Raw genomic sequence first — 56337 nt, 5'->3', positions numbered from 1 at the left:
ATCCGGTCGTGCTCGCCGCGGGCCAGCACGACGGGCACGGGTGCGGCGGCGAGCAGGCCCGCGACCCCGGGCTCCCCCACGCCGAACGCCCGCTGGTCGAAGGACAGCCCCCACCCGCCGGGAACAGGACGAACGGCCGCGTCCGGGGCGGCCGGACCATCGAGCCCGGCGACGCGCAGGTGCCGCCGCACGGCCTCCTCCCGCGTGCCGAACACCGCGGCCGACCGGTCGGCCAGTTTCGCGGCCCGCGACAGTTCCTCCGGAGTCCACGCCACCTTGATCCCGATGCCCGCCACGGCCCGGACGCCGGGCACTCCGGCCAGGTGCAGGCCGATCACGCCGCCGAAGGAGTGGCCGACGACCACCGTGCCGGCCGGATCCACGAGCGGCGCGACGGCCGCCGCCACTGCCTCGAACGTGTAGCCCTCCAGGTGGCCGGACCCGCCGTGCCCGGGCAGGTCGGGTGCGATCCAGGAAAGGCCGTCCAGGGCCCGGGCCACGCCGTCCCACACGTCGGCGGTCGCCCCGAGCCCGTGCAGCAACATCACCGTGGGACCCCGCCCATCGCCACGCAACACCCGCAGTTCGGTCATGCGCTCAGCATCACACGACCAAAGCATAAGTACTCTATATAAGCTAGTGATATACCGGAGGGCATGGGTGCGTTCCGGCAGCCCCGGGCCGTCTGGGCCGTGGCGTTCGCGTGTGTCATCTCGTTCATGGGCATCGGGCTCGTCGACCCGATCCTCCCGGCGCTGTCCAAGCAGCTCGACGCCTCGCCGTCGCAGGTCTCGCTGCTGTTCACCAGCTACCTGCTGGTCACCGCCGTCGCCATGCTCGTGACGAACTGGGTGTCCAGCCGGCTGGGCGCGAAGCGGACGCTCGTCGCCGGGCTCGTCCTCATCGTGCTGTTCGCCGGGCTCGCCGGTACCTCCGGATCGATCGGCGGCATCGTGGGCTTCCGGGCCGGGTGGGGGCTCGGCAACGCGCTGTTCATCGCGACGAGCCTCGCGATCATCGTGGCCAGCGCGAGCGGCGGGATCGCGGGCGCCATCATCCTGTACGAGACGGCGCTCGGGTTCGGCATCGCGGTCGGGCCGCTGCTCGGCGGGTACCTCGGAGCGATCAGCTGGCGGGGACCGTTCTTCGGCGTGAGCGTGCTGATGGCCATCGCGCTCGTGCTCACGCTGGTGCTCGTCCCGGCGACGCCGAAACCCGACCACAAGACCTCGCTGAAGGCGCCACTCGTGGCGCTGAAGGACCGCGGGCTGCTGATCATGAGCCTGGCCGCGGTCTGCTACAACTGGGGCTTCTTCACCCTGCTCGGGTACGCGCCCTACCCGATGCACCTCGACGAGCACCGGCTCGGCCTGGTCTTCACCGGCTGGGGCCTGCTCGTCGCGCTGTTCAGCATCGCCGTCGCGCCGCGGCTGGAGAAGCGCTTCGGCACCGTGCGGACGCTCTACGTCAACATGGCCGGCCTGGCCGTCGTGCTCGCCGTCATCGGCGCCTGGACCGGCAGCGCCGCCGCCGTCATCGTCGCGACGATCGTCTCCGGCGCGTTCATCGGCATCAACAACACGCTCACCACGCAGGCCGTCATGACGGTCGCGAAGGTCGAGCGGCCGGTCGCCTCCGCCTCGTACGGGTTCGTCCGGTTCATCGGCGGCGGCCTCGCCCCGTTCGCCGCCGGCAAGCTCGCCGACCACTTCGACATGCACGTGCCGTTCCTCGTCGGCGCCGCCGCACTCCTGCTGGCCATCGTGGTCCTCGCGGCGGGGCGCCGGTTCATCACCACCCAGCCCGAGCCCGCGGCGGCCGATCGGCGGCCCGTCGTGGTGGCGGTCGACGCCACCGACGCCGCCGAGGCGGTCACCGCGAAGGCCGTCGAGGTCGCCGCGCGCCGGCACGCGCCGATCGAGGTGCTGCACGTGTACGAGGTCGACATCATCGGCGACGACGCGGTCGAGCGCGAATCCCTTGAGCAGGCCAACCGGGTGGTCGCCGAGCACGTCGCGGAGATCACGGCGACGGGGGTCGTGCCGGCGGTGTCGGGTCGCGTCCTGCGCAGCGTCGCCGACCACGCCGCCACCGGCCGGCTGCTGGTCCGCGAGGCCGAGCGCCTCGACGCGCAGGTCCTCGTCGTCGGCCGGTCGACCACCGGACCGATCGCCCGCTGGCTCGACGACAGCAGCACCCGGCGGGTCCTGGCCGAGGCGACCACGGACGTGCTGGTGGTCCAGGGAACTCCGTTGACCGCCCAGCCGTAGAGCGGTTGGCCGCGCGCCTGACCTGCGGTTCGCCGGGGCGGACGGTTACGTGGAGGTCGATCGCTACCTGTCGGAGGGCGGCGACGTCCCGTACGTCACCCTCAGCCTGGCCTGACTCGACAGCACCGCGACGACGGCCAGCAGCACCAGGGCCGACCCGAACGCCACCGCCGGCTCGGCCAGCGGCGGCACGCCCGCCCACTGCAGGCCGGGCAGCGAGCCGGCCGCGGCCAGCCAGGCGGCGACGGCCGCGAGGGCCCCGGCGACGCCGGCCGTCAGGACCAGCCGCAGCGCGGCGAGCGGCTCGACGAGCCGGGCCGTGCGGGCCGGCAGCCCCTGCGAGCGCAGCGCGCGCAGGTCGGCCGCGTTCCCGCCGATGGTGCCGACGACGAGCGCGGCCGCGGCGAGCGCCACCGCGATGGCCCCGGCGACGAGATAGAACCGCAGGCCCTGGGCGCTGCCCTCGCCCGCGAGCGCGACCCGGGCGTCGCCGACCGTCTGCCGGCCCTTGACGGTCAGGCCGCGGGACACCAGCGTCTCGACGACGGACGGCGGGGCGTCGGCGGTGAGCCACACCTCGGCGTCCTCGGCGGCGCTGTCGACGGCGAGCCGGTCGGCGTAGTCGAGGTCGACGAGCGCGCCGGTGGTGCCGAGCCGCGGCAGCCGGTCGGCGGTCGCCGCGATGCGGGCCGGGACCGACTTGCCGCCGAACGAGCCGACCGTCCCCTCCGGCGGCAGCGGGCCGGTGGCGAGCACCGGCAGCGCCTCGGGCGCGTCGGCGGTGCGGAGGATGCCGGCGTCGGCGCGCCCCGACGCAGGGAGGGTGAACGTGACCCCGCCGCCGTCGGCCGGCGCCGCCGACGCGCCGGGCGCGACCCGCCAGCGGGGCGACGGCGGGTTGTGCACGGTCAGCACGACCGTCGGCCCGAGATATGGAGGCAGCCGTACCGTCAGGTCGACGAGCCGGCACCCGGCGGCGCACGGCACGTCGGCCGCATAGGCCGCCCGCCCCGGCCGCAGCGCGCCGAGCTCCACGGCGGTGGTGGCCCGCCCGTCCCGCGGCGCGACGGTGACCGCGAACGCGATGTCCGGCCGGTCCAGCGTCGTGACCGTGACGTCGAGCGAGATGCGGCTCGCCGTCAGCACCACCGGCTCGCCGGCGACCGGCGGGTGGAGCACGCCGGCCAGCTCGCCGCGCGGGACGGACGCCGACGTGTGCGACAGGATCGCGACCCGTTCGAGCCGCGACGCGTCGACGGCGAGCACGGCGGGACCGTAGGACGAGGCGGCGATGGGCACGACCGCCATCGCGTACCGCCCGTCCGGGTCGGCGGCGCGGACCGCGCTCAGCAGGTGGGTGCGGCTGGTCGCGCCGACCCGCAGCACGACCGGCGCCCCGGTCTGCACGTCGGCGTCGACCGCCTGCCGTTGGGTGACGGCGGTCGTCGCGGCGGCGGCGAACCCGAGCGACGCGAGCGCGACGACGAGCACGACGAGCACCCGCGCGCCGACCGGCCGGCGGGCCAGGCGCAGCCCGGCCAGGGCCGCGGCGAGCCGGCCGCGGTGCAGCGCGCGGCGGGCCGCGGCGGCGGCCAGCGGCGGCACCACGGCCGCGGCGGCCAGGGCGACGGCGAGCATGACGAGGGCCGGCGCGACGAGGGCGACCCCGCCGCCGAACCCGTCGGCGCCGCGCAGCTGGACGGTGGCCACGGCGGCGGCCACGAGCGCCAGCACGACGGCCCCGCGCCACCGCCGGGCCCGCCGGTCGACCTCACGCAGCAGCGCGCTCACCGGCGCCGCCACGGTCCGCACCGCGACCACGAGCGCGAGGAGCACCGCGCCGAGGACGGCGATCCCGGCGTACCGCAACGCGCCCGGCGTGGTCCAGCCGCCCACCGCGGTGAACCCGGCGACCGCGCCCACGGGCACGGCGACGACGGTCTCGCCGGTCGCGAGCCACCACCGCCACCGCCGGGCGACGCCGCGCAGGGCGATGATGCCGTGCTCGAAGCGGCGGGCCCGGGCGGCGGCCGACACGGCGAGGACGATGACCGCCCAGGCGAGCACGAGGACGGGGGCGACCGCGTACGGAACGGTGGCCCGCACCGCGGCCCGCCGCTCGTCGATGCGTTCGATGACGCCGTCCAGGCCGGTCGACAGCCGCGCGCCCTCGGTGCTGCGCCGCTTCGCGCTCGCGATCCAGTCGCGCAGCTCGTCCAGGGACGCGACGGTGATCGCCCCGGGCCGCGGGTAGGCGTCGTACCACTGCAGCTCGCTCGGGCGGGCGAAGGTGGCCAGGGTGCGCCGGTCGACCGAGAGGGCCGGGCCGGCGAGGTCGGCGAGCGCCCCGCTGCGGCCCCAGTAGGGCTCGGCGCTGTCGCGGGCCCGGATGATCCCGACGACGGTCAGGGCCGTGGGGCCGCCGGCCGGCACATACTTGTTGATGAGATCGTCGTAGCGGGAGCCGCTCATCGAGACCGCCTGGCCGGGCTTCACCCCGAGCCGCTCGGCGGAGTGCTCGCTGACGACCGCCTCGCCGGCGCCCATGAGGCAGCGGCCGGCGACGACCACGACGTGCTCGCAGAGGCGTTCGCGGTAGGAGATCCGGGAGAGTTGCTCGGCGGAGGCGAACGGCAGCTCGGTGGGCTGGGCGACGAACTGGGCGGAGAACACCGAGTCGTAGCCGGGCGCGTCGAGCCAGCCGGACGCGAGGCTCTCGAAGGTGCGCGGCATGCTGCCGTCGCCGGTCGACTCGACCTGGCCGGTGACGACGACGTTGAGGTCGCCGGCGGCGGCGCCGGACACCTCGGCGCCGACGATGCGCCGGTCGGCGCGGTCGACGTAGACGGGCGCCGCGACGGCGGCCGCGGTCGCCAGCGCGGTGAGCAGGGCAACGATGAGCGCGCGGGCCCAGCGGGACCGCAGCATCGCCAGCACCAGCGCGATCACGGGCGCTCCTCCCCCCGTCCGGACAGGGCGACGGCGGCGAACACCGCCAGGGCGAGCACCGCCACGACCCCGAGGGCGAGCGGCTGGACGGCCGGCTCCGTGACCGGCCAGCGGTCGGTGAACGGCCGCACCGGCGGCGGTGCGAGCAGGCGCAGCGCGACGGCGGCGAGCAGCCCGACCGGCACCCCGACCAGGACCGGGGCGAGCGCCGACCAGCGGCCGGCGGTGCGCAGCGCGGCCCGCCCGACGCCCTGGCGGCGCAGCGCGAGCCGCTCGGCGGCCCGCTGGCGGCGGTCGACGGCGGCGACGACGGCCGCCGTGACCCCGCCGAGCAGCAGGATGGCGGCCGCCCCCGCGAGGCCGCCGAGGAGGATCAGCGCGGGCGCGAGCCGGCCGGCCCGCCCGGTCGCCTTGGCGACGGTGTCGTCGCCGACGACGGTGAGGCCGGCGGCGCGCAACCGCTCGACGGTCCGGTCGGTGGCGGCCGGGCCGAGCCAGACCTCCGGACGGTCGCCCGAGCCACCGGCCCGGCCCGCGGCGGCGGCGATGCGCTGGGCGTAGTCGAGGTCGACGACGATGCCTTCGGTGCCGCCGCGCGGGACGGTGGCGACCGGGCGCGGCGCCAGCGGTACCGTGGCGCCGAAAATCATGACGACGGGGTCCTCGTGGGCGGGCAGCGCCGCTCCGGACACGAGCGCGGGCAGCGGCACCGGCGTGTTGACCGCGTAGAGGCGACTGTCGATCGGTGAGGTGCTCATCGGCGCGGCGTCCAGCAGCCGCAGTCCGCCGCCCGACTGGTCGACCTGGATCCCGCTGACGGCCTGGCCCAGCGTGGTGCGCCAGCGCGCCGGGTCGCCGAACGCGCCGGCGTCGACGACCGCGCGGCCGCCGGCGGTCAGCTCGCGCAGCTCGACCGGGCCGTGATCGGCCTCGATCGCGTCGACGCGGCAGCCGCGGTCGCAGGGCGGCACGGCGACGGTGCGGGCCGACGGCTGCGGGTCGACCGGGCCGAACTCGGCGACGACCTGCTCGCCGGTCGCGGCGACGGAGAGCACGACCCGGATCACCGAGCCTTCGCCGCCGGCGGTCAGGGTGAGCGCGGTACCGCCGAACTCCAGCGCCTCCGGCGCCGTCCCGCGCAGGTCCTCGGCGGGTTGGCCGGTGACGGCCGCGAACCGGGCGCTGTCGACCGCGACCACCGGCGCTGAGCCGGCCGCGCCGGTGACGACGACGGCCATCGCCTCCCGGCCGGACGGGTCGGCGGCGCGGACCGCGGCGAGCAGCCGCGGCGGGGCGACCGGGGCGACGCGCAGCACCCGGTCGGCGCCGAGCTCGACGGCGGCCCGCTCGCTGCGGGCGGCGGCCGCGCCGGCCCAGTCCTGGGCGGCGAGCGCGGCGACGCAGGTGGCGGCGGCGAGGACGGGCACGATGCGGTACGCGGTGCGACGCCGGCCGAGGGTCAGCCCGGCGATGCCGCCGGCGACCCGGCCGGAGGCGAGGGCGTTGCGCCCGGCCAGCCCGGCCGCGGCGAGCAGCGCGCGGGTGGCGAGCACCCCGACGCCGACGGCGAGCAGCAGCGGCGCGGCCTGGGAGAGCCCGAAGCCGGTGTCGCGCCGTACGTCGGCCGCGGGCTCGGTGGCGACCTGGAAGAACGCGGCGACGGCGAGCGCCAGGGCGCACACCTCGACGGTGGCGGCAGCGAGCGGGCGGCGCGGCAGCACGACGCGCAGCAGGTCGGCGACGCGCCGCTGGGTGGCCGCCCAGTCCGCCGCGACCACGATGACGACGGCCGCGCCGAGCAGGACCCACAGCTCGATCGGCGGTCGCTGCCCGAGCCCGTACGCGACGGCGAGCGGCACGGCGGCACCGGCCGCGAGCGGGATCAGGCTCTGCCCGGCGGTGGCGGCGAGGGCACGCCACCGGGGCAGGCCGCGGATCGCCAGCCGGGCGGCGTCGCCGCGGCGCTCGGCGGCGGCGTAGGCGGCCGCGACCGCGATGGCCAGCGCGCCGAACAGCAGGACCTGCAGCTCGGCGATGCGGATGCCGCGCAGCGTGGCCCGCCGGTCGGTGGCGAGGGCGGCGGCGAGGGCGGGTGCCCCGGAGTACACCTGGGGAAATGCGCCCTGGAGGTGGACCAGCTCGGCGGAGAGCTCCTCGGGCGCGTCGAACGCCTCCGGGCGCAGCAGGGCGTCGACGGTGGCGACCACCGACACCTTCGCCCGGGCGATCGTGCCGAGCGTCGTGAACGCGGCGGGGCCGCTCTGATCGGACCAGTACCAGCCGGTAGGGTCGGCGGCCTGGAAGACGCCGGTGACCGTGAGCTCGACCGGCGCGGCGGTGAGACCGGCCTCGTGCCGCACCTCGGCGCCGGGGCCGACGCCGAGCTGGCGGGCCAGGTCGGCGCCGAGCATGACCTCGCCGTCGGCGGCCGGGCAGCTCCCGGCGGTGAGCGTGACGTTGCGGCAGACGTCGTCGAGGACGCGCAGCTCGACCGACTGCTTGCGGTCGCCGGCGTGGAGCCCACCGGCCAGGCGAACCCCGGTGATCATCCGCTCGGTGTTGGCTGACGTCAGGACATCGCCGCTGACCAGCTGGCGGAAGCGCTCAAGGGTCGAGCCCTGGCTGGGGCCCAGGTCGACCGGGCCGCGCACGCCGAGCGTGCGCTGCGTCTCGCCGGCGGCGTCGATGCGCTGCCGGGTCGCGGTGTGCTCGGCGGTCGCGGCGCCCCAGCCGGCTGCGAGCGCGGCAATGACGGTGATCGCCGTGAGCAGCGCCATGACCAGAGCCTGCGGACGTCGTGCCCGGAGCGCACCGGAGATCAGGCCCAGCATGCAGTGGACCCTAGCGAAGTCCGTTTGGACCATCAAACCCCTTGAGTGCCCCGGAGAAACCTCAACGCACCCCACGGGCGGCCGATGAGGCGATCGTCCGGTGTTCAACCAACGCGACTGGGACGTGAAGCATGAGCACATCCACGACGCCGACGAGCAGCGACTACGCGATCGCCCGCAACTGGACGATCGGCTCGCTCGCGGTCGGGCTGCTGCTGGCGCTCGTCGTCGGCATCGCGATCGGCCGGCGGATGAACGCGCAGCTGCGCAGCGTCTCGGAGACCCTCCGCGGGGTCGCCGAGGGCGACCTGACCCGGCGGGCCGAGGTGCACGGGCGCGACGAGCTGGGCCGGATGGCCGTGGCGGTCAACCAGGCGAACGCGAGCATCGGCCGTACCGTGGAGACCCTCAGCACCGCGGCGAGCACCCTGGGGACGAGCTCGGGCCAGCTGACCGGCGTCACGTCGCGCATCGCCGACAGCGCCCGGGCCGCGTCCGAGCGGGCCAACGTGGTGGCCGGCGACGCGGGCACGGTGTCGCACAACGTGCAGACGGTGGCGGCCGGCTCGGCGGAGATGGGCGCCTCGATCCGGGAGATCGCGCAGAACGCCAACGATGCGGCGCGGGTGGCCTCGCAGGCCGTCGGCGTGGCCGAGTCGACCAACCGGACGGTGTCGAAGCTCGGCGACTCCTCGATCGAGATCGGCAACGTGGTCAAGGTGATCACCTCGATCGCCGAGCAGACCAACCTGCTGGCGTTGAACGCGACGATCGAGGCGGCCCGGGCGGGCGCGGCCGGCAAGGGCTTCGCGGTCGTGGCCTCCGAGGTGAAGGACCTGGCACAGGAGACGGCCCGGGCGACCGAGGACATCTCGCGGCGGGTCGAGGCGATCCAGTCGGACACCGCGAACGCGGTCGAGGCGATCGGCGAGATCAGCCGGATCATCGCGCGCATCAACGAACATCAGCTGACGATCGCCTCGGCGGTCGAGGAGCAGACGGCCACGACGAGCGAGATGAGCCGCAGCGTCGGCGACGCGGCGCACGGGGCGGCGAACATCGCGAACAACATCGCCGGGGTGGCGGAAGCGACGCAGACGACGACGGCGACGCTCGCGGAGGTGGACCGGACGGTGGCCGAGCTGAGCCGGCTGGCGACCGACCTGCAGCAGGCGGTGGGGTCCTTCAAGGTCTGACGCCGGTGGATGCGGTGGCCGGCCCCGACCGGCCACCGCATCCCTTTTCCCTGCGCGGCCACCCCACCGTGGCCGCGCCGGGTGCTCTCAGGCTCGCCAGGTGTACGTGGCGAGCGCCCCACCGGGGAGCGTGTACTCGAACGTCCTGCCGCCGATCGTCACCGCAAACGAACGCGGGTCGTCGTTCTGGTTGTGCACAACGAGAGCGATCGTGCCGTCGGGCGTGCGGAAAGCGACATCCTGGATCTGGCCGTTCCAGCCGGTGGTGCCGTAGGAGGTGCTGGCGATGCGCACCGAGCCGGGCGGCACGAACTTGGCGAGGTGCCCGATCGTGTAGTACTCGGCGTCGGTCGTCACGCTGCCGTCCGGCTGGCGGGTGACCAGGCCGGTGCAGGTGCCGCAGCCGCCGAGGTGCGGGCCGCCGTCGCTGTCGAGCGCGATGTTCCAGTTGACGACCGACCTCGCCCACTCGCGCGTGGTGCCGATGACGATGTTCCGGGCGTGCCAGACGAGCGTGTCGCGGAAGATCTGGGCCGGCGGGTCGTTCGGGCCGTGCGAGCCGGAGCACTCGGTGAACCAGATGCCCTTGTCGGGGAAGGCGTCGTGCAGCTTGCCCTGCGCCGACGGGTCGCCGGAGTAGCAGTGGTAGGCGGTGCCGGCGATCCACTTGGCCGCCGGGCTGGCCAGCAGCCGGTACGGGTAGTCGGTCTCCGGGTCCTCGCCGGGCGGGGTGGACCCGACGTCGCCGGGGTGCGTGGTCCAGTTGTGGTCGTAGCCGAGGATCTTCGTCCGCGGGCTGAACAGCCGCAGCAGCGGGCCGAGGATCTCGATGACCTTGGCCTCCTGGCGCATCGGGAGGTCGGTGCCCGGGTACCCGCTCGGGTGCCGGTTCTGCGGCTCGTTCTGCACGCTGATGAAGTCGACCGGCACGCCGGCCGCGGTGTAGGCGAGGACGAAGCGCAGCAGGTAGGCGGCGTAGGCCGCGTACACGGCGGGCTCGTCCTTGAGGCGGCCGCCGACGAGGGAGTCGCCGGTCTTCATCCAGGCGGGCGGGCTCCACGGCGTGGCCATGACCTTCAGCTGCGGATTGAGCTGCTTGGCCTTCTTGAGCAGCGGCAGGATCCGCGCCCGGTCGTGGTCGATGCTGAAGTGCCGCAGGGTGAAGTCGGTCTGTCCCGGGGGCATGTCATCGTACGTGTAGTGCTGCGCCTCGGCGGTGAAGTCCGACGAGCCGACGGGCTGGCGCAGGAAGCTCACGCCGATGCCGGAGCGCGGGTCGAACAGCTTGCGCATGGTGTCCTCGCGCTGCGCCGGGGTGAGCCGGTAGAGCACGTCGGCGGCGGAGTCGGTGATGGCGGCACCGAAGCCGTCCATGCGCTGGTAGGTCTGTGCGGGGTCGACGGTGATCGTGACCTCGGTCGACGTGCCGGGCCGGAACGCGACCGGCGCCCGCTCGTGCAGCAGCTCGGCGCGGTCGACGGTGGTCACCCAGACCCGGGCGGTCGTGGTCCGGGGTTGCGCGACGGCGCTTCCGGACGCGGCGAGTGCGAGCACGCACCCGGCCGCGACCGCGCCGGTGAGGCGGGTCAGCATGCGATCTCCTCTGCGGCCTCTGTAACAAAATGAAACAGCCGTGTAACATCGCCGGGCATTAGGAAACTCTCATCGATATCGACTGTCAAGCTTGGTGATGTAACAGATGACTGATCGACGGCGGGTGACGGTGCGCGACATCGCCTCGGCGACGGGCCTGTCGATCGCGACGGTGTCGCGGGCGCTGAACGGGCACGCCACCGTCACCGAGGCGACCCGGACGGTGGTCAACGAGGCGGCCGAGCGGCTGCGGACGGGATCGCACTCCTTCCGCGGCACCGTGTTCGTGCGCTGCCCGTACATCCTCACCGACTACTTCGGCCTGATCGTGTCGTCGATCGCCGAGACGCTGAGCCTGCACGGCCGCCAGCTGGTCCTGACCGCGGGCGAGGCGGCCCAGCGCACCCCGCTGCTGGCCGACCTGTCCGGCCGCCAGGGCGTGGCCGGGGTGATCGTGATCCTGCCGCCGGAGCCCGGCTCGGCGTTGCTGGAGCTGCAGGGCCGCGGCGTCCCGTTCGTGGTGGTGGACCCGCGCACCACCCTGCCGCGCGACATCGTGTCGGTGTCGGCGGCCCACTTCGCCGGCGCCCGGGCCCTGACCGGCCACCTGGTGGGCCTGGGCCACCGCCGCATCGGCGTGATCGGCGGCCCGACCGAGTGGCTGGTGAGCGACGCCCGCCTGGCCGGCCACAACGCGGCGCTGGCCGACGTGGGCGTGCTGCCCTCCCCGTCGCTGCTGCGGACGGTGGAGCCGACGACGTCGCAGGGCTATGTGGCGGCGTCGTCGCTGCTGGACCTGCCGACCCGCCCGACCGCGCTGGTGTGCTTCAACGACAAGGTGGCGGTGGGCGCGCTGCGGGCCGCGCTGGAGCGTGGCCTGCGGGTGCCTGCGGACCTGTCGGTGACGGGCTTCGACGACCTGGACCTGGCCCAGGCGACGGGCCTGACGACGGTACGCCAGCCGCTGCAGGAGATGGGCCGCATGGCGGTGACGCTGCTGATCCGCCTGCTGGACCGCCACGAGCTGGACGCGTTGCACGTGGAGCTGGCGACGGAGCTGGTGGTCCGCACGTCGACCGCTCCCCCACCCTCGGATCATCCTGTGACACGGAGTGGTTGAGCTGGGATCGTGCACCGCTGACCGCCATCCGCTCCGTGGTGCTGGTGGAGACAGGCGGATTCAGACCCCGACTGCACCCTGCATTGGAGAAGAGCCGCTCTTCCTGGGGGTCGACCAACGATACGACGCGCTCGGATCGGTCAACGGCGCAGCCGATAGCGCAGGTGAAGCACCCGGTTGCCCTGAATCACCACGTCCGGATCCTCCAGCAGGTGCTGCGCGTGGACCGACCCGAAGTAGCGCTTGCCGGACCCGAACACGACGGGTACGACGTCCATGCGCACCTCGTCGACCAGGCCCGCGGCAAGCACCTGGCCACCGACGTCGCCGGCGGCGACCTCGACGATGCGGTCACCCGCAAGCTCCTGCGCCTTGGCCACGGCTGCCTCGACGCCGTCGACGAAGTGAAACGGCGCCTCGGGGTCCCAGCCCTCGGGCGCCGGCCGGTGCGTCACGACGACCACGTGGTCGATCCCGCCCGGCGGCTTCCCGTCCCAGCCGTCCGTCATGTCGAAGACGTGGCGGCCGACGATTGTCGCCCCGATCTGGTCCCAGTACGGCCGGGTGTAGTCGTAGGAGGTCTGCGACACCTTCAGCTCGCCGCTCTCGTCCAACGGGACGTCACCGCTGGACAACCAGTCGAAAAGCGGCCCGGGCTGGTCATTCTCGTCCGCGACGAAGCCGTCCACCGACACCGAGCTGTACATGACCACCCTGCCCACGGGGCTCTCCTCTGCTTTGGATACCCCCAAGTTAGCGTGTCGTGAGCCGTCGCTCTTGTAAGAAATCAATCGGCCGGCAGCGGCCAGCCGTCCATCGCGTGGCCGGGATGTTCGCGCAGGAACCGCCGCCGGACCTCGACGTACCGGGTCGGCGTGAGCCCGGTGAACGCCCGGAACTCGTGGCCGAAGTGGGCCTGGTCGAAGTAGCCTGCGCCACCGGCGAGGTCGCCCCAGTCGATCGGTCCGGCGGGGTCGATCGCGAACACGGTGGCGGCGAAGCGGTAGGTGCGGGCCAGCCGCTTCGGCGTGACCCCGATGAGCTGCTTGAACCGCTGTGCCAGATGAGTGCTGCTGACACCGGCTGCCACCCCCAGGTCGCCGATCGCCACCGCCCCGCCGGTCGCCGCGATGACGCTGCTCGTATGGCGGACCAGCCCCAGGCCGGCGGTCTCGCACAGCCGTCGCATCAGCTCCTCCTCGAGCAGCGTCAGCATCTCGTGCGGTCCGTCCGCCGTGGCCAGCCGGTCGCGCAGCTCAGCAACGGCGGGCCGGCCCCAAACCTGCTCTATCGTCACCGGCCGGTCGCACAGCTCGGCCGCGGGCATCGGCAGGAACGGCGCCAGCCCCCACGGCTTGACGTGCACACCGACGGACCGGGTCCGGAGTGGGTAGCCGAACTCCAACGCGCGGGTGGGTGTGGTGACCACGCAGCCGTCGGCGTACTCGGCCGTCTCGATGTCGGTGCCGGCGCGGATGCGGAACGGCGCCCCGAGGTTGACGATGAGCAACGCCGCCGGCATCGGCGGCAGCGTCAGCCGGGCGTACGGCGGCGCACCCTCCAGGTAGTAGAGGTCGTCGATCAACCCGTCCAGCGGCGGTCGCGGCACTCTGGACACGTACTCCACGCCCACAGCATCGCCGCCACCGTGTTCGCTATCAACCCCGCCGGCCGCGACTGGGACCTGTACGACACGCGGCACGTGGTGTAGGACGGCGGCTGGAAGAGGCTGGAAGAAGTGCGAGCGCGTGTGGGACGGGTGCTGCACGCGTTGCCGCTGCTGGAGCCCCCGAGCGGCCTCGTGAACGCACGAGTGCGACGATCGGGGCATGACGCTGGCGGTGCTGGGAACCGGGATCATGGGCGCGGCGATGGCGCGCAACTGGCTGAAGGCCGGGCAGGACGTGCGGGTCTGGAACCGCACCCGCGAGGCGGCCGACGCGCTCGCCGCCGACGGCGCGGTCGTCGCCGGCTCGCCGGAGGAGGCGGTCGCGGGGGCCGATGTCGTCGTCACCATGCTGTTCGACGCGCCCGTCGTCGAGGAGGTCATGACGGCCGCGGCGCCCGGCCTCACCGAGGGGGCGCTGTGGCTGCAGATGTCCACCGTCGGGGCCGAGGGGGCCGACGCGCTCGGGGCGCTCGCCGGGCGGCTCGGCCTGGTGTATGTCGACGCGCCCGTCCTCGGCACGCGCGGCCCCGCCGAGCAGGGCAAGCTCAACGTCCTGGCGTCCGGGCCGGCGCAGACCCGGCCGGCGGTCGAGGAGCTGGCCGGGCCGATCGCGGCGAAGGTGACCTGGCTCGGCGAGGCCGGCGCCGCCAGCCGCACGAAGCTCATCGTGAACAGCTGGGTGATGACGACCGTCGCCGCGACCGCGCAGAGCGTGGCCCTCGCCGACGCGCTCGGCATCGACCCTGGGCTGTTCCTGTCGCTCATCGCGGGCGGGCCGCTCGACCAGCAGTATGCCCAGCTGAAGGGCGCCGCCATGATGCGGCGCGACTACCCGGTGGCGTTCCCGGCGAGCGGCGCGGCGAAGGACGCAAGGCTCGTCGGTGAGCTCGGCGCCCGGGCCGGCATCGACACCTCGGTCGTCGACGCGGCGCGGGGCCTGCTGGAGACCGTCGTCGACCGCGGGTTCCACGACCACGACATGGCCGCCCTGTACGAGGCCGTGCGCGCGCCCGAGCAGTGACGTTCACGGTGTGGCGGCTGCTCGCCACCGCCCTGCCGGCGCTGCTGGCGGCCGCGCCGCCGCCACGCGGCACGCCCGACGTGCTGATGCTCGCCGCGCGGCTCGCCACCGCGACCGGGGTGCGGCTCCCGGTCGCCGGGCTGGACGACGCCGCGGCCCGCGGGGGCGGTGGCCGCCTGGCCGTGGAGGCCCGCCGCCTGCGCGAAGCCATGGCATAGGGTGACGTACGTGCGACGGCGGGCGGTGCTCGGGCTGCTCGGCGCGCTGCTGACCGGCTGCTCGGCGCCCCGGGTCGCGGCGTCGTCGCTCGATCCGTGGACGGTTCCGGTCTCCACGCCGTCGCCGTGGGCGCCGCCCACCGGCCGCTACGAGGCCTCGTTGCGGTCGGCGCTCCAGCGGTACCGCGACCTGTTCCCGGGTGCGGTGCTGTTCGCCGCCGTCGACGGGCACGTCGCGGCCCACTTCGCCGTCGGGGACGCGGTGCGCTCCGGCGGCGATCCGGTCCCCGCGACGACGGGCACGATCTACGACCTGGCCTCGCTGACGAAGGTGTTCACGGCGATCCTGGTGCTCCGGCTGTACGAGCAGGGCACGGTCCAGCTCGACGCGCCCGCTGCTCGATATGTACCGCTGTTCGGCAACAAGCCGGACATCACCGTCCGCATGCTGCTGACCCACACGTCGGGGCTGTCGAAGGACACGCCGCTCGTCGGCGACACCCCGGCCGACCGGCTCGACCACGTGCTGCGCGAGCCGCCGGTCGCCGCGCCCGGCAGCGGCTACCGCTACGCCGACCAGAACTTCATCGCGCTCGGGGCGCTCGCCGAGCGGCTCGGCGGCGAGCCGCTCGACCGGCAGGTCCGGCGGCAGATCGCGGCCCCGCTCGGCCTGGCCGACACCGGCTACCGGCCACCGGCGGCGCTGCTGCCGCGCATCGCGGCCACCGAGGGCGCGCTGCGCGGCCGGGTGCACGACCCGTCGGCGGCCGCGTTCGGCGGCGTGGCCGGGCACGCCGGCCTGTTCTCGACGGCGGCCGACGTCGCGCTGCTCGGGCGGGCGCTGCTCGCCGGCGGCGGCCCGCTGCTGCGCCCGCCGACGGTCGAGCTCATGCGCACGAACCAGAACCCGGCGTTCGGCCCGTCCGCCGCGCACGGGCTCGGCGTCGACCTCGACCAGGCGTGGTACATGGGCCGCCTGGCCGGGCACGGCGCCTTCGGCCACACCGGGTTCACCGGCACGTCGATCGTCGTCGAGCCGCGGCGGCGGGTCGTGCTGGTCCTGCTCACCAACCGGGTGCACCTGGGCGCGTCCCCGCCCAGCACGAACCCGGCCCGCAAGGCCGTGGCCGACGCGCTCGCCGCGTGAGGCCACGGTCACGTTGCCCGGGGCGCACGGTGCGGTACAGTGGCGGCGTGATTCGGTGGTATTGGCGCTTTACCGTGGCTCCGGGTGGAGCCGGCGGCCGTTTGCGCTGAACGCCAGTCACCCGGAGCCAGCAAGGGCAGAGACCTCGGTCTCTGCCCTTCGTCGTGTCACACGGCGGGCTGGTCGTCCGAAGAGCCCGCCGCCAACCAGGGAGGGCCTCATGAACGACACCAGCAACCTGCGGGTCACCGGCTACCGCCCGCTGGTCACGCCGCGCGAGCTCAGCGCCGAGCTGCCGATGGACGACGCACGCGCCGACGTGGTGCGCCGATCACGCGACGAGGTGCACCGGATCGTCACCGGGCAGGACGACCGCCTGCTCGTCGTGGTCGGCCCGTGTTCCGTGCACGATCCGGTCGCGGCCGTCGACTACGCCCGCCGCCTGGCGGTCGCCTCGGCAGCGCACGGCGCCGATTTGTGCATCGTCATGCGGGTGTACTTCGAGAAGCCGCGAACGACGGTGGGCTGGAAGGGCCTGATCAACGACCCGGGGCTCGACGAGACGTTCGACGTGCCGACCGGCCTGCGGCTGGCTCGTCGCCTGCTGCTCGACGTGCTCGGGCTGGGGCTGCCGGTCGGGTGCGAGTTCCTGGAGCCGACGAGCCCCCAGTACATCGCGGACGCGGTGTCGTGGGGCGCGATCGGTGCCCGTACCCCCGAGAGCCAGGTCCACCGGCAGCTCGCCTCCGGCCTGTCCATGCCCGTCGGCTTCAAGAACGGCACCGACGGCGACGTCCAGGTCGCCATCGACGGCTGCCGCACCGCGGCCAGCAAGCACGTCTTCTTCGGCGTCGACGAGGACGGCCGGGCCGCGGTCGTGTCCACCACGGGCAACCCGGACTGCCACATCATCCTGCGCGGCGCCCGCTCCGGCCCGAACTACGGCCCGTCCGACATCCGGGACGCCCTGGCCCGCCTGGAGAAGGCCGGCATGCCGCAGCGCCTCATCGTCGACGCGAGCCACGGCAACAGCGGCAAGGACCACGTCCGCCAGGCGTCGGTGGCCGGCGAGGTGGCCGAGCAGATCGCCGCGGGCCAGCCGGGCATCGCCGGCATCATGCTGGAGAGCTTCCTGGTCGCCGGCCGCCAGGACCTGGGCGGCGAACTGACCTACGGCCAGAGCGTCACGGACGCCTGCATGTCCTGGGACACCACCGCGGGCATCCTCGACGAGCTCGCCGCCGCGGTCCGCGCCCGCCGCGCTAGCTGAACACGGCCGGTTGACCTGTGGCCTCCAGCACGGAGAGCCACAGGTCGCCGTCCGGGTCGACCAGGTTCCGCGAGCTGATCGCCAGCGCGATCGGCACGTGCACGAACCGCCCCCGCCAGCGGCCGACGACCATCTCGGTCCGGCCGGCCATCGCCGCGTGCACGGCGGCGTGGGCCAGGCGGATGCAGTACACGCTGTCGTAAGGGTCGGCGGGAACGCTCCGGATGGTGTAACTGGGGTCGATGTACTTCAGGTTCGCCTCGACGCCGGCCGCGGCGAAGTGCTCGGCGATGCGCTGGCGCAGGTAGCGGCCGAAGTCCTCCAGCCGCACGTTGCCGGACGCGTCGGTGCCCTTGGTGCTGAGGTACTCCTGGCCGGCCCCCTCGGCGACGACGATCATCGCGTGCCCGCGGTCGACGACCCGCCGGCGCAGGTGCTCCAGGAACCCGCCGGGGCCGTCCAGCGCGAACGGCACCTCCGGGATGAGCACGTAGTCGGCGTCGTTGTTGGCGAGCGCCGCGTAGCAGGCGATGAAGCCCGAGTGCCGGCCCATGAGCTGCACCAGGCCGATCCCGTTCGGGAACGCCGTCGCCTCGACGTGCGCGGCCCGGATCGCCTCGGTCGCCTTGCCGAAGGCGGTCTGGAAGCCGAAGGAGCGCTCGATGTACGGGATGTCGTTGTCGATCGTCTTCGGCACGCCCACGACGGCGATGCGGCGGCCCCGCTCCTCCACCACCTCGGCGATCTTCAGCGCGCCGCGCATCGAGCCGTCGCCGCCGATGACGAACAGGACGTTGATGCTCAGCTGCTCCAGGCAGTCGACGATCTCGTTCGGGTCCTGGTTGCCGCGCGAGGTGCCGAGGATCGTGCCACCGTACTCGTTGATGCCGCTCACGACCTCGGGCGTGAGGTCGACGACGGGCCGGCCGTAGCGGGCGGTCATCCCCTGGTACCCGTTGCGGAACCCGAAGATGCGGTGCACGCCGTAGTGGTTGGTGAGCTCCAGCACCAGGGCCCGGATCACGTCGTTGAGCCCCGGGCAGAGCCCGCCGCAGGTGACGATCCCGACCCGCGTCTTCGACGGGTCGAAGAAGATCTTCGAGCGCGGCCCACCGGGCTCGAACCCCGGCAGCTCCGCCACCGGCACCCCGCGCGCGGCGACGAGCGACACGGTGTCGTCGAGCAGCACGCGGTCGTCCTCGTCGACGTAGTGCTGGGTGCTGCGCTGCCGGCGCAGCGCCGCCGACAGCGGCGAATCGATGCGGCACTCGCCGAGGGTGGTGACCTCGAGCTGTGCGCGTTCGTCGACCATGCCCGCCATCGTCCGCCGCGCACGTTTCACGCCGATGAATTGTGTTCCAGCAGCAAATGCGTTGTGGCGGTCGGCACGGCCGGGGGATGGTGGGACGACGCGTCCGCGCCGCGGTGGCCGCGCTGCGGGCGGCTCAGGAGCGCTGGAGCGCCCTGGCGGTCGGCGACACGCTCGTGGTGGAGTGGCCGTCCCACCGCCGGCTGCCACCGGCACCGCACGCCCGCCCGGCTCGTCGCGAGCCGGTTCTCATGATCACGGACGTTTGTGTACCGAAAACCGACCAGAAACGTCCGCGATCATGAGAAGCGGCCGCCCCATCAGCCGAACCAGCGACGCCGCCGGCCAGCTGAGATCAAGATGAGGGTAGATCGACCAACGTTTATGAAGGAGCACGCACGAAGTCCGGTCAGAGGTCGACGTCCACCCAGACCGCGGCGTGGTCCGAAGCGCCATGGCGGGACGCGGTCAGGTCCTCGTAGACCGTCCAGAGGCTCGGCGGGTGCTTGTTCGTCGGGGTGCCCCACAGCCCCTTGCGGAAGACGCCGCCGGCCGTCACGCGCTCGGCCAGCTCCGGGGAGAGCAGGAGGTAGTCGAGGCGGTTGCCCAGGGTGCACGACTGGAAGCTGCCCGGCCGCTCGCGACCCTCGTCCCTCGCATCGTAGAGGCCCGTGAACGCGTCCAGGTCGTACGCGTTGACCAGCGGCGTCCCCGGATCCAGCAGCGGCTCCAGGGTCGGGTGGTGCTTCGGGTCGTGGCGGTCCGGGCCCTTGTTGAAGTCGCCCATGATCGCCACGTAGGTGGCGCCGGCCGCGCGGAGGCGGTCGTAGATCGCGCGCACCTCGGCGCTCTGGCGCGAACGTAACGGGTCGGGGTCGCCGCCGGTGAAGGACTGGCTCTTGAGGTGGTTCAGCAGCAGGTAGAGGTCGGTGCCGCCGGGCAGCCGCAGCTTGTACAGCGGGCAGTCGCGGCTGAACAGGCGCTTGCCGGGGCGGCCGGGGTCCGGGACGTCGACGTGGCTGCGGACCCAGTCGACGTCGATCTCCGCGGTACACAAAAGGCCCACGTCGATGCCGCGGGCGTCATTGCCGTCGACCAGCATCGCGTGGCCGTAGCGGCCGCCGAGCAGCTCGTCGTTGAAGCGGACGAGGGCCGGGCGGTTCTCGGCCTCGACCAGGCACAGGACGTCGGCGGCGACGTCGCCGATCACCCGCGCGGTCATCCGGGTCGACTGCTCGTCGACCGGCTCGACGGTCAGCTCGACCCAGCCGGTCCAGTCCGCCCGCCCGCGCGCGACGATCCGCGGCTCGCGGTCGTCGGGCGCGGCGAGGAAGTCGCCGCGGTTCTCCCGCAGGACCGCCCACGCGGTCTCGAACTGCTCCCTGTTGAGCCGCCGGCCGGCCCGCGTCGACACCAGGACGCCGAGCGCCTGCAGCGCGTCAAGCATCGCCGCCTTGTCGTCGTCGGAGTACTCGGGCTTCGCCGCGATCCGGTTGAACGTCTCGAACGCGGTCAGCGCCGGCTGCCCCGCGTCCCGCAGCGCCTTCGCCCGCGCGAAGAGGTTCTCAACGTTGAACGTCGCCAGCCGCATGCACGCACCGTAGCAATCCCTCACCGACGGTCAGGTCGGCAACGCGACACGTGCGTCCCAGTCGATGGGGTGGTCGAACTGCCAGGCGAACGAGCTGGGCCGCGCGAGCCGCATGAGCGTCGGCATGAGCAGGTCGCGCAGCACCCGGGCGACGGGACCGGCCGCCTTGTCGCTGTTGGTCCGCGCCGCCATCTTGATGATCCGCTCCACGCGGTGCCGGCGGATCCGCTCGTACTGCTGGAAGGCCTGCTCCCGGGGAAGGTCCCGCAGGCATCGGGCGAGCTGGACCGCGCTCTCGATCGCGAGGGAGGCGCCCTGCCCGGAGCTCGGGCTGGTCGGGTGCGCGGCGTCGCCGATGAGCACGACGTTGCCCCGGTGCCACGTCGGTACCGAGGGAATGTCCTCCAGGCCGCCGGTCACGACCAGCTCGTCCGGCTCGGTGCGGCGGATCAGCTCGACGGCCGGCACCCGGTCCTCGCGGAACACCTCGGCGAGCCGCCGCAGCCACTCGGCGTTGCCGACCTCGCGCGCCTGGGCGGCGCTCATCGGCGTGCGGTGCGGCAGGTTGGCGAACCATCCGCCCTCGCCCTTGCCGACCTGGTACCCGAAGAACGCCTGCTTGCCGAACACCATGTGCATCTTGTCGCGGGTGTCGTCGAGGCCGTCCAGGTCGGCGAGGCGCGCGCCGAAGCCGAGCAGCCCCGCATACCGCGGCTCGGGCGCCGCCGGGTCGATCAGGCGCCGGGTGGTGGAGCGGATGCCGTCGGCGCCGATGATGACGTCGGCGGTGGCGGTGGTCCCGTCCTCGAACCGGACGTTGTCGCCATCGATGTGGGTCAGTTTCTTGCCGTGCTCGAACGCGATGCCGCGCTTGACGGCCTCGTCGTACAGCGCGCGGTACAGCTCGGCCCGCCAGACCAGCAGCATCGGCGGCAGCTCGGGCGGGCTGCCGAACTCGCCGAGCCGCTTGCCCGTCCAGCTCTGCATGACCATGCCGGCCATAGGAGTGCCGATCCGCTCGACGACATGGCCGGCGTCGATGGCTTGCAGCGCGGTGCGGCCGTTGGGGGCGATGCTCAGCGCCCCGCCCACGCCGTCGGCCGTGCCGCTGTACGCCTCGAACACGCGGGCGTCGATCCCTGACTTCTGCAGCGCCATGGCCGCGACCGGGCCGGCGATGCCGCCCCCGATGACGATCGCCTTCATGGCTCCACTATCCAGTTCTGACTAGTCAGAGTCAACTATTCGCGCGCAACTCCTCGTGGAAGGCGGCCCACGTCGGGCCCCAGTCGTCGGTGATCTTCTGGATGAAGTCGGCGACGAAGGCCCGTTCGGCGTCGAGGAGCCTTCCCCGGTACACCTCCTCGACCAGGAACAACGGGTGCACGCCCGCCTGCTCGGCCTGATCGATGCCCTGCTGCGTCGCGGCGGCGACGGTCTCCAGCGTCCGCAGGCGCGTGGTGAGCAGGTCGACGACCTCGGCCGGCTCCAGCGCGCCGATGAGCGACAGCGCGGAGACGAACGCCGGATACTCGTGCTGCGGCTGCTCGACCAGCTCCCGCAGCCACTCCCGCAGCTCCGCCCGCCCCTCCCCGGTGATCGCGTAGACGGTCCGCTCCGGCCGCTGCCCGTCCCGGCTGGTGGCCTGCTCGGCGACGAAGCCGGCCTTGGCGAGCTGCTGGATCACCATGTACAGCGACCCGTGGTTGAACTTGATGCTGCGCGCGTCCCCGTTGGCCTGCAGCGCCTTGCTCAGCTCGTACGGGTGCATCGGCGCCCGGCTGAGGTACGCGAGCGCGGCGAGGGCGAGCAGGTTGGCGACCTTCCGCTTGCTCATCGCGCACCGTCCCGGCCCGGCTTGGTCGCGGGCTCGGCCTCGGCGGCGCCGTGCTTGGTCGCACTCGGCCCGATGGCCCCGACCACCCCGAGCTCGGCCAGCGACCCCTCGTCGAGCCGCAGGTGCGCGACGGCGAGGTTCTCCTCGAGGTGCTCCAGCCGCGAGGTGCCGGGAATGAGCAGCGTGTTCGGCGCCACGGCCAGCACCCAGGCCAACGCCACCTGCGCGGGCGTGACGTCGAGCCGCCGCGCGACGTCCTTGACCCGCGGATGCCCGAGCACCCGCTCCCGCCCGAACGCGGCCCCGAGCGGAAAGAACGGCACGAACGCGATCCCGCGCTCGGCGCACTCCCGCAGTACCTCCTCGGATCCGCGATCGACGAGGTTGAACGGATTCTGCACGCAGGCGATCTCGGTCCGCCCGAGCGCCTCCCGCAACTGGCCCACCTCGACGTTGCTGAGCCCGATCCCGCCGATGAGCCCTTCGTCGCGCATGGCGATCATCGCGTCGAGCTGCTCCCCGAACTCCCCCTGCCCGGTCAGCCGCAGATTGACCACGGCGAGCCGCTCGAGCTTGAGGGCCTTGAGGTTCTCGATCACCCCGGCCCGCAGCTGCTCGGGCCGCTGCGCCGGCACCCACCCACCGCGGGCATCCCGCTCGGCCCCGACCTTGCTGACGATGACGAGCCGCTCGGGATACGGATACAGCGCGCTCCGCAGCAGCTCGTTGGCGACGTCCGGCCCGTAATACTGAGCCGTGTCGATGTGGTCGACGCCCAGCTCCACGGCCCGCCGCACCACGGCCAGCGCCTCGGCCCGATCCCGAGGCGGCCCGAACGCCCCGCGCCCGGGCAACTGCATGGCCCCGAACCCGACCCGGTGCACCTTCCGCCCGCCCAGTGGAAAGCTCTTCACACCGGCCAGCCTACGGCGCGACCACCCCACCGGCCCGATGGCGGCGGCGCTCCCCCAAAACCCCCTGCGCCGCCGCCGTCCCCCCGTTCGGAGTTCCGTGGCCGTAAGCCTGCCCGCTCACCGGCACACCCCGCATCGGGGAATGTCCCCGACAGGCGAATCTCAGGGTTATGCGGTCGAAAACCCGACCGGCGGCGAGCCTCGCCGATCCACTACGGTCTACGGGCATGACCGCACCGAATGCATCCGGCCCTACCCCAGCCGGCCTCGGCGCGCGGGTCGTGGCGCTTGTCGGGGCCGTCGCCGCGTTGCTGGCGCTCTCGCTGCCCTGGGCCAGGGAGGACAACACGTTCACCCTGCAGGGTCAGCTGCTGCCGGCCGAGGCGCTGATCGCTCGCGGTGGGGATGAGTGGACCGGGTGGGGGATCGCGGCGGCCAGCCGGTTGGACGGGCATCGGCCGGTGGCCATCGCGGTGGCCATGGTCATCATCACCGGCACCGTCGTGGTGGCCGGGATCGCGTGGGCGGCGTTCGAGCGGCCGCGGCGGATCTGGGTCGCGCCCGCCGCGGCCGGGGTCGCCCTGCTGCTGTTCGCGGCGAGCTTCCCGCTGTTGTCGGGAGTGCCGGGGCGGTTCGGGCCCGGGCACATCACCTCCGTGGAGTTCGGCGTTGCCGTGTGGCGCCTCGCGTTGGCGATCGTCGTTGTCGGGGCCACCCGGCTGGCGTTGCTGCAGGAGGCGGTGCGGCCCAGCCGGAGGACGTACCAGTAGCCCGGGTCAGAACGTGATCACGAATCAGAGGTCGAGGGCGGCGGGGAGGTCGCGGATGGACGGCAGGACGTGGGTGGCGCCCGTGGCCGACAGTGCCTCGGCCGCGTGGGCGCCGGTCAGGACGCCCGTGACGGTGCGGGCGCCGGCGCGCAGGCCGCACAGGATGTCGTAGGTCGTGTCGCCGGCCGTCGCCACCTCGCGCACGTCGTCGATCTCCAGGCGGAGGACGGCGGTCAGGACCAGGTCGGGGTGCGGGCGGCCGCGGCCGGCCTCGGCCGGGACGAGGGTCAGGTCGGCCAGGGATCGCCAGCCCAGCGCGGCCAGGATGCGGTCGGCCGTCGCCCGGGAGAAGCCGGTCGTCAGGGCCACCCGCACGCCCGCGGTGCGCAGCGCCTCGACCACCGCCGCGGCGCCCTCGATCTCGGCGCAGTGGCCGGCGTCGACCAGGTCGCCGTACGCCGCCTCGAACGCCGCGTTCGCCGCCTGCGCGCGGGCCTCGTCGCCGGCCAGCAGGTGGCGGAAGACGCTGATCTTCGACTCGCCCATCGTGGCGCGGACGTGGGCGAGCATCGGTGCGTACGCCGGGTCGTCCGGGGCGACGCCCTGCTCGGCGATCGCCGCCGTGAACGCCCGCTCGACCAGGCCGTCGTCGCGGACCGTCGTGCCCGCCATGTCCAGGACCACCAGTGCTACCACGACAACTCCTCGGCCGTCTGCTCGGCGATTGCGGGGGAACAGGTCATGCCGCGGCCGCCCGGTCCGGTCACCAGCCAGGCGCCGGGCAGAACCTGCGAACGGTGGACGACGGCCGCCGGGTCGAGGCACTGGGCGTACACCCCGTGCCACCGCCTGACGATCCGCGGGAGCGGCCGGCCCAGCAGCTCGGACGCGACCTGCGTGACGTGGTCGTACGGCGCTTCGAGCTCGTCGAACGGGAACGGCTCCGCGTAGGCGTGCGTGTCGCCGATGGTCAGGCCGCCGTCGAGGCGCTGGACCATCAGCAGCTGCATCGCATGCTCGGCGGCGACCGGCGGCTGCGGCTGCCCGTTCAGCGGCGCCGCGTCGTAGGCCGGGTAGTAGCGGAAGCTGTCGGCGTCGGCGACCGACGTGGTCAGCGCCTCCCCCAGCGGCTCGGTCTGGGCCATCTGCAGCCAGACCCGCCGGACCGGCAGCGCCGGGGCCAGCTCGCGGACCAGCCCGCCGAGCGCGGCGCCGGTGGCCAGCACGACCTGGTCGCCGGCGTGGGTCTCGCCGTGGTCGTCGACGACGCCGCTCGACGACACGTTGCGCACCTCACGGCCGGGGAGCCAGGTGTAGCGCCCCGAGTCGGCGAGCGCCGCGCGCAATGCGGGCAGGGCGACGCGCGACTCGACGGCGCCGTCGAGGGCGCAGTGCAGCGCGCCGAGGAACGAACCCCGCAGCGCGGGGTTGAGCGCCCGCGCCTCGGCCGGGGACAGCAGCCGCCAGCCCCGCGTCGCCGCGCTGTCCAGGCCGGCGGCCGCCGAGGCCACCGCCAGCTCGGCCTCGGTGCGGCACGGGGTCAGCGAGCCGTTGCCGCGGAAGCCGACGCCGGGGACCAGCGCGCCGATCTCCGCCCACAGCTCGCGGGCCCGCAGCGCGGTCGCCAGCTCGGGGCCCTCCGCGCGGCCGGAGACCCACACCAGGCCGAAGTTGCGCACCGACGCGCCGCGCGCCTCGGCCTCGCGCTCCAGGTGCACCACCTCGTGGCCCCGCTGTGCCGCATGCCAGGCGTGCATGGTGCCGAGCACCCCGCCGCCGACGATGACGATCCGCACCGGTCACCCCACTTGATTAAAGGTCTGGACCTTTAATCTACCCGGAGACGGGTCTCGAAGCCAATGCGATCCCCGCGGTACAGCGAGCGCACCCACTCGATCGCCGCACCGGCCCGGTCGACGGACAGCCGCTGCATGAGCAGCAGCGGCACGGCCGGGTTGGTGCCGAGCAGCAGCGCGTCGCGAGGCGTGGCCAGGACGGTCTCGATCCGCTCGGTGGCCTCGGCGTGCCGGACCCCGTAGCGCCCGGCCAGGTGGGCGTAGAGCGACGTCGTCGGGTCGAACCCGTCGAGCAGGTCCGGGAACCGCCCGACCGGCAGGTAGGTGCTCTCCACGCCGAGCGGCTCGTCGTCGGCGAGCAGCACCCGCTCCAGGTGCCAGGCGCGCCCCTCGCCCAGCTCGGGCGGCGCCGGCACCTCCTCGACGGTCACCACGCGCCGGCCCGGCCGGCGACCCGCCTCGCGCAGCGCCTCGGTGTAGCTCACCAGCGCGAGCGGCTGGACGATCTTCGGCGCGGCCACGAACGTGCCCTGGCCCCGGTGCGCCCGCAGCCGCCCCTCGACGGTCAGCTCGGAGATGGCCTGGCGCAGCGTCGAGCGGGACACGCCGAACCGCGCGGCCAGGTCCCGCTCGGCGGGCAGCAGCGCACCCTCCCCCAGCTCGGAGAGGAGGTTCAGCAGTTGTGCCTTCACGGCGTAGTACTTCGGGATCCGCCCGTGCGAGGGCACCCCGCCGTCCACTGCGCTGGTCATCCCGCTGTTCTATCGCACGGCCTCCTGCCACGGACGGCCGTCCAGCTCCGCGGTCAGCTCGAAGTGGTACAGCGCGGTCGCCGCCACGTCGACCTGACCCGTCCCCGGGGGCCGCGCGCCCGCCGGGATGCCCGGCCCGGCCGCGACGATCCAGGTGCCGCGCTCGTCCTCGCGGCAGCCGCCGTGCCCGCCGTCCGGCACTCGGTGGCCGTGGTCGGTGGTGACGATGACCAGCCACTCGCCGGGGCCGCGGGCGGCGAGCAGCCGGCCCAGCTGGCGGTCCTGCTCCTCGGCGGCGACCCGGTAGGCCGTCCCCGTCCCGACGGTGTGGGCGACGTCGTCGGTGTGGCCGAGGTACACGAAGGCGGCGTCCACGTCGCGCAGCCGCCCGGTCGCGTCCGCCGTCACGCGCGCGTCGGCGGCGTCGTAGCCGTCGGCCTCGCCGTCGAACGTGACCCGAACGCCCACCTCCGGCCCGAACGTGCCCCGCCGGTGCAGCTCGGCCCAGCCGACCGCGGAGTACGTGCGGTACCGCTGGGAGATCCGGGTCAGGAAGTCGGGGAACGCGGCGTAGCGCGCGCCCGCGAAGCCGTTGTCGCGCACGCCGTGCTTGTCGGGCCAGACGCCGGTCGCGATCGTGGACCAGCCCGGGCCGCTCGACGACTCGGCGACCGGCGGGCACGGCACCAGGCTGTGGCCCACCGCGCCCTCGGCGGCGAGGCCCTTGAGGACCGGCATCCCGGCCGCCTCGGCGACGGTCCAGTTCAGGCCGTCCATGCCGACCACAAGCAGCTTGCGCACGGCCGACAGCAAAACCCCGCGGGATGAACGCCGCGTGACGCTACAGTGTGCCGCGTGAGGACCCCGATGGGCGGCGGCGTGGCCCCCGGCTTCGAATCCGTGGCGGACGTGTTCCGGCAGTCGCTCGACAGCGGCGCGGAGACCGGCGCGTCGTGCGCCGCCTACGTGCGCGGCGAGCTGGTGGTCGACCTGTGGGGCGGCTGGGCCGACGCCGCCCGGACCCGGCCGTGGGAGCCGGACACGCTGGTCACGGTCTTCTCGGCGAGCAAGCCGGTGGCGGCCTTGGCGGTGCTGTCCCGGGTCGCCGACGGCCGCGTCGAGCTGGACGCCCCGATCGCCCGCTACTGGCCGGACTTCCCGCACCCTTCGGCGACGGTCCGCCACGCCCTGGCCCACCAGGCCGGCCTGCCCGCGGTGGCCGCGCCGCTGACCGCCGCCGACGCCCTCGACTGGCCCCGGTTCACCGCCGCGATCGCCGCGTCGCCGCTGGAGTGGGAGCCCGGGACGGCGGTGGGTGAGCATGCGCTGACCTACGGCAACATCCTGGGCGCGATCCTGCGGGGCGCGACCGGCGAGACGATCGGCTCGGTGGTGCGCTCCTTCGGCGTGGACTTCCACTTCGGACTGTCCCCTGTCGACGACGCGCGCTGCGCCGAGGTCGAGCACGGCTCCCCCGACTGGCCCTCGCTGTCCGTCCACGGCCACGGCGACCTGTGGGCCCGCGCGCTGGGCAACCCGCCGGACCTGCTGGACACCGCGGTGCTCAACGGCCCGGCGTGGCGCCACGGCGAGCTGCCGGCGGTGAACGGCCACACGACAGCCCGCGGCCTGGCCGGCCTGTACCAGCGCCTGCCGTCGCTCCTGCCGGCGGAGCTGCTGACCGCGGCGTTGTCGACGCAGGTCCACGCCCACGACCGCCTGCTCGAGGAGGACGCGGAGTGGACGCTGGGCTGGCGCCGCGACGGGTCCTGGGTGGGGATGGGCGGCATCGGTGGCTCATCGGCCGGCGGAGACCTGGAGACCGACTACTGGCTGGCCTACGTGACCCGGCACCTGGCCGACCACGACCGCGGCGACGCGATGTACGACGCCCTGGAGGCCTGCCTCAAACCCTGAGGGCCGGCTCAGGTGCCGCCGGCGACGCGGATGGTGGTGCCGGTCGCGTAGGAGGCGGCGTCGCTCAGCAGCCAGGCGATGGCCTCGGCGATCTCGTCGGGCGTGCCGAGGCGCCCCATCGGGATGCGGCCCACGACGTGCTCGGCGCGGTCGGGGTCGCCGCTGGCCAGGTGGATGTCCGTGTCGATGAAGCCCGGGGCGACGCCGTTGACCCGGATGCCTTCCGCGGCGAGTTCCTTGGCCAGTCCGATCGTGAGGGCGTCGAGCGCGGCCTTGCTGGCGGCGTAGTGGATGTAGTCGTGCGGGCTGCCGAGCGTCGCCGCCCCGGAGGACACGTTGACGATGGCGCCGCCGTCGGTGAGCACCCGGGCGGCCTGCCGGGCACAGAGGAAGGCACCGATGACGTTGACCTCCATGACGTGCCGCAGGTCCTCGGTGCGCAGGTCGGCCAGCCGCCCCAGCGGCGAGATGACCCCGGCGTTGTTCACCAGCCCGGTGACCGGCCCCAGCTCGGCCGCGGCGGCGTCGAAGAGCCGGACGACGTCGTCCTCGACGGCGGTGTCGGCCCGGACGGCGACGGCGTGGCCGCCGTCGGCGCGGACCGCCGCCGCGATGTCCTCGGCGGCGGCGGCCGCACGCTGGTAGCCGACCGCGATCCGATGCCCGTCCCGGGCCAGCCGCAGGCAGGCGGCGGCGCCGATCCCCCGGCTGCCGCCGGTGACGATGGTGACCTTGTCCATGGTCGCCACGCTAGTGCGGCGCGACAGCCTGGCCCCGTCGGGGTCAGGCCGACACCAGCTGGGGGTAGAGCGCCTCGGGCGCCGCCGACAGGCCCCGCTTGACGTTGCGGGTGATGTCGTCGGCCAGCACCTCGAAGGCGCCGGCCTCGACGCCCTCGTACGCCTGCCGCACCACGTCCTCCGCGCGCACCTTCGGGCCGTCGACGTGCGCCGCCATCTCGGTGTCGACGTAGCCCACGTGCAGGCCGGTGACGCCCACCCCCTGCGGCGCCAGCTCCAGGCGGAAGCCGTTGGTGGCCTGCCACAGCGCGGCCTTGTTCGCGCTGTACGACGTGCCCTGGCTGATCCACGAGAGCACCGAGTGCACGTCGAGCAGGTGTCCGCCGCCGTTGGCGACGATGATCGGGGCGAACGCCCGGGTCACCGCGACCGGGCCGAAGAAGTTCGTCTCGAACTCGCGCCGCACGTCGTCGAGGTCGCCCGTCAGCAGGCTCGCCCGCACCGAGATGCCGGCGTTGTTGACCAGGAACGTCACGTCGCCCGCCGCGGCCGCCGCGCGGGCGATCGAGTCGGGATCGGTCACGTCGAGCGCCAGCGGGACGGCGCCCGGCGTCGTGACGGTGCCGGGGTCGCGCGCCCCGGCGTACACCTTCCGCGCCCCGCGCTGCAGGGCACCCTCCACGAACGCCTTGCCGAGCCCCCGGTTGCCGCCTGTCACCAGTACCACCGCGTCCTGAATCCGCATCGCGAGCCCCTCGCTGCCGGTGGAAACCGATCGGTTTCCGCTGGGATCGACTGTAAACCGATCGGTTTCCGATCGTCCAGTGTCGCGCTAGTCTCATGACGTGACCTCTCCGCGCGAACGGCTCCTCTCTACCGCCGCCGAACTCTTTTACTCCGAGGGCATCGGGGCGGTCGGCGTCGAGAAGCTGTGCCAGACCGCGGGCGTGTCGAAGCGCACGATGTATCAGCTGTTCGAGACGAAGGCGGACCTGGTCGCCGAGGCTCTCCGCACGCACGGCCCGCGGACCGTCGAGGGCTACTTCCCGCCGGACGACGCCGGCCTCACCCCGCGCGAGCGGATCCTGCACGTGTTCGAGCGCCTGGAGGAGGACTCCGGCCGCGCCGGCTTCCACGGCTGCCCGTTCGTGAACACGAGCGTCGAGCTCCACGATCCCGGCCACCGCGCCAGCACCGTGGCGCTGCACTTCAAGCGTTTGCTCGAGTCGTACTTCGAACGCCTCGCCCGGCAGCTGCACGCCCCCGACCCCGAGGTCCTGGCGGCGCAGTTGACGGCGGTCTTCGACGGCTGCTCGGTGCGCGCCGTGATGCGGGCCGAGCCGCTCGGCGGCCTGGCCGTGCGCACCGCCGGCGCGCTGCTCGACGCGGCCATTACCTCCGAGGTCATCGACACCATGCCGTCGCCCCGGTGACGATCGGGGCATGACCGCATACGCACTGGCCCACCTGCACACCCCCACCACGAACGAGGACGTCCTCACCTACCTGGAGCGGATCGGGGCGACGCTCACACCGTTCGGCGGGGAGTTCATCGTCCACGGGCCGCAGGTCGAGGTCCGCGAGGGCGAGTGGCCGGGCACCGTGGTGATCATCGCGTTCCCGGACCTGGACGCGGCGCGGTCGTGGTACGACTCGCCGGAGTACCAGGAGATCCTGCACCTGCGCACCGACCACATCGCCGGCTCGGCCATCCTCTTCGACGGCGTGCGCGCGGGCCACGACCCGGCAAAGATGGCCGCCGCGATCCGCGCCGCGCGCTGAGCGCGCTCGAACGGGCGTTAAATCCGACATACCCGATGTATCCCTGCATAACCGGACGTAAGCTACGATAAGCTCCCCCGCATCCGGAACCAGGAGACGGTGCGAGGGGGCAGTGTGCGACGGTCGGCCCTGTTCGGCGCGGCTGGGGTGCTGGTGCCGTCGGCGGTGCTCACCGGGAGCGTGCCCGGGGTGGTGCCCGCCGGTGCGCCGCCCGCCGGACCGCCCGCCGCCGATCTCGCCGGGCCCGCGCGGCTGGTGGACGGCGGGGCGCTCCGGCTGCCGTACAGCACGATCGTCGGCTACGACCGGGACGCCGACGTCATCGTCGGGCAGTCCGCCGACTACCGGGTCGTGGCCGCCATGAGCGGCCGGGACGGTCGGGAGCGGTGGCGGCGGGACCTCCGCACCGGGGACCGGTCCGCCACCGTGCTGTGGTCACAGCCGGAGTTGGCCGGCGGCACCGTGCTGCTCAACGGCACCACCCGCGGATCCGGCGAGGGCGCCCTCGTCGCGCTCGACACCCGGACCGGCGACGTCCGCTGGCGGGCGACGCTCGCGGCGCAGGCCGAGGCGACGGCCGCCGGCCCGGCCGTCCTCGTGACCACCCCGCCCGAGACCGGTGCCGCGCCGCCGTCGAACCGGAGCGCCCGCGAGGCGGCGACCAGCAGCCGCCGCGCGAGACGCACCACCGACCGCCACAGCCCGGCGACCACCGACCGGTCGGCGGCCACCGACCCTTCCACCGGCGCCAACGCAGCCACCGCCGATCCGGCCGGAGGAGGGCGGGTGACCGCGCTCAGCACCGCGACCGGGAACCTGCTGTGGGAGGCGGCCCTGCCGGAGGGGTGCGCCGCCGGCGGGGTGGCCGGGGACCGGGTCAGCGTCGCCGTCGAGCTGCGGTGCGGGGAGCGCAACGAACTGGAGGTCCGCGCGGCCGGCAGCGGCCGGGTGCTGGCGCGGACCGGGCTCGGGCCCGGCGACGGGTTCGCACCCATCGTCCGGGACGGGGTCACCGTCCTCCGGGACGCCCGGTCCTTCCAGGTGTTCGGGCGGGACGGGCGGCGGCTGGCGGACCGGCCCGGCGAGGTCTGCGCCGAGCGGTGCGACGCCGCCGTCCGGGACGGTGTCGTCGTCGTCGCGCACGACGGGAAGCGGGACGACCCCGACGACGCCGCGATCGAAGGCATCGGGCTCGGCGACGGGCGGGTGCGGTGGCGGGCGAACGTCGCCGCGGCGCACCTGGTGACGGCCGGCGGGCGGCTGTACGCGGTCGGGCCCGCGCCCCGCCCCGTGCCGTTCCTCGTCGTGCACGGCATCGACGCCGAGCGCGGGCCGGGGGCGGGACTGGCCTCCGAGGTGCCGTACCGGAAGGGGGCCGCCACCGGGCTCGGCGACCGGGTGCTCGTGACCGGGGCGGCGGGCGCCCGGTGGTACACGATCGTGCCGCAGCCGTCGCCGCCGGCCGAGCCGCCGTGGCCGGACGCCTGCCGGGCGCTCGACCCCGCCGACCTCGGCGCCGTCTTCCGCAAGGAGGACCCGGACGTCGTCGACGTCACGGTGCCGGGTGCGCCGGCGCACGCCGAGTGCCGGTTCGACGTGGCCCGGGGGCCGGCCGTCACCGTGTCGGTCCTGTGGGCGGGTGCGGACGCGCGGCGGCGGTTCTCGGCGCTGGAGCCGGGGCCGGAGGAGGTGCGCGGGCGCGGTGGCACGGTCACCACCGTCCGGTTCCTCGACGGCGACCGGATCGTCCAGGTCGAGACGACCGGCGGCGAGACCACCGCGCGGAAGGTCGCGCGAATGATCCAGGAGCACGGCGCGTGACGCCCCGGCTCAGGAGCGGCGCCGTCGCGGTAGCGCTCGCCGTCGCGGCGGCGGCCACCGCGGGGCTCGTCCGGCCCCGGCCCGTGGTCACCGCCGGGCGGGCGGTCACCACCGGGCTGGCCACGGCCAGCAGCCGGCCGGAGCTGCTCGTCGCGGTCGACGCCGGCTACGCCCGGGCCCGGCTCGCCCTGCCCGAGCCGCTGACCACCGGCGCCGCGGCCGCCGCCCTGCGGGCCGGCATGCGCGCCGCCGCCGACTGGCCGGCGTTCCTCAAGCACACCGGTGGGGCGGCCCGCGACCGGCTCGACGTGACGCTGACGTTCACGGCGCCCGACGAACCGGTGCGGGTCACGCGCATCCGCGTGCGGAAGGCCGGCACCGCGGCGGTGTTCGACGGGACCGAGATCGCCCCGAGCGCTGCCGGGGCCGCCGCCGAGCCGGCCGCCGTCACCTGCGACCTCGACGCGCCCGACGCCGTCGTGGCCGACGCGACCGGGGCCGACGCGCTCGCGACGCGCAACCTGGAGCTGCGGGCCGGGGAACGGGGCACCGTCGTGATCGCGTTCACGGCGAAGCGGGCCGCGTACTCCTGGAGCCTGCTGGTCGACTGGGCCGGGGGCGCGGGCACCGGCGGTACCGTCGAAATCACCGAGAACGGAAGACTCTTCGCCCTGACCGGCAGCGCGTCCCGCTATGACGCGTCCTATGTGGACAACTCGCCGGCGCGGGGCTTCAGCTTGTCTCGTCGTCGATGAGGCCGTAGGGCGGCTGGTCGGGCCGTCGGGTGAAGCGGACGATGACGTCGGCGGCCGCGGCCGGCGGCGGCGCGTTGTCGGCCACGACGATCTGGGCGCCGACCCCGCGGCCGGCCAGCCAGTCCTCGAGGTGGCGGTAGATGCGCTCGATCGTCTGGCTGTCGGCGAGGTCGCCGGCGACGCCGAGGTTCTTCTGCGGGCTGTCGAGCAGGAGGAACCCGGGGTGCGACGAGCGGGACTCCCAGGCGATCTCGAAGAGGGCGAGCTGCCAGGCGAGCGCGATGAGCGTGCGGCCGCCGGAGGAGGCGGCGGTGTACGCCTCGCCGCGCATGTACGGGGTCAGGTCCTCGGCGAGGTAGGCGTCGGCGAGCTTCGGGTACTTCCAGGCCTCGAGGATCTCGCGGTACCGCTCGCCGACGCGGCGGACGACCGCGGACCGGGAGGCGCGGCGGGCATGACCACCGGCGGCGGCGAGCTCCTCGCGGTGCGCGGCGATCTGGTCCATCTGCTGGAGGATGCCGGTCGCCCGCCGCTCCAGGCTCTGCACGAGCCGCAGGCCGCTGTCGGCGCGCTGCAGCGTCGCGGCGGCCTCCTCGCGGCGGCGGGCGAGGGCGTCGCGCTGGGCCAGGTAGGGCGTGACGGCGTGGGCCGTCATCGTGTCGACCTCGGCCGCGGCGCGGGCCTCGGCCTCCTGCGCCCGCTCGGCCTCGGCCCGCAGGCCCGGCAGCTCGGCCTCCAGCTCCTCCAGGTAGCGGGTCAGCTCGCCGAGCCGGGTGCGGGCCGAGCGCAGCTCGCCGGACACGTCGACGGCGCCGCCGCCGGTGATCGGCAGCCGGCAGGCCGGGCAGTGCGACTCGCCGCCCGCGAGCGGGGCCAGGCACGACGGGCAGGCGGTCACCCGCATCGGCTCGAAGAGCCGCTCGGCCTCGGCGAGCATGGTCCACTTGCTGACGTCGTCGGCGTAGGTGCCGCGCAGGGTGGTCATCCGCTGCAGCTGGGTCTCGCGGTCGCGCAGGGCCGCCGCGCCGGCGCGGGCCTCCTCGGCGGCGGCCCGGTGCCGCTCGCGCAGCTCCTCGGCGAAGCGGGTGTCGGCGCGGGCCTGGGTGTCGAGGGCGGCGAGGGCCTGGGCACACTCGGCGAGCTCGTCCTTGGCGCGGTCGTGCAGGGCCTCCAGATCGGCCCGGCTGCCGACCCGCTGCTCGTCGACGAGCTGCTCGGCCGCCCGGTAGGCGGTGCGGGCGGCGCCCAGCCCGGCCTCCAGGGTGCGGATCCGCCGGCCGATCTCCACCAAGTGGTCGTCGTGGACGTCGAAGACGACGTCGACGACCTGGCGGAGCTTGAGGTGCTTCATCGGCACGCTCTCGAACAGCAGGTCCTTGTCGTCGAGCCGCTCGTTGGGCAGGAAACACAGCCACATGAGGTCGCGGAAGCTCAGCGGGTCCTCGGTCTCCTGAGAGAGCCGCACGCCCTGCAGCTTGCAGTGCGACAACAGCATGCTCGACAGGCTCTCCGGGTTGCCGGCGGGCCGTAACGGGCGGCGCACCGGCGGGGCGGCGCCGGGCTCGTCGAGGCGGCCGGCGCGCACGTAGGCGAACATCGACGGCTCGCCGACGGTGCGCTCGATGAGATACGGCGAGCCGGACAGCTCGACCTCCAGCGTCGCCGCCTTGACCTTCGGCATGATCTCCGGGTGCCGGGGGTGGTCGCCGGCGCCGAGGCAGTAGTCGACGAACTCGAGGATCGTGGTCTTGCCGGTGCTGAACGCGCCGGCGAGCACCGACAGCGGGCGGGGCGCGTCGTCGGACGCGCGGAAGTCGACGTCGTAGGTCCGGTCGCCACCGTGGAGGCGCAGCCGCCGGAGCCGGATGCCGTGTGCCCGCAAACCGATCATGCCAGATCCTTCAGGGCCGGAAGGAGCCACTGTCGCAGGCCCTCACGAAGCTTACGTCCGCTCACCCGCCGAAGGCGACGAATGACGACGCGCGCCGCTGTGATGTATGAGTGAGCATACATTGCCGTGAATCCGGCGGCCATGGCCGCGCCCTCCGGGGTGAGGTGGTACGTCACCCGGCCGGTGGCCGCCGCCCGCACCAGGCCGCGGGCGACCAGCTCGGTGAGGTCGCGGGCGAGGTGCTGCTGGGCGGTGACCCACCGCTGGGCCGGGCTCGCGTAGGCCACCGCCCGGTCGTCGAACCCGGCGAGCCGCAGCGCGGTGCGGTCGGGGTCGGTGTCGGCCCGGGCCAGCAGCAGCGGGTGGGCGGCCAGGAAGTCGTAGACGCCGAGCCGCTCGGCGTCCACCGGCTCGGCGGCGGTGGCCAGCAGCAGGAGCAGCCGGGCCTGGCGGAAGACCGAGACGTCATCGGGGTTCACTCGCCACCTCCCGCCAGTGCCGGACCCAGCCGGCCCGCCGGTCCTCCACCACCCGGTGCATGAGGCCGCAGCGGTGCACCGGGCCGGCCCGCAGCCGTTCCGGGAACGCGCCGGACTCGCGGATCTCCGTCATCACGCCGGCGTGCAGGCCCGGCAGGTGGGGATCTCCGGTGAACGCCATGGCGTTGAACCGCGCCTCCCAGATGCCGTGCACCACGCCGTCGGCCTCGAGGAGGGCGGCGAGCTCGTCCGGCAGGCGCTTGTCGAGGACCTCGCGGGCCATGATCTCGGCGTTGAAGTACTCCCGCTTGGCCGCGCCGACCTCGACGTGCCCGGCCGCCCGCAGCTGCCGCACGAACAGCGCGTCGTCGAGGCTCGTCGCGTCCTCGTCGGACAGGTCGCGCAGCGGCACCCGCCGGGTCTGCGCCGGCACGTACGGGTCGTAGAAGTGCCGGCGCACGTGCGCGCAGTCGGGCTTGACCAGCAGGTTGCGCAGCACGTTCTCGTGCCACAGCTCGATGGCGACGCCGGTCTCGCGCTGCCGGCGGGCCCGCCAGTTGTCCCACCACTGGGCCGTGGGCGCGTCCATGCTCGCCGGCACGCACAGGATCCACTGGCTGAGCCGGTAGCCGTTGCGCGCGGCGGCGGCGAGCGCCGAGTCGAACGACTCGCGGATCTGGCCGTGGTGGCTCTTCGTCACGGTGGGCCAGAAGTACTTCGACTGCCAGACGATGACGAGGCCGGACAGCTCGCCGAGGAGGATGTCGATGCCCCAGTCGCCGGGGTTGGCGGTGATCGCCCGGGCGCCGGGGTAGATCGCGGCGAGCAGCATCGCCAGCATCTGCTCGAAGTCGTCTCGCGCACCGGCGATGTTGCCGGTGCGCAGCTGATGAGCGGCGAAGTTGATCGGAGGCTCGCCGGAGGCGAGACTCGTCGCCGCCGTGGTCGCCGTCATTGGGCCCAGATTGTCACGCGTCGAGATTGATCCGCTACTCTGGGCGCAGTGTTCGCCCGATTTTCACCGGTTGTTGGTCGCTCAAACGGGTGAGGTCGATGTCGGCGAAGATGGCGGCGTGGTCCGAGCCCGCATGGACCGGCTTCGTCATCGTGTCATAGATGGGCCACAGCACGCCCCGCCGGCCACCCCACACGCCCTTGCGCAGGATGCCGCCGCCGGTCGCGGCCGCGAACAGCGCCGGCGACAGCAGGACGTAGTCGAGCTTGTTGCGGGCGGTGCAGGAGCCGTACGTGCCGGGCCGCCCGCCGTCCTCGAAGGCCGGATGTGTCGAGATGTCGCGCAGGTCGGTCTCGCGCAGCAGCGGCGCGAGCGGCTCGCTCTCCGGCGTGTCGTTGAGGTCGCCGACCACCGCGACCAGCGGGGTGCGCTGCGCGCGGTAGATCTCGGCGACCCGGGCGGCCTGCCGCCGCCGGGTGGCGTCGGAGGCCACCTTGCCGCCGTAGCCCTTGCTCTTGAGGTGGTTGACGAGCACCACGAGGTCCTCGCCGGTGGGGGTGGTGAAGTGGTACTCCGGGCAGTCGCGGCTGAACACCCGCCCGCGCTCGTCCACGTCGTCGACGTGGGTCCGCTGGCCGGTGAGCGGGTAGTCCACGGTGGACATCACGCCGACGTCGATGCCCCGCTCGTCGTTGCCGTCGACGACCATGATGTGCTCGTACAGGCCGCGCAGCCCGCCCTCGGCGAAGCGCCGCAGCGCGAGGCGGCTCTCCGCCTCGATCACGGCGAGGATGTCGGCGCGCACGTCGAGGACGACCCGTGCGGTGTTCAGCAGGGCCAGCTCGTCGACCCGGTCGGTGGTGAGCTCGACCCAGCCGATCCAGTCGTCGCGCCCGCCGGCGACCACCTCGACCCGCCCGTCGCGGCGGCGGACGACCAGGCGCCCGCGGTTCTGCCGCAGCCGCGCGAACTTCGCGGTGTCGCCGTTGCGCAGCCCGAGCCGGGCCAGCTCGCGCAGGATGTCGTGCTGGATCTCGGGCGTATACACCGGCTCTTCGAGCAGGTCGCCGATCCGCTGGAACGCCTCGAGCACGGGCCGCCCGAGGGCCCACGTCCGCTGGTCGAAGATCTTCGCCCGGTTGAAGAGGTTCTCGACGTTGTAGCTCGCGATGCGCATCGGCTACGAGAGTAGGGTGCCGACGTTACCTGCGGGTGGCACCGTCCCCCGGATGGCTGCCGAGTTCATCATCATCTTCTTCGTCCTCGTCGGGCTGTTCGCCGTCGTCGACATCCCCGGCGGCCCGATCCCCGTGCTGCTCCTGCTGACCGTCGCCGTCGCCTTCTACTTCCGCCGCGCGTCCGGCTTCGACCGGCGCGACCTGTGGCGGGCCTCGGCGCTGCGACCGGCGCTGCCGTCGGTCCTCGGGCTGTGGGCGGTCGCGGCCGTCGTCGCCGTGGGCGCGGTCTGGGCGTTCGACCGGGAGCATTTCTTCGACCTGCCCCGGCACAACCCCGGCCTCTGGGCGCTCATCGTCATCGCCTATCCGGTGCTTTCGGTGTACCCGCAGGAGCTGCTGTTCCGGGCATTCCTGCTGCACCGGTACGCGCCGTTGTTACGGTCCCCGTTACTTGGGGCAGGCGCGAGCGCGGTCGCGTTCGGCTTCGCGCACATCCTCTTCGGCAACGTCCTGGCCGTCGCCCTCACCCTCGTCGGCGGCTGGCTCTTCGCCCGCCGCTACCAGCAGACCCGCTCGCTGTTCGTCGCCTGCGTCGAGCACGCGCTCTACGGCCTGCTCATCTTCACCGTCGGGCTCGGGCGGTATTTCTACCACGGGACCCAATTCGGGTCATAGCGTCGTAAGGTCGGCCTCATGGACATCGGCATCGGCCTTCCGACCACGCTGGACATCGCCGGCCCCGACCTCGTCGCCTGGGCGCGCCGCGCCGAGGAGCGCGGCTTCGCCTCCCTCGGCACGATCGACCGCATCGTCTACCCGAACTACGACAGCCTCACCGCGCTGGCCGCCGCGGCCGCCGCCACGACCCGCGTCCGCCTGTTCACCGACATCCTGCTCACTCCGTTGTACCGCCCGGTGCACCTGGCGAAGGTGACGGCGAGCGTGGACGCGCTGTCCGGCGGCCGGCTGACCCTGGGCCTGGGCGTCGGCGGCCGGCCCGACGACTTCGCGGCGATGGACCGCCCGTTCAAGCGCCGCGGCGCGCTCATGGACGAGACGCTCGACCTGCTGCAGCGCGCCTGGGCCGGCGAGCCGGTCGCGGGCGGCGAGTTCCCGGTCGGCCCCCGTCCGGTCCGCGGCCGGGTGCCGATCCTGGTCGGCGGCTCGGGCGACCGGGCGGTCGAGCGGACCGTCCGCTGGGGCGACGGCTGGACGATGGGCGGCGGCACTCCGGAGATGGCGGCCCAGACCGTGCCGCGGATCCGGCAGGCCTGGCGCGAGGGCGGCCGCGACGGTGAGCCCCGCCTGGCCGCCCTGTGCTACTACGGCTTCGCCGACGCCACCGAGACGTCCGCCGCGCTGCGCCGCTACTACGGCTTCCTCGGCGACTACGCCGACCGGGTCGCGCAGAGCGCGATCACCAGCCCGGCCGCGGCGGCCGCGGCCGTCCGGGCCTTCGCGGACGCGGGCCTGACCGAGCTGGTCTTCTTCCCGACGATCCCGCAACTGTCCGAGGTGGACGCCCTGGCCGACGCCGTCCTCAAGTAGCCGGCGGCCCGTCAGCGGTGCCGGCCGCCGGGGTTGAGGTGCCGGGCGAGGGTCTCGAGCGCCGCGAGCACCTCGGGCAGCGCCGCCGGGTCGGGCAGCGCCTCCGCGACGGCGTCGTCGACGGGCGTGTCGGTGACGACGAGCAGCGCCCCGGCGGCCCCGGGGTTGACCGTGGCGCGGGTCCGCCGCCGATCGGCGGGATCGACGTCGGTGACGACGTCGCCGGACTCGATCAGCTTGGCGATCGACGCCGACACGTGACTCTGCGGAAACCCGGTCCGCGCGGTGATCTCGCCGATCGAGCTGCCGGGGTGCTGGACGATGTCGACGAGCACGGACCGCACGCTGGCGGGCAGGGAGGCCCCACCGGCGGTCGGCAGCGCGGAGCCGCCGATCTTCATGAGCGTCCGCCCGAGGACAAGCAGCTCCAACCCGTTCACGCCGCCACAATACAACAATTCTGATGCATCAACCCTGATACATCGACACACCCCACCCCCACCCTCGCCGCCGCCACCCCCCACCCTCGCCGCCGCCAGCCCCGACGCCGTCGCCGCCGCCACCCCCGACCCTGCCGGCGACGCCGACGGCGACCCCGCTGGCGCGCAATCTTGGAGTGGCCCCCGAAATGTCCGCTATTTCGGTATAAGGCCGGGACCATAACTCCAAGATCGCGGGCTGGTGGGGCGGATCGCGCGACCATTCCGACGACGGCCACCGGCAGAGAAGCCGGGTGGAGGCCCTAGCCGACTACGCCAACCCGCAGCCCGTCGCTACAGCCCACAGAACCGCAGCGCACGAGACCGCAGCGCACGAGACCGCAGCACACGAGACCGCCGCACAACGAGACCGCAACGCACGAGACCGCAGCACAACGAGACCGCAGCGCCGGATGCGTGCAGCACAACGAGACCCCGACACGCGAGACGACAGCACGCGAGACCGCAGCACGCGAGACCGCAGCACATGAGACCACAGCACACGAAAGCGCAGCGCGGATACAGCGCGCACGAGGCCGTAGCGCGGGTGCGGCCTGCAAGGCTGCGGCGCGGACCGGCAGACCACCCGGCGGTCGCCCGCGAGCCTGCAGCGCCACCCGCGAGCCTGCGGCGCGATCTTCGAGCCGCCCGCCACCCCGAGCCCGACGCCCCGGGCCAAGTGCATCACTCCTGATGCATCATGCTTGATACATCAAATCTGATGCATTACGGTTGGCGGCATGTACAGCTTCGTCAGAGGGAGTGGCGAGCGCCTGCTCGTCATCGTGCAAGGGGGCGACGGGGACGCCGACGGGGCCGCCGGGCTGGTCGATGCGGTTGTCGAACGCGGTGGGTTCAGGGTGCTGACGTACGACCGTCGAGGGCTCTCCCGCAGCCCCGTCGGGGACGGGCCCGTCACCGTCGAGAGCCACACCGACGATCTCGCGCTGCTGCTCGCCCGGCGCGCCAGCGGGCCCGTCGACGTGCTCGGCATCAGTATCGGTGGACTCATCGCGCTCGATCTCGCCGCACGGTACCCGGGACTCGTCCGCACCGTCGTCGCGCATGAGCCGCCGCTCAGCCAGGTGCTCGACGACCCGGCCGAGTTCGTCGGCCGGCAGGAGGCCGTCGAGGAGGTGTTCCGGACCGAGGGCATACCGGCCGCCATGCGGCAGTTCCTCGCCATGACGAGGTTCGACCCCACCGACCAGGAGGACGACGTCGTGCTGCCCGCGCCGAAAGCCGAGCGGGCCGCCAACCTCGCGTTCTTCCTCACGCACGACGCGCCGGCCGCGCGGCGCTTCCGGCTCTACCTCGAACCGCTGCTCCACGAGCCGCCGCACGTCGTGCCCGCCGTCGGGGAACGCTCAGCCGGTGCGCTCCACGCGGCGCCCGTCGAGGCGCTCGCGCGACGGCTCGGCCGGGAACTCGTGACGTTCCCCGGCGGGCACTCCGGTCACGTGCTGCGGCCGAAGGCCTTCGCCGAACAGCTCGTCAACGTGCTCACCACTGCGCCCACTGAACGTTCCAGTCCCCCAGGCCGTCCGTGAGCGGCAGGTTCTTCGGGGTGTTGCGCACCTCCACCACGTCGCCGACGTCGAAGGTGTCGTAGAACCACTGCGCGTTGGCCGGGCCGACGTTGACGCAGCCGTGGGACGTGTTCGCCTTGCCCTGGGACGGGATGTTCCAGTCGGCCATGTGAACGTACTCGCCGGACAGCGAGATGCGGCAGGCCAGCTTGATCTTCTCGACGTAGTAGTTCGGGTTGTTCTTGTCGGTGATCCCGAACGTCTCCGAGCTCATCGTGACCAGCGGCTCCTTGGTCATGAGCACGTGCACGCCGGAGCGGGTGTAGAAGTCGATCGTCTCGCCCTTGTTGCCCGTCGTGCTGCCGCCCTTGCCCATGCTGATCGGGATGCGGCGCACCATCTGGCCGTCGATGTAGCACTCCATCTGGTGCGTGTTCGAGTCGGCGACGGCGATCCGGGACGGGCCGATGGAGAAGCCGGCGGAGGAGTTGGCGTTGCCGTAGACGCCGCCGCCCAGGTCGACGCCGAGCAGGTTGACGCTGACCTTGACCTTCGTGCCGGAGGCCCAGTACTTCTCGGGCCGCCAGTGGGCGCTCTGGCTGCTGACCCAGTGCCACTTGCCCTCGACGGCCGGCTCGGTGGTCACGGTCATCGCCTGCTCGGCGGCGTCCTGGTTCTTGACGGCCTTGTTGAAGTACACGATCACGGGCTGCCCGACGCCATACGTGCCGCCGTTCTTGAGCGCGAGCATCGGGTTGGCCTGGAACGTGAACTGCGCGGTGCTCGTCGGCTTCAGGGTGGTGAAGGTGCTGGTCTGGTTGACGGCGGCGCCGGAGGCATCGGTGCCGGTGACGGTCACCGTATACGTCTGGTTGTAGGCAAGGCCGCCGCTGGACGTCCACTGATGCTTGTCGTCGGCCAGCTTCCCGTCGAGCTGCTTGCCGCCGCCCGCAACCGTCACCGACTCCAGCGTGCCGTTCTCGATCGCGACCGTCACCGGCGCGCCGGGCGACACGTCCTTGCTGTCGGCGGCGGGCGTCACCGTGACCTTCGCCGCGGCGGTCGCCGGCTTGCCCGAGGACCAGGTGCCCGTCCCCTTCGCCCCGCCGTCGGAGCAGGCCGCGAGCGCAGCCCCCGCCGCGACCCCCACGCCGGTGACCAGAGCTTTACGGCGAGTGAACATGTGCTGCCCTTCCCTTCCCCCCGATGAAGACGAGCCCCGGCGGCCGGCGGGTTGCACGATCACATGCTCGTCGCTGTGCCGCTCATCACCGGCGTCTCGCCCGAGCCGTACCACTGGATCCGCGCCCCTCGCGCCGCCCGCACCAGCTCCAGGCGACCGCCCGGCAGGCACCCATCGGCGCCCGCCGACGTGACACGGACCGTCGTCGTCGCGCCTCCCGTCGACATCCCGGCCACACCGTAGTCGCATCCCGTCCCGTCGTCGACCGAGCCCGAATTCCCGCCGCGGATCGTCACCGTGACATCACGCTCGGCGAATTCGCCGGTGAGATGCGCCCGCCACACCTCGTCCGGCGTGCCGGGCCGCAGCGCCGCCCACGCCCCGATGAGCGCCGCGACCAGCAGCACCACGGCAACTGAGGCGACCAGTGGCGCCCGACGACGTGGCCGACCGACCCCCGCGAGGCGCGCCGGCTCGACCGACGACGCCAGCGGGAACGGCGAGGCGATCGTGGCGCGCTCCCCGCGGTACACCTCCTGCGCCGTTCGCAGCGAGAACCGCAGGTCCTCGTCGGCCACCGCGGCGACCCGCCCCGGGCTGGCGAAGCCATAGACCATCACCAACGGCCGCCCGTGCTCATCGGCGCCCAGCAGCCGGTGCGTGCGATAGACCAGCGTCAGTGACCCCACGCGCCGCGTCGCCGGGCCGTCCGCGTCGTCGCCCGGGGCCACCGCGCGCTGCACCAGCGCCCGCCGGGCCGGGTCGGCGAGCGGCGGCGGCACGAGCAGCAGCCGGTAGCCGCTGGTAGCCGTCCGGGCGACCGCGAACGGCCAGCCCTGCACCCGGGCGCTCACAGCCGCGACGCCGGGAGCTTGGCCTCGAAGACGTACATCGTCTTCTGGAAGTGCTCGACGACGTTCCCGCGCGCGTCGGCGACCGCCGCCAGCCGCCGCTCCGCCTCGGTGCGGAACGCGGCGACCTGCTCACCCTTCTCGCGGTACGGGCGGCTCATCCACTCCAGGGCGAGGGTCACCAGCTCGGTGCCGAACGGCCGGCCGATCACCGCGCCGAGCGCCGCGCTCGCGGGTTTCGTGAGCACGTCGGCGACGGCGCCGCCCCACTCCCCCGGCGAGAGCCGCATGACCCGGCGCAGCTGGCTGTTGACGCTCGCGCCGGCGTCCCGCTCGAACGCCTGCCGGAACCGCTTCAGCAGGTCGGGCACGACGGCGGCGAGCGGCACCTCGACGTGCTGCGGCCGGAACCGCCCGTCCTGCCGCTTGTCGATCCGGCCGGTCGCGGGGTCGAACCGGGCGAACTCCGGCCCGACGGCGCTCACCGGGATCAGCCGCACGATGTTGCGGACGTCGACCAGCCCCTGCAGCTGCGGCAGTGCGAACAACGCGTGCCGCACGAGCTCCAGCCGCGCGTTGTCGTCGGCGCCGTCGGGCTCGCCGAAGCCGCGCAGGATGTCCCACTTCGTCAGCACGAGGTAGATCGGGCTGCGGCCGGTGACCATCATGCCGATCATCGGCTGGATCGCGGCGACGAGATAGGCCGTCCCGCCGGGGTCGCCGGTGAGGTACCGCAGAATCTGCCGCCCGTCGAGCATCCCGAGCACGGCGTCGGCGCGGTCCACTTCGGACTCCAGCTCGCGCAGCGCGGCCCCGTCGTCCCCCAGCGCCTCCTCGAGGACCTCGCCCGCGTAGTCGAGGTAGCTGATCCGCAGCACGGGCACCCACCCGTCCATCGCGCGGGCCATGCAATCGAAGGTGTACCGCCGGGTCTGCGCGACCGCGGTCCCGGCCGGCCACGGCTGCCGGGCGTCGCTGACCTGCCGCAGCACGCCACTGAGCCGCACCCGGTCGGCGGCTTCGGCGCGCAGGAAGTACGGCCGGTCGTCGATCGGCACGTGCAGCTCATGGAACAGGCTGGCCAGGAAGACCGTCTTCCCGGCACCGCTGATCCCGAGCGCCACGACCTGGACGGCCGGCACCGGCACGTCCGGCGCCGGTGGTTGCCTCCTGCCCCGCCGCCGCACCGCGACCGCGACGATCGCCCCGGCCACGGCCAGCGCGACAATGATCCCCAAGCCCGTCCCCATCGGCTCGTCCTCCCTCTCGTCGCCTGGACGGATCGGGTCGGCGGCCCGGTGATACACCCTCAGCCGGAGAGCCAGCGTTCGCGCTCCTCGACGGGCCGCATGACGCCGAACATCACCTCCTCGAACGAGTCACCGAAGACGTTGAGGAACCGCGGCTTCTCCCGGTCAGAGCAGCTCGGCGTCGTGGACCAACAGGGCGACCTGGACCCGGTTGTTCAGGTCGAGTTTGGTCAGCAGGCGGGACACGTGGCTCTTCACCGTCGGCACGCCCATGCCGAGGGCGTCGGCGATCTCCGCGTTCGACCAGCCGCGGCCCACGCCCAGGGCCACCTCGCGCTCGCGGTCGGTCAGCAGCGCCAGGCGTGCCCGCGCGGCGGCGCGGCGCGGGCCGGGGACGTGGTCGACGAGCTGCCGCACGACCGCGGGCGACAGCGTGGCGGTGCCCGCGGCGACGGTCCGCACGGCGGCGATGAGCTCGCGCGGCGGCGTGTCCTTGAGCAGGAAGCCGCTGGCCCCGCCGCGCAGCGCTTCCAGCACGTACTCGTCGGCGTGGAACGTCGTCAGCACGATCACGTGCGGCGGCCGCGTCCGGGCGCGGATCCGGCGGGTCGCGGTGAGGCCGTCGACGCCGGGCATGCGGATGTCCATGAGCACCACGTCGGGCCAGTGGGCGTCGACCATGGTCACCGCCTCGGCACCGTCGCCGGCCTCGGCGACGACCTCGATGTCGGGTGAGCCGCCGACCATGATCCGCAGCCCGGTGCGGACCAGCGGATCGTCGTCGACGATGGCCAGACGGATTATGCCGGCCACGGCAGCCAGGCCTCGAGCCGGAACCGGTCACCCGTCGTCCCGTACTCCACGCGGCCGCCCGCCAGCAGCAGGCGCTCGCGGATGCCGACCAGTCCGGCGCCTCCCGACGGTACGGTCGAAACCGCTGCGGCACAGGGATTGCTGACCGCCACCCGGAGCTCCCGGCCGGCAGCCCCGTCGACGAGCACCGACACCGGCGCGCCGGGTGCGTGCTTGCCGGCGTTGGTCAGGCCCTCCTGGACCACGCGGTAGGCGGTCCGCCCGAGCACCGCCGACGGCCCGTCGGGCGGCACGCGGCACTCGTAGCCGACCGTCATCCCGTGCGCCCGCGCGCTGTCGACCAGCCGGGCCAGGTCGGGCAGGCCGGGCTGCGGCGGCTCCGCCCCTTCGGCCGGCCCGTCGCGCAGCACCCGGATCACCGTCCGCAGCTCTTCGAGGGCCTCGTGCGCACTGCTGCGGATCGTGGCGGCGGCGATGGCGATCTCGTCCGGCCGGGCGTCCGACCGTACCTCCAAAGCCCCCGCATGCAGGCACAGCAATGAGATTCGATGGCCGAGCACGTCGTGCATCTCCCGGGCGATCCGGGCCCGTTCGGTCAGCCGCGCCTGCTCGACCCGCAGCTGCTGCTCGGCCTCCAGCCGGGTGGTGCGCTCGCGCAACGCGCCGAGAAAGAGACCCCAGCCGATGGCTCCCGCGGCGGTCGCGGCCCGCATGACCAGGTCCACCCACAGCGGGAACGGCGGCTCGTGCTGCAGCAGGAAATAGCCGGCGGACGTGGCGACGTGGCCGGCCGCGAGCAGGAACGCCGGCCGCGCGGGCCGGCGGACGGCGACGGTGAGGAGCATGGCGAGGATGGCACCGGTCGCCATGACGGACACGGCGCCGAACGGCAGCAGCACCAGCGCGAGCGCGACCGGATGCCGTCGCCGCACGACGAGGGATGCGGCACATGTGGTACCGAGGGCGACGTCGACCGGCCACGGAACGGCCGCGCCGGGGGACGTGGCGTCGCCGATGTACACCATGAACGCGCCGTACAGCAGGGCCGCCGCGATCGCCAGCCCGTCGGCCACCCGGTCCCGCGCGGCCGACCCCGGGGGCACGAGCAGTCCGAACAGCATGGCCGCAGCCTACGTGGCGTGCCGCCGGCTGAGGACCTACCAAAGATGGAGGCCGGGCGTCCTCGGGCGGATGTGCCGCGCGGGTTCTCCGGCGACCATCGCCGCCATGACGTACGTCCTCGTTCTCGCGGCGGCGTGGGGTGTGACGACGGCGCTGTCGATGCCGCGCGGGCCGTTGACGACCGCCGAGGCCCTGACATCGATCGTTATCAGCATCGCCGTCGGGCTGGCCGCGGGCCGGCTGTGGCGCTCCCGCTGGACGCTGCTGGCGGCCCCGGCCGCGTTCCTGCTCGCGTTGGAGCTCGGCCGCATCCCCGTGCGCGGCCCGTCGGTGGACGCCCCGCACGCGAGCGCGTTCGGGTTCGTCGCGCTGGTGGCGGGCCGGGGTGTGCACGGCCTGCTGTCGGTCTTCCCGATGCTGCTGGGCGTGTCGTACGGCCGCGGCGTCGCCGGCGGGTGGAAGCGCCTCGTCACCGGCGCGGCGACGGCCGTCCTGCTCGTGCTCACGGTGCTCGTCGCCCTGCCCGCCCGCACGGCCCCGCTTCCGGGCGTGGCCGAACTGACGACGGTCGACGGCCTGAACGTGATGATCCGCGGCGGGCACACCGCGCGGCCGGTCCTGCTGTTCCTCCCGGGCGCTCCGGGTGGCTCCGAACTCGGCGCGATGCGCAAGCATCTGTCCGCCCTGGAGGACAGCTTCGTGGTCGCGACCCTGGACCGCCGGGGCGGCGGCGCGTCGTACGCGGCGCTGGGCCGGACCGTGACGATGGACGACGCGATCGCGGACACGCTGGCGGTCACGGACTATCTCCGGACCCGGTTCCACCAGGACAAGATCTTCCTGCTGGGCCACTCGGGCGGCTCGCTGGTCGGCGCGTTGACGGCGCACCGCCATCCCGAGCGCTACCGCGCGTACATCGGCACGGGCCAGGCCGTCGACGTCGAGGCGAGCGACAAGCTCTTCTACGCGGACATTCTGGCCTGGGCCCGCACGGGCGGCCGCACGTCGCTGGTGCGCCAACTGACCGACCAGGGCCCGCCACCATGGAAGGACGTCTACGCCTATGAACCGATCATGCTCTATGAGAACGAGGTGTACGGCCAGCGGTCGGAGTTCGTTGTCGATGTCCCCGAGTACACGCTGCTGCAGAAGGCCCACACGCTGAACGCGATCCTGGACACGTGGACGCTGTTCTATCCACGGGTCCAGGACGTCGACCTCCGCCGCGAGGTCCGGTCGCTGGCGGTCCCGGCCTACTTCGTCCAGGGCACGAACGAGATGCGCGGCCTGGCGGTGCTGTTCGCGGAGTGGTATGAAGCCCTGGACGCCCCGGTGAAGCGCCTGGAACGCTTCGAGGGCGCCGGCCACCGGGCCATGTTCGAGCAACCGGACCGGTTCGTGACCTTCATGGCGTCACTGCCCACGTGACAGACTCTCGGGGTCACGCGCCCGCGGACAGCCAGGTGCGGTCCTCGGTCAGCCAGGTCAGGCTGGTGTAGCCCGCCTCCTCCAGGGCCGATCGCAGCTCGTCCTCCGTCAGGCGCCGCGCGGTGAAGGTGTGGTGCCACGCCTTCCCCGCCGAGGCGTAGTCCATCGTCGCCGCCAGCAGGGGGCCTTCGCGGGTGATGGAGTGCAGGCGGTACCGGAGCGTCCCCCGCACGACGTCGAACGGTTTCGCCTCGTCGAACCACGACGGTGGGTGCCACTGCACGAGCAGGCGGTCGCCGTGGCGGCGGGCCGTGGCCAGCATCGCCGTGCGGTCCTGCGGCGACGGGGTGTTGATCAGGTGGCTCGCCAGCAGGACCGCGTCGAACCGGCGACGCAGGTCCGCGTCCTGGATCCGGGCGCGCACCGTGTCCAGGTCCTCGGCATGCGCGAGCATCTCCGGCGACTCGTCCACGCCCGTCACCGGGTGGCCGAGCGCGGCCAGCGGTCGCAGGATGCGGCCCGTGCCGCAGCCCAGCTCCAGCACCGCCGCGCCGGCCGGGAGCGCCGCGTGCACGAGGTCGGCCTCGCCGGCCGGCGGGGCCAGCGCGTAGAACTCCACCGGACATCCGTCCGGCGTGTTGCCTTGTGGCCCTCTGGCCACCATGCTACGGTCCTTTCGCGGACACAAAAGCCGGGACGGCCCCGGGCGAACCCCGAGCCGTCCCGGTCCCGTCAGTGCGACTTCGTGTACCAGATCAGGAACACGATGGCCGCGATGGCCAGGACGCCCGCCGTGATCGCGGCGGCGATCTTCGCGGCGCTGTACGGGCGCTCGCCCGCCACCTCGCCCGTGCGGCCGTTGACCTGGATGCTGTAGGTCTTGCCCGCGTAGATGTAGCAGGCCAGCCAGATCGGCAGCAGCATCAGCTTGAACGTCACGTCGAAGTACTGCGTGTCGACCTGGTGCACCCGCTGCTCGTCGCCGCCGATGTCGTCCCGGCAGTCGCGTTCGATGTCCGGGGCCATCTTGCGCTTGGCGTGCTCCAGGCCCGCCTCGGGCTCCACGTCGTACCGTAGCGTCTCGTGCCCGACCAGGTACTCGGGGCGGTAGGGCTCGGCGTCCGTCAGCGGCCACGGGTCCAGCGCCTCGAGGTGCTTCACGGGCACCTTCGTCGTGCCGGTGACCAGCACGTCGTCGAAGGCGCGGCCGACCGTGCCGCTCGCCGGGTACCAGCGGGTCTTGCGCACCTGACGGGTCTTCGTCTCACCGTTCTCGGTGTACGTCTCCGTGTCCCAGTAGTGCTCGCCGCGCTCGCCCCGGTAGTCGGAGACGGTCTGGGTGTCGAACGTCCAGTGCGGCAGATAGGTGCTCTTCGCCGACTCCGCCTCGGTGACCTTCTTGAGGCCGTTCGGCGCGAACCAGCGCGACGACGCCCACTTGCCGAGCGACTCGCGCAGCGCGCGCTTGTCGAGGGCGAAGGGCAGCACCGCCTCCGGGACCACCAGGTCCGCCGCGTTGACCTCGGCGACGACGGCGGCGCCGCAGAAGCGGCAGCGGTCGGAGATCGCGTCCGACTCGGTCTCGGCGCCGCAGTTGCGGCACTTGAAGACGTTCTTGGCCAGCAGGGCGACCGGCTTGCGGGGCAGGCCGGCGAACTGAGCCCAGTCGTGCTCGCGGACCTCGCGGGTCGGGGCGGCGAGCTGGGTCTCGTGCCCGCAGTACGGGCAGCGCAGCACCGAGGTGCCGGGCGCGAACTCGACGTTGGCGCCACACCCCGCGCAGGGGTACTGGGTCTGCAGCACCATGGTCGTCAGCCCTGCGGGGGAAGGGGCGGCGGGACGGCGGCGAACAGCGATCCGAGCTCGGCGACCTGATCGGCCGGGGTCCAGGCGGCCATGCCGTTCTTCCACACCAGCGTGGTGCGGACGATCGCGCCGGAGCGGACCTGGGCGGCGAGGGCGTTGAGGTCGAACGGGCCGGCCTGGGTGCCGTTGACGCCCGCGAACCACTGGTCCTGCTGGGGCAGCGGCGGAGGACCGGCCGGCGGCGGGGCGGCGGAGGGCTGGTTGATCGCGGCCGCCATCCGCTGGCCGGCGGCCATCCCGAGGCCCAGGCCGAAGCCCTCGCCGGCACCGCCCTGGTTGTTCGCGGCGTCCTCCATGGCGTTGGCGGCCTGGAACTTCGTGTACTGGTCGAGGTTGCCCAGCACGCCCATCGAGGTGCGCTTGTCGAGCGCCTCCTCGACCTCCGGCGGCAGGGAGATGTTCTCGATGATGAACTTCGGGATCTGCACGCCGTAGCCGGACAGCTCCTCGGTCAGCACGCCGGCCAGCTTCTGGCCGATGACGAGCTGCTGCGCGGCCAGGTCGAGGACCGGCACCTGGGCGGCGGCGAGCGCGCTGCCGAGGTGGCCGACGATGAGCTGGCGCAGGAACTCCTGCACCTCCTCGGTGCGGAACTGCGGGTCGGTGCCGACCAGCTCGCGCAGGAGCTTCTCGGGGTCGACGACGCGCAGCGAGTACGCCCCGAAGGCGCGCAGCCGGACCATGCCGAACTCGGCGTCGCGCATCATGACGGGGTTCTGCGTGCCCCACTTGAAGTCGGTGAACTGCCGGGTGTTGACGAAGTACACCTCGGCCTTCCACGGCGAGTCGAAGCCGTACTTCCAGCCCTTGAGCGTCGACAGGATCGGCAGGTTCTGCGTCTGCAGCGTGTAGGTGCCGGGCGTGAAGACGTCGGCGATCTGCCCCTCGTTGACGAAGACGGCGGTCTGCGACTCGCGCACGATGAGCTTGGCGCCCATCTTGATCTCGTTCTGATACCGCGGGAACCGCCAGACGATCGTGTCCCGACTGTCGTCGAGCCACTCGATGATATCGATGAATTCGCCCCGGACCTTGTCCCAGAGTCCCACGGCAGTCCCCCTAGCGGATTTTCTGCGGATCTTCGCGACCATGACGCTAACAACAGTTTCCGCCCGGGATGCAACTGCTGTCGGGAAGCCGAATCAGCGGATGATCGGCGTCGTTGTCCGCGACCCTCGGTGAGGGCGGGTGAGCAGCGCGAACAGCCGGTCGCCGCCGGGCGCGGCCAGGTGGCCGCCGGCCGTCAGTCGCGGCCCTGCCAGGTGGTGATGCACACCTCGTTGCCCTCGGCGTCGGCCAGGACCCAGAACGCGGGCGCCCGGTCGGCCGACACGAGCGTCCCGCCGGCCGCGAGCGCGGCGGCGATGCGCGCCTCCGCCTCGTCGTGCGGCACGGAGATGTCGAAGTGGATGCGGTTGCGCTGCGGCCGGGGCGCGTCCATCTGCTGGAACCACACGGCCGGCCCGACCCCGAGCGGGTCGACCACGGCGTTCGGGTATCCCGGCTCGTCCTGGTAGGCGAAGATCGCCCGCCAGAACGGCTTGACCGCGGGGATGTCGAGCGCGTCGATGGCCAGCTCGACCAGCTGGGTGCCGGTCGGCTCGACGCTCAGCCCGGCCTCGCGCAGGGTGGCGGTGAGCCGCCTTGCCGGCTCGACGTCCTCCGCCGGCAAGGTCAGCAGGACCGTGTCCGCCCGCAGCACCAGCTGGAGCTGCCCGTCGCCGGCGTCGGCGCACCGGGCGGCGACCTCGGCCGCCTGCCCGATGGAGCCGACGGGCACCGTGGCGCGGATGGTGCCCAGCACATACCGCCAGCCGAGGCCGCCGACGGCGTCCTGAATCTCCGAGCGTTTCACGCTTCTACATATACAGGTCGACCCCGACGCCGTTGGTGACGGTCGCCGCGACCTTCTCCCCGTGCTTGGACCCCATGAGCTGGGACAGCGTCTCGGCCTGGGCGTTGACCTGGGCCCGGCGGGCGGCCGGGTCGACCTGCCGGCCGGCCGGCGGGACGCTCCAGGTGGCTGCTGATACGTTCATGCCGCTGCCATCGGTCCTCACCCGGCCGACCTGAGGGTTATCCGCCACTGCGCCGCCAGCCCGCCCGCGGCGGCGAGGACGATCGCCAGGCCGTAGCACAGCGTCGTCGGCAGCAGCCCGAGCGGCGCGACCAGCTGGCCCGCCACGATCGCCGGGACGCCGAAGGACAGGTATGCGGCCAGGAACACCGCCGCGAACAGCCCCGCCCGCTGGTGCGCCTCGGCCAGCGGCCCGACCGCCCGCAGCGCCCCGGAGAACGTGGCCCCGAAGCCGGCCCCGCCGACCAGCCCGCCGACCCACAGCAGCGCGAGCACGTGCCCGGCGATGCCGGCGACCACGATCGCCGCGCCGGCCAGCACGGCGGCCGCCCCGAGCATGATCACGCGGCGCGGCGCGTACCGCCCGAGCACGAACCCGGCGACCGCCGCCGCGGTCGGCGGCACGAACGCGGTGGCCCCGTTCAGCAGGCCGCTGTCGATGCCGAACAGGTCCCGGATGATCGTCGGCGACAGGCCCATGAACAGCCCCGCGAACATCCACGAGGCCAGGTGCACCGGCGCGGCGGCGGCGAACTCGCGCCGCGCCGCCCTCGGGACGGCGACCCGCGGCCGGAGCGAGGCGAGCGCGCCCGACTGCCGCGTGACGGTTTCCGCCGAGCGTGCGGCGCATACGGTACCGAGGAGCATGAGCACCGCCAGCGTGACGAACACGATGTGGTTCGCCTGGTGGGTGAACTGGATGGCCACGCCTGTCAGCAGGGCGCCGAGCCCCAGCCCGCCCGCGGGCGCGACGGCCCCGACGATCGCGCCGAGCCGCTTGTGCTCGGGCGGCGCCAGCTCCACGAGCGCCGCCGTGAACGCGCTGCTGGCCGCCCCGGTGGCGATCCCCTGCACCACCCGCGCGGCGATCACCCAGCCGATGCCGGGGGCGAAGACGAACATGAGCATCGCGACCAGCTCGACGGTGAGCGCCCCGACCAGCACCGGCCGCCGCCCGACGTGGTCGGAGAGCGAGCCGACGACGAGCAGCGCGGCGAGCAGCCCGATCGCGTACGCGGCGAAGGCGATGGTCAGGACCCAGGGCGCGAACCCCCACTGGCGCTCGAACAGCACGAGCAGCGGCGTGGGCGCGCCGGCGGCGAGGTACAGCGAGGCGAACGCGACGCCGGCGCCGGCGAAGGCGACGCGGGGCGGCAACGTTCTGGTCGGCGTCAGCGTCATGGCCATGTCTGTGGCGCTCCCTAAAAGCAAATCCCTTTGCGTTACGCTTGGGACCGTACCCGCCTGAGTCCCGCTTAAGGCAAAGTTGTTTGCGTTAGGAGCGTCACATGACGGCCCCAGCCCGCCGGACCGGCGGCCGCAGCGCGGCGGTCCTGGCCTCGATCCGCTCGGCCGTCGAGGACCTGGTCCGCGAACGCGGCGCCGAGCGCGTCACGATCCCGCTGGTCGCCGAGCGGGCGGGGGTGAACCCCACGAGCGTCTACCGGCGCTGGGGCGACGCGGCCACGATGATCAACGACATCGCCACGTACCGCCTGGATCCGTCCCGACCGCTGCCGTCGACGGGCAGCCTGCGGGACGACCTGATCGCGTGGGCGGCCGAGATCGTCACCCACTACCGCAAGCCGGTGAACGCGGCCCTGCTCCGGGCGGGCGCGGCGGTGGCCGGCGAGGGCCAGTCCGACTGCCTCCGCAACCGCCGGCTGGAGGCCGCGCAGCTCGTCGCCGACTCGGCGGTGACGGTCGAGGAGGTGGTCGACACGGTGATCGCCCCGATCGTCTACCGCGTGATCTTCCTACCCGACTCGCTGGACGACGACACGGCCGTTCGCCTGGTCGACCGGTTGCTGCCTGCCTAGTGTTGACCCCATGAGCCGACCGCACCTAGTCCCAGGCCCGGACCATCCGATCACGATCGAACCGTCGAGAGCCCGCGTGGTCGTCCGCGTGGGCGACAAGGTCATCGCGGACACCACGGACGCGCTGACCCTCCAGGAGGCGACGTACCCACCGGTTTACTACATCCCGCTCTCGGACGTGGACGAGTCCGCGCTGCAGCGCACGGACCACTCGACGTACTGCCCGTACAAGGGCGACGCGTCGTACTACAGCATCGGCGACCTGGAGAACGTGGTGTGGAGCTACGAGACTCCGTACCCGGAGGTGGCCCCGATCGAGAAGCGGGTGGCCTTCTACACCAACAAGGTGGAACTCACGGTCGTCAACACCGACTGACGTCAGAGGGAGACGTTGCCGACGCCCTTGAGGGAGCGCCCGAGCTCCTTGCCCTTCGCGGTCACGTAGCAGCGGGCCGAGCGGTCACCGTGCTGCCAGCCGATGCCGGTCGTGGTGCGGAACGGAAGTGCGCCCACGGTACGGCTGGCATGCGAACGCGACATGCCGGTGTAGGCAAGCGCCTGACGTTCGCACTCCGCGTCGAACAGGTTCGCGAAGGCCATGAACTCCGTCGGAAACTCGGCGACGTCGGTGCGCCTCGCGAAGCCGACGAACTCGGCGTAGTGCGGCTCGGTGCAGGCCACGGGCGCGAGGTTGGTGGTCCGGCCACCGGAAACGACCCGCTTCGCGCAGCCGATCGTCCGGGGCGAACCGGGCCGCAGCGAGTCCTTGAAGGTCTCCTTGACCGGGACCAGCCGGTTGTTCTGGAGGTCCACGGCGGCAACGTCGCAGCGGAACGAGCGGACACCGGCGCGCCACTCCGGGATCGTCGGCGGGTGCATGTAGACGTACACCTGGCCGGTGTGCCAGGCGGCGCCGAGGTACGTCTCGGCCGCCTTCTCGCACTCCGCGTAGAGCGGGGCGAAGTCGGTCCGGGCCGGAACCTCGGCGCCGGCGGCCAGCGTGCCGGTGATCCGGCCCACGTGGACGGTCTCCATGTGGTGCTCGGCAGCGCAGTCGACCGGCGCCGTGAAGTCGAACGCGAGCGCGTCACTCGCCTCGTACGCGGTCGTCGTCCAGCAGTCGCCGACCGCCGGGTCCTTCGGCTCGGCCGCGGTCGAGGTCGAGGCGGACGGGGCGGACGGGGCCGCCGAGTCCGACGAGCCGGACGCCTCCGAGCACCCCGCCGCACCGAGCAGCAGTGCCCACGCCACCAGCAGCAGTCGCCGCACCGTGCACCCTCCTAGATCAACGACCACCGCAGCATCCCAAGGTCGCCAGTGGGTGGCCATCGACCGAACAGTTGACCTTGGTGCAGGCTGGGCCGCGTGGACGGGGAGCGTATCGAGCGGTATCGACGGGTCGGCGCGGCGCCGTGAAGCAGGTGCCCCCCGGCCGCATCGCCCAGCACGACGACGTCGAGGAGCGGGTCGCCTACTGGGACGGCTCGGACGCCGTCCGGCGCCGCCTCACCGCACTCCACCAGGCCACCAGCCGGCTCGTCCTGTTCCTGGAGCACATCCCGGGCACCGTCAGCGAGTGGCTGGGCGGGCGGCTCGACGACGACACCGCGCAGGTACGCCGCGACCGAGGCCGCCATGACCGGCTTCTTCGACGGCCTCGTCCTGCGGTCGAAGCTGACGCCGTACCCCTACAGCGGCAGGTGACGCGCCGGCCGGAAGCCCAGCAGGGCCGCCGCGGCCGACGTGTCGATCGGGGTGCTGCGGCCGGGGATGGGCGCCCGGATCGGGGTGTCCGGGTGGTGCTCGCGGATGAGGTCCTCGGTCGGCCAGGGCGCGAGGGTCTCCGGGGCCGCCAGCAGCACCGCGTGGAAGCCCGACAACGGCACCGTCAGCGCCAGCCGGACGGCCTCCGCCGCGTCGTCCACGTGCAGGTACGACCACGAGTCGTGGGCCACCAGCGCCGGGTTCGCGCGCACCGCGTCGGCCATGCGGTGCAGCTGCTCCCAGCCGACCGTGTACGGGAAGCGGAGCGAGACGACCGACGCGCCGTAGCGCAGCGCGACCATCGCGCCCGTCGCCTCGTCGACCTGCTTCGACAGCGCGTACGGGTCGGCGACCTGCAGCGGCGCCCGCTCGTCCAGCGGATAGTAGGGCGGGTGGGCGCCGTGCGGGGAGAACGCCGTGCCGAACATCGCGTAGCTGCCGGCGAACACCAGGCGGCGGACGCCTCGGCGGGCCGCCTCGTCCAGGACCACGAACGTCGCCTGGGTGTTGCCGCCGAAGACCTCCAGCGGCGTCCCGTGGTTCGGTGAGGGACGGGCCGCCAGATGTACCACCGCATCCACACCGTCACCGAGAGCGTCCGCGACGACCGCGGGATCACCGGCCGAGCCGACGACCAACCGATCGACCGGCAGGTCGGCGGCAGGCTCCAGCGAGAGCCCGACGACCGAGTCCCCCGACGCGGCCAGCAACGACACGACCGCCCGGCCGATGTTGCCGCCGGCCCCGGTGACCAGAATCCTCACGGCGCCTCCGCTTCGCTCCGGCCCCGCGAGACCTCGCTGAGCCCATGGTGAGCGGCCCCTCCGCTCCGCTCC

Annotated in this window: 55 protein-coding genes (1 of these 55 only partly in view); 19 read left to right on the top strand and 36 right to left on the bottom strand. The window is 73.4% G+C overall.

The genetic code is table 11. The annotated features are described in order from the left end of the window. A protein-coding gene (locus IEZ31_RS41445; RefSeq protein WP_190255604.1) for an alpha/beta fold hydrolase crosses the window boundary here: on the bottom strand, positions 1-593 show its 5' portion. The gene continues 133 nt to the left of window position 1, outside the view; the window shows 593 of its 726 coding nt (coding positions 1-593); the start codon lies at positions 591-593; its stop codon lies off the left edge, out of view. Between the two features lie 63 nt (positions 594-656). On the opposite strand from IEZ31_RS41445, the gene IEZ31_RS41440 reads away from it, so the two are divergent. Further along, positions 657-2270: an MFS transporter gene (locus IEZ31_RS41440; protein ID WP_190255603.1), complete on the top strand. Its 1614-nt coding sequence runs from the start codon at positions 657-659 to the stop codon at positions 2268-2270. 63 nt (positions 2271-2333) lie between these two features. On the opposite strand, the gene IEZ31_RS41435 is transcribed toward IEZ31_RS41440, so the two are convergent. Further along, positions 2334-5219: a hypothetical protein gene (locus tag IEZ31_RS41435; protein WP_190255602.1), complete on the bottom strand. Its 2886-nt coding sequence runs from the start codon at positions 5217-5219 to the stop codon at positions 2334-2336. Then, a complete protein-coding gene (locus IEZ31_RS41430; protein ID WP_190255601.1) occupies positions 5216-8050 on the bottom strand; it encodes a hypothetical protein in 2835 nt (944 codons plus the stop codon). The genes IEZ31_RS41435 and IEZ31_RS41430 overlap by 4 nt, the downstream gene beginning before the upstream one ends. A gap of 131 nt (positions 8051-8181) precedes the next feature. On the opposite strand from IEZ31_RS41430, the gene IEZ31_RS41425 reads away from it, so the two are divergent. Beyond that, complete coding sequence (locus IEZ31_RS41425) at positions 8182-9246, top strand: methyl-accepting chemotaxis protein (RefSeq protein WP_190255600.1); 1065 nt, start codon at positions 8182-8184, stop codon at positions 9244-9246. Between the two features lie 87 nt (positions 9247-9333). Here the strand turns inward: IEZ31_RS41425 and IEZ31_RS41420 are convergent, their stop codons facing one another. After that, positions 9334-10839, bottom strand: coding sequence for a glycoside hydrolase family 30 protein (locus IEZ31_RS41420; protein ID WP_190255599.1), 1506 nt, complete (start codon positions 10837-10839; stop codon positions 9334-9336). A 106-nt stretch (positions 10840-10945) separates the two neighbouring features. On the opposite strand from IEZ31_RS41420, the gene IEZ31_RS41415 reads away from it, so the two are divergent. After that, positions 10946-11959 carry a LacI family DNA-binding transcriptional regulator gene (locus IEZ31_RS41415; protein ID WP_190255598.1) on the top strand — a complete coding sequence of 338 codons (1014 nt, stop codon included), beginning with the start codon at positions 10946-10948 and terminating at the stop codon, positions 11957-11959. A 140-nt stretch (positions 11960-12099) separates the two neighbouring features. Here IEZ31_RS41415 and IEZ31_RS41410 read toward each other — a convergent pair whose 3' ends face one another. After that, positions 12100-12681: a dihydrofolate reductase family protein gene (locus IEZ31_RS41410; RefSeq protein WP_190255597.1), complete on the bottom strand. Its 582-nt coding sequence runs from the start codon at positions 12679-12681 to the stop codon at positions 12100-12102. A 65-nt stretch (positions 12682-12746) separates the two neighbouring features. Further along, positions 12747-13586, bottom strand: coding sequence for an AraC family transcriptional regulator (locus IEZ31_RS41405; protein ID WP_229836504.1), 840 nt, complete (start codon positions 13584-13586; stop codon positions 12747-12749). A 202-nt stretch (positions 13587-13788) separates the two neighbouring features. On the opposite strand from IEZ31_RS41405, the gene IEZ31_RS41400 reads away from it, so the two are divergent. From IEZ31_RS41400 to IEZ31_RS41385, 4 genes are all read left to right on the top strand, one after another. Beyond that, complete coding sequence (locus IEZ31_RS41400) at positions 13789-14649, top strand: NAD(P)-dependent oxidoreductase (RefSeq protein ID WP_190255596.1); 861 nt, start codon at positions 13789-13791, stop codon at positions 14647-14649. After that, complete coding sequence (locus IEZ31_RS41395; RefSeq protein WP_190255595.1) at positions 14646-14867, top strand: hypothetical protein; 222 nt, start codon at positions 14646-14648, stop codon at positions 14865-14867. Before IEZ31_RS41400 ends, IEZ31_RS41395 begins: the two co-directional genes overlap by 4 nt. Positions 14868-14877: 10 nt before the next feature. Then, complete coding sequence (locus IEZ31_RS41390) at positions 14878-16014, top strand: serine hydrolase domain-containing protein (RefSeq protein WP_190255594.1); 1137 nt, start codon at positions 14878-14880, stop codon at positions 16012-16014. 220 nt (positions 16015-16234) lie between these two features. Continuing rightward, positions 16235-17284, top strand: coding sequence for a 3-deoxy-7-phosphoheptulonate synthase (locus IEZ31_RS41385; RefSeq protein WP_190255593.1), 1050 nt, complete (start codon positions 16235-16237; stop codon positions 17282-17284). On the opposite strand, the gene IEZ31_RS41380 is transcribed toward IEZ31_RS41385, so the two are convergent. The 5 genes from IEZ31_RS41380 to IEZ31_RS41360 all read right to left on the bottom strand — a co-directional run bounded on the left by IEZ31_RS41380 (position 17277) and on the right by IEZ31_RS41360 (position 22935). After that, a complete protein-coding gene (locus IEZ31_RS41380) occupies positions 17277-18596 on the bottom strand; it encodes an ATP-dependent 6-phosphofructokinase (protein WP_190255592.1) in 1320 nt (439 codons plus the stop codon). The two genes, IEZ31_RS41385 and IEZ31_RS41380, sit on opposite strands and share 8 nt — an antisense overlap. A 406-nt stretch (positions 18597-19002) precedes the next feature. Further along, positions 19003-20184 (bottom strand): endonuclease/exonuclease/phosphatase family protein, encoded by a 1182-nt coding sequence (locus IEZ31_RS41375; RefSeq protein ID WP_190255591.1) that lies wholly within the window; start codon positions 20182-20184, stop codon positions 19003-19005. A 30-nt stretch (positions 20185-20214) separates the two neighbouring features. Beyond that, on the bottom strand, positions 20215-21390 hold the full coding sequence (locus tag IEZ31_RS41370; RefSeq protein ID WP_190255590.1) for an FAD-dependent oxidoreductase: 1176 nt from the start codon (positions 21388-21390) through the stop codon (positions 20215-20217). Between the two features lie 31 nt (positions 21391-21421). Continuing rightward, positions 21422-22021 carry a PadR family transcriptional regulator gene (locus IEZ31_RS41365; RefSeq protein ID WP_190255589.1) on the bottom strand — a complete coding sequence of 200 codons (600 nt, stop codon included), beginning with the start codon at positions 22019-22021 and terminating at the stop codon, positions 21422-21424. Further along, positions 22018-22935 carry an oxidoreductase gene (locus IEZ31_RS41360; RefSeq protein ID WP_190255588.1) on the bottom strand — a complete coding sequence of 306 codons (918 nt, stop codon included), beginning with the start codon at positions 22933-22935 and terminating at the stop codon, positions 22018-22020. The genes IEZ31_RS41365 and IEZ31_RS41360 overlap by 4 nt, the downstream gene beginning before the upstream one ends. Positions 22936-23162: 227 nt before the next feature. Between IEZ31_RS41360 and IEZ31_RS41355 the strand changes: the two genes are divergently transcribed. Continuing rightward, positions 23163-23705 (top strand): hypothetical protein, encoded by a 543-nt coding sequence (locus IEZ31_RS41355; protein WP_190255587.1) that lies wholly within the window; start codon positions 23163-23165, stop codon positions 23703-23705. Positions 23706-23729: 24 nt separating this feature from the next. Here the strand turns inward: IEZ31_RS41355 and IEZ31_RS41350 are convergent, their stop codons facing one another. Genes IEZ31_RS41350 through IEZ31_RS41335 form a run of 4 tightly spaced genes read right to left on the bottom strand, consistent with a single transcriptional unit; the run spans position 23730 to position 27054 of the window. Further along, positions 23730-24401 (bottom strand): phosphonatase-like hydrolase, encoded by a 672-nt coding sequence (locus IEZ31_RS41350; RefSeq protein WP_190255586.1) that lies wholly within the window; start codon positions 24399-24401, stop codon positions 23730-23732. After that, positions 24395-25501, bottom strand: a complete 1107-nt coding sequence (locus IEZ31_RS41345) for a TIGR03364 family FAD-dependent oxidoreductase (protein ID WP_190255585.1) — start codon at positions 25499-25501, stop codon at positions 24395-24397. The genes IEZ31_RS41350 and IEZ31_RS41345 overlap by 7 nt, the downstream gene beginning before the upstream one ends. A gap of 32 nt (positions 25502-25533) precedes the next feature. Continuing rightward, positions 25534-26253 carry a GntR family transcriptional regulator gene (locus IEZ31_RS41340; RefSeq protein WP_190255584.1) on the bottom strand — a complete coding sequence of 240 codons (720 nt, stop codon included), beginning with the start codon at positions 26251-26253 and terminating at the stop codon, positions 25534-25536. A 9-nt stretch (positions 26254-26262) separates the two neighbouring features. After that, entirely contained in the window at positions 26263-27054 is a 792-nt protein-coding gene (locus IEZ31_RS41335) for an alkaline phosphatase family protein (protein WP_229836502.1), read from the bottom strand. Positions 27055-27108: 54 nt separating this feature from the next. Between IEZ31_RS41335 and IEZ31_RS41330 the strand changes: the two genes are divergently transcribed. After that, positions 27109-28170: a serine hydrolase domain-containing protein gene (locus IEZ31_RS41330; protein ID WP_190255583.1), complete on the top strand. Its 1062-nt coding sequence runs from the start codon at positions 27109-27111 to the stop codon at positions 28168-28170. 8 nt (positions 28171-28178) lie between these two features. Here the strand turns inward: IEZ31_RS41330 and IEZ31_RS41325 are convergent, their stop codons facing one another. Both IEZ31_RS41325 and IEZ31_RS41320 read right to left on the bottom strand, forming a co-directional pair. Beyond that, entirely contained in the window at positions 28179-28910 is a 732-nt protein-coding gene (locus IEZ31_RS41325) for an SDR family oxidoreductase (RefSeq protein WP_190255582.1), read from the bottom strand. Between the two features lie 43 nt (positions 28911-28953). Then, positions 28954-29655 (bottom strand): SDR family oxidoreductase, encoded by a 702-nt coding sequence (locus IEZ31_RS41320; RefSeq protein WP_190255581.1) that lies wholly within the window; start codon positions 29653-29655, stop codon positions 28954-28956. A 100-nt stretch (positions 29656-29755) separates the two neighbouring features. Here IEZ31_RS41320 and IEZ31_RS41315 point away from each other — a divergent pair, with 100 nt between their 5' ends. The 4 genes from IEZ31_RS41315 (at position 29756) to IEZ31_RS41300 (ending at position 33268) form a co-directional block, all read left to right on the top strand. Next, positions 29756-30343: a TetR/AcrR family transcriptional regulator gene (locus IEZ31_RS41315; RefSeq protein WP_190255580.1), complete on the top strand. Its 588-nt coding sequence runs from the start codon at positions 29756-29758 to the stop codon at positions 30341-30343. A gap of 10 nt (positions 30344-30353) precedes the next feature. Further along, positions 30354-30692 (top strand): DUF1330 domain-containing protein, encoded by a 339-nt coding sequence (locus IEZ31_RS41310; protein ID WP_190255579.1) that lies wholly within the window; start codon positions 30354-30356, stop codon positions 30690-30692. Between the two features lie 114 nt (positions 30693-30806). Further along, positions 30807-32513 (top strand): outer membrane protein assembly factor BamB family protein, encoded by a 1707-nt coding sequence (locus IEZ31_RS41305; protein WP_190255578.1) that lies wholly within the window; start codon positions 30807-30809, stop codon positions 32511-32513. After that, positions 32510-33268 (top strand): hypothetical protein, encoded by a 759-nt coding sequence (locus IEZ31_RS41300; RefSeq protein WP_190255577.1) that lies wholly within the window; start codon positions 32510-32512, stop codon positions 33266-33268. The genes IEZ31_RS41305 and IEZ31_RS41300 overlap by 4 nt, the downstream gene beginning before the upstream one ends. Here IEZ31_RS41300 and IEZ31_RS41295 read toward each other — a convergent pair. The 4 genes from IEZ31_RS41295 to IEZ31_RS41280 are packed head-to-tail and all read right to left on the bottom strand — an operon-like array spanning position 33246 to position 37770. Then, positions 33246-35159 (bottom strand): DNA recombination protein RecN, encoded by a 1914-nt coding sequence (locus tag IEZ31_RS41295; RefSeq protein WP_190255576.1) that lies wholly within the window; start codon positions 35157-35159, stop codon positions 33246-33248. The genes IEZ31_RS41300 and IEZ31_RS41295 overlap by 23 nt on opposite strands. Continuing rightward, entirely contained in the window at positions 35156-35638 is a 483-nt protein-coding gene (locus IEZ31_RS41290) for a hypothetical protein (RefSeq protein ID WP_190255575.1), read from the bottom strand. The genes IEZ31_RS41295 and IEZ31_RS41290 overlap by 4 nt, the downstream gene beginning before the upstream one ends. Further along, on the bottom strand, positions 35625-36593 hold the full coding sequence (locus IEZ31_RS41285; protein ID WP_190255574.1) for a serine/threonine protein kinase: 969 nt from the start codon (positions 36591-36593) through the stop codon (positions 35625-35627). Before IEZ31_RS41285 ends, IEZ31_RS41290 begins: the two co-directional genes overlap by 14 nt. A gap of 34 nt (positions 36594-36627) precedes the next feature. Next, positions 36628-37770: an endonuclease/exonuclease/phosphatase family protein gene (locus IEZ31_RS41280; protein ID WP_190255573.1), complete on the bottom strand. Its 1143-nt coding sequence runs from the start codon at positions 37768-37770 to the stop codon at positions 36628-36630. 52 nt (positions 37771-37822) lie between these two features. On the opposite strand from IEZ31_RS41280, the gene IEZ31_RS41275 reads away from it, so the two are divergent. Together IEZ31_RS41275 and IEZ31_RS41270 are read left to right on the top strand one after the other, a co-directional pair. After that, complete coding sequence (locus IEZ31_RS41275) at positions 37823-38446, top strand: CPBP family intramembrane glutamic endopeptidase (RefSeq protein ID WP_190255572.1); 624 nt, start codon at positions 37823-37825, stop codon at positions 38444-38446. Between the two features lie 18 nt (positions 38447-38464). Continuing rightward, entirely contained in the window at positions 38465-39319 is an 855-nt protein-coding gene (locus tag IEZ31_RS41270; protein WP_190255571.1) for an LLM class flavin-dependent oxidoreductase, read from the top strand. 11 nt (positions 39320-39330) lie between these two features. Here the strand turns inward: IEZ31_RS41270 and IEZ31_RS41265 are convergent, their stop codons facing one another. After that, entirely contained in the window at positions 39331-39759 is a 429-nt protein-coding gene (locus tag IEZ31_RS41265; protein WP_229836500.1) for a winged helix DNA-binding protein, read from the bottom strand. A 779-nt stretch (positions 39760-40538) separates the two neighbouring features. Here IEZ31_RS41265 and IEZ31_RS41260 point away from each other — a divergent pair. Next, positions 40539-41348, top strand: a complete 810-nt coding sequence (locus IEZ31_RS41260; RefSeq protein ID WP_190255570.1) for an alpha/beta fold hydrolase — start codon at positions 40539-40541, stop codon at positions 41346-41348. Here the strand turns inward: IEZ31_RS41260 and IEZ31_RS41255 are convergent. From IEZ31_RS41255 to IEZ31_RS41235, 5 genes are all read right to left on the bottom strand, one after another. Next, positions 41302-42510, bottom strand: a complete 1209-nt coding sequence (locus IEZ31_RS41255) for a L,D-transpeptidase (protein WP_229836498.1) — start codon at positions 42508-42510, stop codon at positions 41302-41304. The genes IEZ31_RS41260 and IEZ31_RS41255 overlap by 47 nt on opposite strands. 59 nt (positions 42511-42569) lie before the next feature. After that, the gene (locus IEZ31_RS41250; RefSeq protein WP_190255569.1) at positions 42570-43364 is read right to left on the bottom strand and encodes a hypothetical protein; all 795 of its coding nucleotides are present in this window, start codon (positions 43362-43364) and stop codon (positions 42570-42572) included. Continuing rightward, entirely contained in the window at positions 43361-44611 is a 1251-nt protein-coding gene (locus IEZ31_RS41245) for a YcjX family GTP-binding protein (protein WP_190255568.1), read from the bottom strand. The genes IEZ31_RS41250 and IEZ31_RS41245 overlap by 4 nt, the downstream gene beginning before the upstream one ends. A gap of 165 nt (positions 44612-44776) precedes the next feature. Then, positions 44777-45424 carry a response regulator transcription factor gene (locus tag IEZ31_RS41240; RefSeq protein WP_229836496.1) on the bottom strand — a complete coding sequence of 216 codons (648 nt, stop codon included), beginning with the start codon at positions 45422-45424 and terminating at the stop codon, positions 44777-44779. Continuing rightward, positions 45412-46545, bottom strand: coding sequence for a sensor histidine kinase (locus IEZ31_RS41235; protein WP_190255567.1), 1134 nt, complete (start codon positions 46543-46545; stop codon positions 45412-45414). The genes IEZ31_RS41240 and IEZ31_RS41235 overlap by 13 nt, the downstream gene beginning before the upstream one ends. 106 nt (positions 46546-46651) lie before the next feature. Here IEZ31_RS41235 and IEZ31_RS41230 point away from each other — a divergent pair, with 106 nt between their 5' ends. Continuing rightward, complete coding sequence (locus IEZ31_RS41230; RefSeq protein ID WP_190255566.1) at positions 46652-47974, top strand: alpha/beta fold hydrolase; 1323 nt, start codon at positions 46652-46654, stop codon at positions 47972-47974. Positions 47975-47987: 13 nt separating this feature from the next. Here the strand turns inward: IEZ31_RS41230 and IEZ31_RS41225 are convergent, their stop codons facing one another. The 6 genes from IEZ31_RS41225 to IEZ31_RS41200 form a co-directional block, all read right to left on the bottom strand. After that, positions 47988-48593 (bottom strand): class I SAM-dependent methyltransferase, encoded by a 606-nt coding sequence (locus IEZ31_RS41225; RefSeq protein ID WP_229836493.1) that lies wholly within the window; start codon positions 48591-48593, stop codon positions 47988-47990. A 113-nt stretch (positions 48594-48706) separates the two neighbouring features. Beyond that, complete coding sequence (locus IEZ31_RS41220) at positions 48707-49780, bottom strand: TFIIB-type zinc ribbon-containing protein (RefSeq protein WP_190255564.1); 1074 nt, start codon at positions 49778-49780, stop codon at positions 48707-48709. A gap of 5 nt (positions 49781-49785) precedes the next feature. After that, positions 49786-50889, bottom strand: coding sequence for an SPFH domain-containing protein (locus tag IEZ31_RS41215; RefSeq protein ID WP_190255563.1), 1104 nt, complete (start codon positions 50887-50889; stop codon positions 49786-49788). A 194-nt stretch (positions 50890-51083) separates the two neighbouring features. After that, the gene (locus IEZ31_RS41210; protein ID WP_229836491.1) at positions 51084-51695 is read right to left on the bottom strand and encodes a VOC family protein; all 612 of its coding nucleotides are present in this window, start codon (positions 51693-51695) and stop codon (positions 51084-51086) included. A gap of 4 nt (positions 51696-51699) precedes the next feature. Beyond that, positions 51700-51879 (bottom strand): hypothetical protein, encoded by a 180-nt coding sequence (locus IEZ31_RS41205; RefSeq protein ID WP_190255562.1) that lies wholly within the window; start codon positions 51877-51879, stop codon positions 51700-51702. A 17-nt stretch (positions 51880-51896) separates the two neighbouring features. Beyond that, complete coding sequence (locus IEZ31_RS41200) at positions 51897-53105, bottom strand: MFS transporter (protein WP_190255561.1); 1209 nt, start codon at positions 53103-53105, stop codon at positions 51897-51899. 101 nt (positions 53106-53206) lie between these two features. Here IEZ31_RS41200 and IEZ31_RS41195 point away from each other — a divergent pair, with 101 nt between their 5' ends. Both IEZ31_RS41195 and IEZ31_RS41190 read left to right on the top strand, forming a co-directional pair. Beyond that, the gene (locus tag IEZ31_RS41195) at positions 53207-53737 is read left to right on the top strand and encodes a TetR/AcrR family transcriptional regulator (RefSeq protein WP_190255560.1); all 531 of its coding nucleotides are present in this window, start codon (positions 53207-53209) and stop codon (positions 53735-53737) included. Positions 53738-53747: 10 nt separating this feature from the next. After that, positions 53748-54113, top strand: coding sequence for a DUF427 domain-containing protein (locus tag IEZ31_RS41190; protein WP_190255559.1), 366 nt, complete (start codon positions 53748-53750; stop codon positions 54111-54113). A gap of 2 nt (positions 54114-54115) precedes the next feature. On the opposite strand, the gene IEZ31_RS41185 is transcribed toward IEZ31_RS41190, so the two are convergent. Genes IEZ31_RS41185 through IEZ31_RS41175 form a run of 3 tightly spaced genes read right to left on the bottom strand, consistent with a single transcriptional unit; the run spans position 54116 to position 56265 of the window. Then, positions 54116-55006 (bottom strand): septum formation family protein, encoded by an 891-nt coding sequence (locus tag IEZ31_RS41185; protein ID WP_190255558.1) that lies wholly within the window; start codon positions 55004-55006, stop codon positions 54116-54118. Between the two features lie 11 nt (positions 55007-55017). After that, positions 55018-55374 (bottom strand): hypothetical protein, encoded by a 357-nt coding sequence (locus tag IEZ31_RS41180; RefSeq protein ID WP_190255557.1) that lies wholly within the window; start codon positions 55372-55374, stop codon positions 55018-55020. 51 nt (positions 55375-55425) lie between these two features. After that, positions 55426-56265 carry an NAD-dependent epimerase/dehydratase family protein gene (locus IEZ31_RS41175; RefSeq protein WP_229836484.1) on the bottom strand — a complete coding sequence of 280 codons (840 nt, stop codon included), beginning with the start codon at positions 56263-56265 and terminating at the stop codon, positions 55426-55428. Positions 56266-56337: the final 72 nt, after the last annotated feature.

Origin of the sequence: Dactylosporangium sucinum (genome assembly GCF_014647515.1) — a bacterium.
Lineage (GTDB): Bacteria > Actinomycetota > Actinomycetes > Mycobacteriales > Micromonosporaceae > Dactylosporangium > Dactylosporangium sucinum.
This window is presented reverse-complemented; position numbering and strand designations above follow the sequence as displayed.

Bases quoted from the DNA above. Each gene is read 5' to 3' on its own strand.
- IEZ31_RS41235 (WP_190255567.1), bottom strand. From the start codon at position 46,545: ATGCTGTTCGGACTGCTCGTGCCCCCGGGGTCGGCCGCGCGGGACCGG.
- IEZ31_RS41260 (WP_190255570.1), top strand. From the start codon at position 40,539: ATGTACAGCTTCGTCAGAGGGAGTGGCGAGCGCCTGCTCGTCATCGTG.
- IEZ31_RS41270 (WP_190255571.1), top strand. From the start codon at position 38,465: ATGGACATCGGCATCGGCCTTCCGACCACGCTGGACATCGCCGGCCCC.
- IEZ31_RS41310 (WP_190255579.1), top strand. From the start codon at position 30,354: ATGACCGCATACGCACTGGCCCACCTGCACACCCCCACCACGAACGAG.
- IEZ31_RS41320 (WP_190255581.1), bottom strand. From the start codon at position 29,655: ATGCGGATTCAGGACGCGGTGGTACTGGTGACAGGCGGCAACCGGGGG.
- IEZ31_RS41420 (WP_190255599.1), bottom strand. From the start codon at position 10,839: ATGCTGACCCGCCTCACCGGCGCGGTCGCGGCCGGGTGCGTGCTCGCA.
- IEZ31_RS41295 (WP_190255576.1), bottom strand. From the start codon at position 35,159: ATGATCGGTTTGCGGGCACACGGCATCCGGCTCCGGCGGCTGCGCCTC.
- IEZ31_RS41195 (WP_190255560.1), top strand. From the start codon at position 53,207: ATGACGGCCCCAGCCCGCCGGACCGGCGGCCGCAGCGCGGCGGTCCTG.
- IEZ31_RS41255 (WP_229836498.1), bottom strand. From the start codon at position 42,510: ATGTTCACTCGCCGTAAAGCTCTGGTCACCGGCGTGGGGGTCGCGGCG.
- IEZ31_RS41370 (WP_190255590.1), bottom strand. From the start codon at position 21,390: ATGAAGGCGATCGTCATCGGGGGCGGCATCGCCGGCCCGGTCGCGGCC.
- IEZ31_RS41440 (WP_190255603.1), top strand. From the start codon at position 657: ATGGGTGCGTTCCGGCAGCCCCGGGCCGTCTGGGCCGTGGCGTTCGCG.
- IEZ31_RS41400 (WP_190255596.1), top strand. From the start codon at position 13,789: ATGACGCTGGCGGTGCTGGGAACCGGGATCATGGGCGCGGCGATGGCG.
- IEZ31_RS41205 (WP_190255562.1), bottom strand. From the start codon at position 51,879: ATGAACGTATCAGCAGCCACCTGGAGCGTCCCGCCGGCCGGCCGGCAG.
- IEZ31_RS41245 (WP_190255568.1), bottom strand. From the start codon at position 44,611: ATGGGGACGGGCTTGGGGATCATTGTCGCGCTGGCCGTGGCCGGGGCG.
- IEZ31_RS41190 (WP_190255559.1), top strand. From the start codon at position 53,748: ATGAGCCGACCGCACCTAGTCCCAGGCCCGGACCATCCGATCACGATC.
- IEZ31_RS41415 (WP_190255598.1), top strand. From the start codon at position 10,946: ATGACTGATCGACGGCGGGTGACGGTGCGCGACATCGCCTCGGCGACG.
- IEZ31_RS41425 (WP_190255600.1), top strand. From the start codon at position 8,182: ATGAGCACATCCACGACGCCGACGAGCAGCGACTACGCGATCGCCCGC.
- IEZ31_RS41355 (WP_190255587.1), top strand. From the start codon at position 23,163: ATGACCGCACCGAATGCATCCGGCCCTACCCCAGCCGGCCTCGGCGCG.
- IEZ31_RS41230 (WP_190255566.1), top strand. From the start codon at position 46,652: ATGACGTACGTCCTCGTTCTCGCGGCGGCGTGGGGTGTGACGACGGCG.
- IEZ31_RS41430 (WP_190255601.1), bottom strand. From the start codon at position 8,050: ATGCTGGGCCTGATCTCCGGTGCGCTCCGGGCACGACGTCCGCAGGCT.
- IEZ31_RS41340 (WP_190255584.1), bottom strand. From the start codon at position 26,253: ATGACCAGCGCAGTGGACGGCGGGGTGCCCTCGCACGGGCGGATCCCG.
- IEZ31_RS41380 (WP_190255592.1), bottom strand. From the start codon at position 18,596: ATGGTCGACGAACGCGCACAGCTCGAGGTCACCACCCTCGGCGAGTGC.
- IEZ31_RS41285 (WP_190255574.1), bottom strand. From the start codon at position 36,593: ATGACGGCGACCACGGCGGCGACGAGTCTCGCCTCCGGCGAGCCTCCG.
- IEZ31_RS41200 (WP_190255561.1), bottom strand. From the start codon at position 53,105: ATGGCCATGACGCTGACGCCGACCAGAACGTTGCCGCCCCGCGTCGCC.
- IEZ31_RS41375 (WP_190255591.1), bottom strand. From the start codon at position 20,184: ATGCGGCTGGCGACGTTCAACGTTGAGAACCTCTTCGCGCGGGCGAAG.
- IEZ31_RS41180 (WP_190255557.1), bottom strand. From the start codon at position 55,374: ATGGCGGCCTCGGTCGCGGCGTACCTGCGCGGTGTCGTCGTCGAGCCG.
- IEZ31_RS41385 (WP_190255593.1), top strand. From the start codon at position 16,235: ATGAACGACACCAGCAACCTGCGGGTCACCGGCTACCGCCCGCTGGTC.
- IEZ31_RS41365 (WP_190255589.1), bottom strand. From the start codon at position 22,021: ATGAGCAAGCGGAAGGTCGCCAACCTGCTCGCCCTCGCCGCGCTCGCG.
- IEZ31_RS41325 (WP_190255582.1), bottom strand. From the start codon at position 28,910: ATGGACAAGGTCACCATCGTCACCGGCGGCAGCCGGGGGATCGGCGCC.
- IEZ31_RS41280 (WP_190255573.1), bottom strand. From the start codon at position 37,770: ATGCGCATCGCGAGCTACAACGTCGAGAACCTCTTCAACCGGGCGAAG.
- IEZ31_RS41275 (WP_190255572.1), top strand. From the start codon at position 37,823: ATGGCTGCCGAGTTCATCATCATCTTCTTCGTCCTCGTCGGGCTGTTC.
- IEZ31_RS41220 (WP_190255564.1), bottom strand. From the start codon at position 49,780: ATGGTGCTGCAGACCCAGTACCCCTGCGCGGGGTGTGGCGCCAACGTC.